Raw genomic sequence first — 56,441 nt, forward strand, 5'->3', positions numbered from 1 at the left:
TGCTTAACTAAGCCCAGATGAGCGACGACTCCTCAAAGTCAAACCGCCATCTGTCTCAAACCATTTGATGACGGACATGATGGCCGCAATCCATCGTAATTTCGGCACCTGCTCTTGAAGCAAGAGAACAGAAAAAAAACCATCGCAAAAATTGGGCTGGTGAAGCCAATTGCGGTGGCAGAAGCCAGTGGAATTACTTGAATGGCCGCGAACATCAACGCGATGCCTCCAAAGCCTGCAATCGTCCGGACCAGATATCGTGAAGGCGATGACATTTGGAAGAGAGACGGACGGGTGAACATGAACGGCAGCATCAGAAGTGCTGCAACGGCGTACCGCGCAAAGGCGGTCTGAAACACCGGGATCGTCTCGATTGTTTCAACGACCACGTCAGCGGCCTGTTGACCCGCAATGCCCTTTGACGGATGTGATTTGAGAGGGTGTGATTTCACCGGTGCGAAGCTTTCTGGCTGTACCTTCCGAAGAGCAAAAATTTCGGGAGCAATATTTGACCCCGAGACCCTAGAATCTGGAATGCTCACACAGGCTGAAGATTTCGAGGCTTACATCAATGGCTTCCATAATCCGCGCCGCCGCCACTCAGCACTGGGCTGGAAAAGCCCCGTCACATTCGAAAGAAAAGTGGCTTAAACGAGCACTTGGAGCGGCACGAAAACGTGACGGGTCCAGTAGATACCCCCTAAGATAACGAGGGCAATGAAGACAGTTTCCGAGATTATCATCACGATGGCTTGAGGTCCGACCTCGAGGACACGGCGCAATGAGGTTCGTAGCCCGACTGCGGCGATGGCCGTCAGCAACGCCCATTGGGATATCTGGCCAAGTGCTGAGCTTAGCCATTCAGGGAGCAATCCAAAGCTGTTGAGTGTTGCAAGAACAAGGAAGCCGATGATGAAGGATGGAACGATCGGAACGCCCGCAGCACCTTTGTCGGTCCTCATGCCCCTGAACATGATTGATAGCAGCAGAATGAAGGGCGCAAGAGTTGCGACCCGAAATAACTTGATCAATGTGGCAGCGTCCCCAGCTTCTTGAGACACCGAAAAACCTGCGCCAACGACCTGCGCAACGTCATGGATTGTCCCGCCGAGGAACACCCCGATCTCGTCGGTGGAAAGCCCAATGGACTGGCCGACAATTGGATAGACGATCATAGCGATGGTGCTGAGGACTGTGACGCTCAGGATGGTAAAGCTGAGGTTCCTGTCGGAGTGTTCGTTTTTTGGAAGGACAGCGGCGATCGCGATTGCTGCTGAGGCCCCGCATATTGCCACCGACCCGCCTGTGAGGAGACCCAAGCGCCATCCGCGACCGAGCAGGTAGGATACAGCTAAACCCAGCAACACCGTCAGGATCACCCCGAGCAGTACAAGGGCGATCATCTCCACCCCAAGGGCGAGCAGAAGCTCAAAACTGATCCGGGCACCAAGTAGTGCGACACCGATCCGCAGGACGGTTGTCGCACACAGCTCAATGCCTGGTGGACATGCCCCTTCCTCGCTCAGGAAGTGCAGTGCGATCCCGAGGAGCAGTGCCATCAACATGGCAGGTACGCCATAATGCTCTGACAGGAACTGCGCCGCCAGAGCGATAATGCCGGCGACGATAATACCGGGCATATGTTTCTGCACTGACGCTATGTGTGATTCCACAACGACCTCCTGACCAGGCTGGATGTGTGAATTCCGTCGCAGCTTGTTTCAAAAACCCCCTGAACGTTTCAGAGGTTTCGTTCGACCATCATCTTCTTGATTTCGGCAATGGCTTTGGCGGGGTTCAGTCCTCTGGGGCACGTCTTCGTGCAGTTCATAATCGTGTGGCACCGATAGAGCCTAAAAGGGTCTTCGAGGAAATTCAGCCGTTCCCCCGTCGCCTCGTCCCGGCTGTCGGATATCCAGCGGTGCGCATTCAGCAGCGTCGCTGGACCCAAATACCGATCTGAATTCCACCAATAGCTGGGACATCCGGTTGAACAGCACGAGCACATGATACATTCATAAAGCCCGTCGAGTTTTTTCCGATCCTCTTCGGATTGAAGCCACTCTTTCTCCGGTGTGGGTGATGTGGTTTGCAGCCAAGGTTTGGTCGCTGCGTGCTGCGCGTAAAAATGAGTCATATCGCACACGAGATCCTTGACGACACTCATATGTGGAAGTGGGTAGATCCTGATCGTGCCTTCGATCTCATCCATGCCTTTGGTGCATGCTGTCCAGTTTGTACCATCGATATTCATGCCGCATGAACCGCAGATGCCTTCCCGACAGGACCGGCGGAATGTAAGCGTTGGATCGATCTCGTTCTTGATCATAATCAAGGCGTCAAGCACCATGGGGCCACATCGATCAGTGTCGATGTAGTACGTATCAAGTCGCGGGGGTGTGTCGTCATCCGGTTGCCAGCGGTAGACTTTGATCTCGCGAATCCCTGTCGCATCCGGTTTGGGCCAAATCTTGCCCGCAACGATGCGGGATCCCTCGGGCAATTTGAGTTGTACCATTGTTACCGCTCTCCCCGGAGTCCAGCCTGTATTGAACGCTAGATCAGTTGATATTTAAAGATATTTTCAAAGTATATCTTCTAGATTTTGTTCTGAGAACTGTCAAACAGAAACATGTGCAATCAAAGATGTAGACAAAATATATCTTATAAAATATCTTTGCCCACATCTGACGACCGGGGGTTTTTGACGTGGAAAATTATCAATCAACTTTTTCTGTAAACCGCTTATGGAGCATTCTTGCCGCGAGCCTCGTGCTTTTCTTTGGTACGCTTCTCTACCTTGGTCACGAGATCTATCAGGTTGCCCCTCAAATCCCCGAAAAGATCCAGACTGAAGGTGGGGCCACGGTATTTACCCGTGCCGATATCCAATACGGGCAAAATGTCTGGCAATCCACCGGCGGTATGCAGCAAGGATCGATCTGGGGCCATGGGGGGTATGTGGCTCCGGATTGGACCGCCGACTGGCTTCAGCGCGAGGCCAACACCTTATTGAAATTGTACGAGGACAAGAACCCGCTCCCAACCTTAAGCGACGACGCCAAGCGTGCGGCCTATCTGGGGATGCTCCGCGCCGAGATGCGAACAAACACTTACGATGAGGTTTCCGGGACGACAAAAGTGAGTGATCGCCGACACGAGGCAATCAAAGAGGTCGGTGAGCACTATAGCCGATTGTTCATGGCCGAGGGGCAGGAATACCTGGATTTGCGCCGCGAATACGCGATGCCCATACACTCAGTGCTGACCGCCGATGAGGCCCATGCGTTAAATGCATTCTTCTTCTGGACGTCCTGGGCTGCATCCACCAATCGCCCGGGTGAGACATATACCTATACCAGCAATTGGCCACATGAACCTTTGATCGAGAACGTGCCGACGGCGGCCAATTTCATGTGGAGCATTGCATCGATTATTCTACTCCTCGCCGGTATTGGTGCCATCGTCTGGTATTATGCCAAACAGTACGACATCTGGCGCGACAATGTTGAGCCGGAAGGTGGGTTTGCTCAGTTCGACTTTATGGATCGAGCGACCGTCACACCCTCGATGCGTGCCACTGCAAAATATTTCTGGCTGGTGACCGCCATGTTTGTTGGGCAGGTATTGCTCGGAATGGTCACGGCCCACTATGCGGTAGAGGGGCAGGGGTTTTATGGTCTGCCATTCGTCGAATATCTGCCCTACTCCGTGACCCGCACCTGGCATACACAGCTTGCAGTGTATTGGATCGCGACGGCCTGGCTCGCGACCGGTCTCTACGTTGCGCCCCTTCTTGCCCGAAAGGACCCGCCTTTTCAGGTGTTAGGTGTCAACATCCTCTTTGTCAGCCTGATCATTATCGTTGGTGGTTCTTTCCTTGGGGAATGGGCCGCGATCCATCGCTTCATCGAGAACATGACGGTGAATTTCTGGTTCGGCCACCAAGGTTATGAATTCGTGGACCTGGGACGTTTCTGGCAGATCTTTCTGGCAGTCGGGTTGTTGCTGTGGGTTTTGCTGATGTTGCGCGCCATGTATCCCGTGCTGACACTTGTCTCAACAAAATGTCAGGCCCTTTCGTCAAGCGCCAACAAGTCCTTGCTTTATCTGATCACCCTTGCGGCGGTTGCAATCGGCACGCTGTATCTGGCTGGCCTGATGTGGGGGCAACATACAAACATCGCCATTGCGAATTATTGGCGCTGGTGGGTTGTGCATCTTTGGGTCGAGGGCGTCTTTGAGGTGTTCGCAACGGCCATGATCTCGATCCTGTTTATCCATATGGGATTGCTGCGAATCCAGACGGCGACCGTCATGGTTCTGTTTGCGACCATTATCTTTCTGAGCGGTGGCGTCCTGGGGACGTTCCATCACCTCTATTTCAGCGGCACCCCGATCTCGGTGATCGCCATCGGGGCCAGTTTTTCTGCGCTGGAGGTCGTGCCGCTCATGGTGGTCGGGTTCGAAGCCTACAACCACGCAAAGTTGGAAGAGGTAGAGAAGTGGGAAGAGAACTATAAATGGCCCTTCATGTTCTTCTCTGCGGTGTTGTTCTGGAACCTCGTGGGAGCAGGGCTTTTCGGTTTCCTCATTAACCCGCCTCTGGCCCTCTTTTACATGCAGGGTATGAACTTGACCGCCAATCATGGCCACGCGGCCTTGTTCGGTGTCTATGGTATGCTTGGTCTTGGGCTCACGCTCTATTGCATGCGCGGTTTGACAGATCTCAGAGACTGGAACCACAAGCTGATCAAGATCAGTTTCTGGTCTCTCAATATTGGCCTTGCGATGATGACGTTCCTGTCCCTTTTGCCACAGGGCATTCTACAAACCTATGCCAGCGTAAAACACAGTTACGCACATGCCCGATCGGCTGAATTCATTCACTCTCCGATAATGGAAGCACTCGTCTGGATGAGGGTCCCTGGCGATATCGTTTTTGGGGTCGGCGTGTTCGCGTTTGCCATCTTTGTCTATCAGGCATTTCGGGGTCGCGCGAACCGACTGGTGTCTGACCTTGAGCAAGAGCAGTCGCCGACTACGCCAATGTGAGACATCGGGTGGGATTCGCCCAAAGTTTGAGTATAACCCAGTCCTTGGGATAGCCGTGTGCAATCTGGTGGTCCGCGAACATCGCTACATTCGGAGAAAGTGAAACCAGTGTCCACATTCCTGTCCTACGGATTCCGGCCCTTCTTTTTCCTGGGCGCAATCTGGGCGGCCGTCGCGATGATGCTTTGGACCTCCATGCTTGCTGGCGTTATTTCAATGCCAATTCGGATGGATCCAGTGTCATGGCATGCACATGAGTTCTTGTTTGGCTATCTCGGAGCGATAATCGCCGGTTTTCTTCTTACAGCCGTACCCAGCTGGACGGGGCGTGCACCCATTGGCGGGCTAAGGCTCGCTTTCCTGATCGTCGTCTGGGCTGTCGGGCGCGGGGCGTTCTCTGTGTCAGACATGTTGTCACCGATCACAGTTGCCACGATTGACCTCCTCTTTCCAATCCTCTTGGCCATCATCATCGCACATGAGATCGTTGCGGCGCGAAATTGGAAAAACCTGATTGTCGTCATTGCGCTCACTGCCTTCGTCGCAGCGAATGGCCTTTTTCACATTGAGGCCGCCCGAGGGGATTACGGGGCCGGTGGGGTTGGACTTCGCTTTGGAGTGGCAGCCGCGTTGATGCAAATCTCGATAATCGGTGGCCGTGTGATCCCGGTGTTCACCCGAAATTGGCTGATGAAAACCGGTCGAACAAACGTCCCGTCAAAGCCGATGGGTTATTTCGATATCCTCGCTCTGGTCGTGACGGCCATCGCATTGATCTTGTGGGTTGTGTTGCCGGATCAGGCTTTGTCCGCCTATGCATTGCTGGCGGCGAGCCTGCTTCAAGCGATACGGCTTTCTAGATGGTCGGGCATTGCAACCTTTTCGAATTCCCTGCTCTTCGTGCTGCATGTCGGATATGCCTTCATACCTCTCGGGGCTGCTCTTGTGGCGTGTTCGATATTGCGGCCAGACCTTTTGAGCACGGCAGCTTCACAGCACATTTGGATGTCGGGGGCGATCGGTTGCATGACGTTGGCCCTGATGACGAGAGCGACACTGGGGCATTCGGGCCGTGAGTTGCGAGCGGACATGGGTACCAATCTGCTCTATCTCAGCGTCATTGGCGCGACAGCTGCCAGATTTTTTGCTGAGCTTACGCCTATGGAACCGTTGGTTATGTACTCCGCAGCTGCCTTGCTTTGGATCACGGCCTATTCAGGGTTTGCCCTCTTGTATTGTCGGATGCTTTTTGGTGATCCGGCGCTTCAGTCCGTGCGGGTGAAATGAGGGAAAAGTGGTCCTAAAATCAGATGTCACTCTGGCATAAAGCTCTTCACGATGTTTGCGCGCTGCGGCTCAACATTGTGCGGTAGGTGGCGGGCGTGCGTCCGGTGACTCGTCGGAAAACGGTTGTCATGTGACTTTGTGAACTAAAGCCCGTCGCGTAGGCGATTTCTGCCAGACTGGTATCGGTCTGAGAAATCATACGTTCCGCCGCTTCGACCCGCCGCTTGATCACATAGTGGCGGATACTGATGCCCATGGCAGACCTGAACATGCGGGCAAAGTGGTGCTGGCTGATATTTACGTGTTGCGAGATGTGATCCAGATGTAGCGGAGCAGAGAGATTTGCGTCGATAAACTCGATACTGCGTTGGATAGAAGGCGACTGAACACTTGTTTCATCGAATGTTGTCTGGCTCAAAATTTGCAACATCCGCACCGCCAGCAAATCGCGGAGGAACGATGTTTCGACATTTTTGACACTGTGGTTGGGCGTTTGAAGATATCCCTTGGTGATCTCCGCAGCGCCCAGCATTGCGACATCCAGTTGGTTCCACATAGCGGTTGTGCAGTCACGCAAGGCTTCTCGGGCCGGGATTATACGAATGGCGTTCAATTCAAAAACGAAACGCACGGAAAGGCCATTGCGCACAGTCGAATAAACATCAGTTGTGCCGCATGGCAGAAAATTGAACGAGTTCGGTATCGTTGTTTGAGGGGCACCCGCACAAGGCGGCTGCGAGAACCTGCCCTTGCTCCCACTAAGATATATGTCCACGAGGTATTGATCAGGCTTCAACTCTAGGTGCTGCGATCCAGGTTGGACGCAACTCAGGCTATAGTGGCGATCGATAATGATCTTATCTTCGAAATTTTTGTTCATGTCCTGCTCCGCCGTCGAACGAAGAAATACTCAACAGCAGTTATGGGGGATTTCGAAAAGCCTCGTGACTTGCATATTCTTGCTCAGGAAGTCGGCTAATCTCCAAAGAAACCGGTTCCCATGGGGCCATTTGTGTAAGTGTTTGCAGTATCTTGGACCTCAACGGATCGTTCAGCCGAGCGGTATGCCCAACTTCTCCGGCGCTTTCAGCTGAAACGGCATGCGCATTTAGGTCCGCACTACCCAAAACAACAAAATTATGCAGCCGCCCGACACACATAGCTATCACCCATCCGTCTTGAGGTTTTGTAGCTTTGACAGGTCGGCATTGATCAGAAACGTCCACTCCATTTGCATCACTCTCCGATGATCGACAGGCCGTACGGTGCCGCATAGCAGCATCACTACCCCAGGGTGTCAGCTTCCGCAAGGCGGGGCAAAAAGCCCAAATAATTAGAAACTTCGTGTAATATTAACATATGCTTACATCTCAATCGCGAAGATCCGCTCATCCTGCTATTGACTATTGGATCGTCAAAATTACCCTTAGGTCAATTTACTAGCGCACTCGCGATACCCTAAGGCCAAGTTTGCTGGCGCACTTGTGAAAAGCGCTCTTTTTGACATGGACACAATATGATCAGTGCGACGGATTCGAACATCGAAATTTTGAAGGTTGTCTTAGGCAAAACCTTCCGGCTCTACGTGCAGACCCACAGCTATCATTGGAACGTTGAAGGCCATCAGTTCTTCAGGCTGCACAAGATTTTCGAAGAGCAATACACCAATTTATGGGAAACTCTCGATGAGCTTGCCGAGAGAATAAGAGCCCTGGGTGCATTTGCTCCGGGATCGGTTGCGGACTTTATGGCTCTTGCTGGCGGGTCGGAAGCCGCGAGTGCCCAGTCTGCTGATGACATGGTCAACAAATTGATAGACGAACACAATGAGCTTGCCGAGATCCTGCGAAATGCTATCCAGATTTCTGAAAATGCCGAAGACGATGTTTCAGCGGGGATATTGACAGATCGGCTGACATGGCACGAAAAGACGATCTGGATGCTCAAAGCGGGCCAAAGTTGAAGATTTCATAAGTTTTACATCTTGCAGCAGTCTGACAGTTGCTCCGTGGGTGTCGCTCGAAAAATGTGCGTCTGTGCAGGGCATCAGATGGAACCACGACCTGTCAAAAGACGATGCGCGCAGCATGCGGTAAACGGCACAAGGCGTGTCATCAGCAAAAATAGCTGTAAACACTTACCGAATCCAATTACCTGCTGGCCAAAGTCGGAGACGACCAAATGTTTGCCCCGGTTTACCATTGCAGTTGCGGTGCTCACCGCTTTAGAGTGTTATGTCGTTGTAGGTCTTGGCAAACCTCATCAGACCCGTACTGATCCCGTAGCGAGCAAATGATGTCGAACACCAAGCTGAAAAATCCGCTGATACTCAGCGAACAGATGTGCTTCTCGCTTTATACGACGTCACGTGCGATTACCAAGAAGTACGCGGAACTTCTTGCTCACCTGAACGTAACTTATCCACAGTATCTGACGCTGCTTGCCTTATGGGAAAATGATGGCATGACCGTGAACGAATTGGCGCAGGCACTGGAGATTGAAGGGGCAACAATGACCCCTCTTGTACAGCGCATGGAAAAGCTGGGTCTCGTCGTTCGTAAACGAAATTCGGATGATGAACGGCGAGTCAATGTCGTGTTGACAGAAAGAGGAGCCAGCTTGCGCGGGAAGGCAGTGTCTATCCCGCCAGCCTTTGGCTGCGCAATCGGTGTAAGTGACGTCGAAGCCCAAGCAATGATCACTGAACTCAAGAAAATACGAGACCGTTTGAAGTGACCTCTGGAAGGGCATGAGGGGGTTCTGAATTCAATCATTTTAGCTAGTGCACTATTGACATGAGTCGCAGTCACAATTTAAAGACTAGTGCACTAGTTAAGTTACCTAAATCAACCTATGGGAGAAAACTATGCGATTCCGAAAGCTTCTTATGTCTACATTCGTCTCTTTGGGGCTAACGCTCACGGGCACCACGACTGCATTGGCCGAGACGCTTGCCGCGAAAACGGTGGTTTTGGTCCATGGGGCATTTGCTGATGGCAGTTCATGGAGCGCGGTTTCACCGCTCTTGCGCGAGGCGGGCCTGAACGTCATTGCCGTCCAGAACCCGTTGGACTCCTTGATGGGCGACGTGGCCTATACCAATCGTGCCATAGACCGTGCCGAAGGCCCGGTTGTTCTGGTTGGTCATTCCTGGGGCGGCATGGTCATCACCGAAGCAGGTGTACACGATAAGGTCCAGTCACTGGTTTATGTCGCCGCCTATGCGCCTGATGTCGGCCAGTCTCTGGGCGAAGCCGCAATGCTTGACGTTTATCCGGCCCCGGGTCTGGGCGCACTTCAGCAGGATGAGGCCGGCTATTTCTATCTACCAGAGGCCGCAGCCGCTGAATTTTTTGCACATGATCTGCCAGCGGATCAGGCTGCATTCATTGCCGCCAGCCAAGGATTGCTGAACAGCAAAGCACTGGAAGAACCAGTGACGCAGGCCGCCTGGAAGGACAAACCATCCTTCTTTGCCATCGCTGGCGATGACAAGATGACGCCAACGCCGCTGCAACGCGAATTTGCCAAGAAGATCGGCGCTACATCTGCCGAGGTTCCCTCAAGCCACGTTGTCATGGTTTCAAACCCGCAGTTTGTCGCGGACCTGATCATTCAAGCGGCCAAGTGATTCAACTTCCAACAGTAAGGAAAATACTATGAAAAATATTCTTATCTCCGGGATTGCGGCCCTCGCGTTTGGCGTCTCCGCTGCAAGTGCAGAAGAGGCGCGGACAGGGGTTTACCCTTCTGGAAACGTGCCCATCGCGCCTTATTCGCCGGGTATCAAAACGGCGAATGGCTTTCTCTACATCTCTGGTCAAATTCCGTATGTGGATGGTGCAATCCCGGCGCATGCCAGTGATGGTGAAAATGATGTTCAGGACCAAACCAAGATCGTGATGGAGAATATCAGTGCCGTGATGGCCGAGGCCGGGTATGACCTGAATGATGCGGTTCGGGCCACTGTCTTTATCACCGACATTTCAGGCTATGGTGCCTTCAATGAGGTGTACGGAACCTACTGGGGCGAGGGCGATTTGCCGCCTGCGCGCGCGGCGGTCGAAGTTGGGGCCTTGCCCGGTGGCAAACCCAACGCGCCAGTGCTGGTTGAAGTTTCCATGATTGCTTACAAGTAACCGCGCACGGTTTTTGTCCAGATCAAGAAGTTACATGAATTGCCAGTCCGAAAGGGCTGGCAATTTTGCTGACAGATCTGCGATAGCTGAGCTTGTGACTTCCTTGCACGACCGTGCAAAGCTCAGTTTTTAATGCAACACGCTTATACCCGCCCAGATATTCGTCTGCCCCTGCGTATAGTCGTGTACCTTCCAGATAAGGCAACGCTGCGGCCGCTTCCAAGTCTGCTGCGTTCAACATATCCGATTTGGATCAACTCGCGTGGGCGCGATCTTTTGTGGTGTTACCAATTGTCCGCGCTACGTTGTCCGCGGCCTCCAGCGCACCTTCGATATAGCCGCCAAACTGAGGGGCGACTTCTGTCCCGGCAAAACGGAGTTGACCATCCCATAAATCGATCATCGCACCAGGCAGTCCATAGGATGGATGCGCATAAAGCGGTTTCTTGTCCGCGTCCGTTGATGTGTAGGGATCAAACGCCCAGTCCTTGATAAACAGCTTGTTGGGATTGGCCGCTTCTTCGCCAAACAACCGGGCAAATTGTGCCAAAACCTGATGGCGCAGGGCCTGTTCATCCCTGCGGTTCTGTGGCGGAACACCGATGAACCCAAACAAGGCATATGGCCCACCTTCGGCAGGTGAAGCATCATGTACTTCGGCCATTGGGCCAAATCGGCTCATCGCGTCCCCTGAAAGCCCTGTTTCCCGCCAGAATGGTCTGTCATAAACGGCGATCGCCTTTGCCTGCCCTGCCATCCAGGTTGCAATACCCTGCATCGCGCGAATTGTCCCCGCAGGCAAAGCGGGTTCAAATGTGATTTCGGCGGCAACTCTTGGAGGAAGCGCCAGCACAACCGTACCTGCTGTCAGCGTGGTGCCATCCGCAAAGGTCGCCGTGATCTCGCCGCTGGTCCTGGACAAGCTGGTCACAGCGGCGTTCAGCCGTTTGTGCGCATCAGGCAGGCGATCTGCCAGCGTTTGGGTAAGATGCGCCAAGCCCCCCTTAAGCCGCCAGGACCCCTCCATGGAAGCGAAACCGCGGCCGCGCTGCACATTCTGCTGCTCGTCCTCAAAGGACAATATGCCGTCGGAAAACTGGTCGAACTTCTCCAGTTTCAGCCGGTCGATCAATGCGGCAATCCGGGGCTGCCCTGGCCAGAACCATGCCGGACCCATGTCGAAATAACCCGTACCAAGCGTTTCCGTCTTGATCCGCCCGCCAAAGCGCTCTCGAGCTTCGACCAGCATGTAGTCGTGGCCTTGCGCTTCAAGTTGTTCAGCCAAAGCCAGGCCAGACAGCCCGCCACCAATGATCAGAGTTTGCATGTCAAAAGCTTTCTGATGCCGGTCGCATATCAATCTCATGCGTCCATGTTGATTGGGGTTGATGTGCCAATTGCCAGTACATTTCTGCGATATCTTCCGGCTTCATCATTTTCGCCGGATCAAGGCTGTGCAGATCGCGCGAACGCTCTGTATCAATGATCCCGTCGAGGATGGTGTGGCACACATGAACACCTGCTGACTGGTATTCTCTTGCCAGTGATTGGGTCAGGCCCCGCAGTGCAAATTTGGCACTGGCAAAGGCAGAAAACCGCGCGCCACCACGCAAGGAAGCAGTTGCGCCGGAGACAATAAAGGTCCCGCCGCCAGCTCGGGTCATTGGCTGCAATGTTGCCTGGGCCAGTAACACGGCTGTTTGTACCATCGATGTCCAGGTTCGGCTGTAATCCTCTACGGTTGTGCCCGTGAACGGGGCAATCACCAGTTCCGCCGTGTTGTGAACAACGACACTTGGTGGACCATGTTTTGTGATGATTTCGGCAATCGTTTTCGGGACGGTTGCGGTATCGGCCAGATCGAGCACATGAAAATCCCCAACGGGCGAGTCCGGGCGCGTACGGCCAAGCCCGACAGGGTGATACCCACCTGCCTCAAAGCGCGTGAGAAGCGACTGACCAAGACCAGCCCCCGCCCCGGCAACAAGTGCCAGTTTCTTGCCAGTACCCATCAGACGGCCGGTGGTCTTGCATATGGCAAGTGACCCGTCTTGACCCAGACCTTTGCACCATCAGCACCTGCAACAGTGGACAATGGTTGACCTTCGGGCAGACGCAACCATGCACCCTTGCCAAGCGTGTCGCCGCTTTCGACAATGGAGCCCTCAATGACCAGCAATTCGATGCCACCCGCGTCGGAATTGGCATAGTTCGCACCCGCGTCGATGTGGCTGTACGTCACCGTTTCGCGGTCGTCTTGATGCAGCACTCCGGTGGCGACACCGTCAACGGGCGCTGGTAGTTCATCGGCCATAGTCCTGTGGAACTGGGTGCGGTCATCCATGTCAAACTGCCAGAGCTTTACAAAGATCGTACACCCCGCGTCAGACCCAGGCGTATGTTGTGATGTCGGGGGGTTGCGTACATAGGTCCCGGCCGGAAAGTCGCCGTGCTCGTCCTGAAAGACACCGTCAAGCACGATGAATTCCTCCCCCCCGGTATGGGTATGGGCCGAAAACTTGCTGTTGGGTGCATAGCGTACAATGGTTGTCGCGCGCGCAACTTCGCCTCCGATCCGGTCCAGCATCCGCCGATCCACGCCGGGCATCGGCGAGGCATTCCACTCAAGCTGATCAGAGTGGACGACCACGCGTTTTTCAAAATCCGCATTCAGTTCCATGTTTCTCCATTCGACTCCATTGGGATCGGAGTTCACGCTCCAACGTTTGGGTTCCATTCGTTCACTGTGTCAGGTTCTGCAAGAAATCGCCCGCCGTAAATCTTCATCAGCCTGTCATCACAGTTATATGATCTCTTGCTCGGTTCCGAACAGACCATCTTGCCCAGAAAGCCTGAGATAGCGTCGGCCCGAAGGACCTGCCCCTGACATCTCTACAGGTGTCGGTTTGATGGTCGAAACCGAATCTTCGCGCCGCTGGTGGATAACGATTTTTCGGCCTAAAACAGCTTTCTTTACGGTTCCGAAAACGGGGCCCCTGACGACCGGCTCATATACCGACGTGTAGATACCGCCGACTCACTGCTTGATGATCTTGCGGTATTTGCCTGGGCTGGTGCCGACAAAGCGCTTGAAGCTGGAAATCATGTGGCTTTGCGATGAGAACCCAACCTCGTAAGCAATTTGTGCGAGTGTTGCATCGCTACGCTCAAGCATCTCGCGCGCTTTGTTGACCCGGTGACGCAATACGAATTTATGAGGCGTCATGCCTGTGTCAATTTTGAACATCCGAGAGAAATGGAAGACGCTGACACCCGCAATTTCAGCCAGTGTTGCCAGCGATAGCTCTTCATCTGTGTGCTCGTCGATATACTCCAGAATCTGCGCGACCCTGAATTTGCCCAACCCGACGCGGACAGCTTCTTGGGTTGATCCTCTGAAATTCAGGATCTCACACACGAGTAAAGACGCCAGCGCCTCCGCGCGCATCCGCCCACCAAGACCTTCGGAGCCCAAAAAATCATTGATCAGTGCAGAATATTGCGGGCTGCGTTCCAGGCGGGGATGGAAGTCGATGGGTTCAAAAAGCGGCTTTGACACTCCAAGCTCGGTTTCACAACGCTGCCGAAGACCATCATCAAAAACAAGGTAGAGGTAGCCACCGGATTTCTCCGACGATGTTGATTGCCAAATACCTTTCGGTATGTAGGAAAAATCGCCAGCCTTAACATGTGCCCGTTGCATCTTGCGGCCACCAAGTGCGGCGTCAGCGACGAAAGAATTTTGATGAAGTGCCATGATGCTGAAAGGCATTACCGCCTCAGTCTCGAGGTTCTCAACCGGCGCGGCATACCCAAATGTGAGATCTCCGTATCCGATGGCTTTGCCATTTCGGGGCCAGGCGGCTTGTCTTCCAGTTCGCATTTGCTTACTCCAAAGTCCGCATCGGGCTGCCTGCGTGGCACCCTGCGTTGATCGCATGGGCAAATCGTTAACTAGTCACAGATCCTGCTAAGTCTAACAAATACACTACCACCGCACCAGAAAACCGCAAGTTTCTGAAACTATTTCCGCTTGCAGTCAGCGATAGAGATGTCGGAACTATGCGTGCCCCTGAGCGGCTTCGGGTAAGGTCAGATAGGTAAACAATGATCCATAACTATTCAGCACAGTCAGTCCTTGTGACCGGGTTATCCCATCGTGCCTAACCTGTCCTGACGTGCGTTAAGCAATTTTCAAAAAAATGTGAACCTTCAACAAAGGCAACCTGAGCGGAAACAAAAACCCCTTAGATTCCAGAATTTTGGCAAGATTCTGAGATACGCGCCGCCTGTATGCGACGACCATATGACGTGAAGGAAGGCAACATGAGGAAGCCTTGCACCCCCATTTAAACAGGCGGTAATCAACCCCGTCACACAACTTTCCAACAGCCCAACAAGATGAGCGTTTGCCAACCAATGGAAGCGAGTTAAAGGATGCCGAAGCGATTTGTACCGCCAAACGACGACGTCTGCGAAGTATTGCAGCAACGCTTGTTTGATCTCATCGACTTGGCCAGTCATGCCAAACAGATCCATTGGACCGTGCAGGGTCGGGAATTTCTGGCTTTGCACGAGTTTTTCGACGAAGTGCATGCTGACCTGTCCGACTGTGCGGACCATGTGGCCGAAAGAATTGCGGCTTTGGGCGGGCATGTGAGGGGTACAGCCAAGGCAGTTGCGAAAGGGTCTCACCTGCCCGACTATCCTTTGGATATTGCTGCCGCGCAAAAGCACATCAACGCCTTTTCAAGTTCGATCTTCCAACTGAAAATGCTTGTTCGCGGCAACGTCAAAACGGTTACCGAATTGAAAGACTACAGCAGCGCGGATCTCCTGAATCAGCTGTCCAGAAAGATTGATGAAATTTCTTGGATGGTTGGTGCGCAAATGGAACCAAAGACCAACTAGACGCTCTGGCAACGTCCCAACCAATCTGCCTTGATGAAGTGTTTACGACTATCACTCTCACGAGTGTGCGGCGTATCTATTATCGGGCTTAGGCAGCCACAGTTAGGGCATGACTGAGGCCATGCTTGGCCGTGCTACCGGGCCACGACCTAGGTTTACGGATTGGGTATCGTGGTTGCAAAATGAGCTGCGTCAGTCGTTGGAGAATGCAGTCTCGATCTGGGACGTCCTTTCGAGCGTTCTGCTTACGGGACACTTGTCAGCGATCGCCAATAACTTGTTCCTCAGCTCATCCGAAACATCCCCCTCAATCGAAATCAACCGTTCGAAACGGTCAATGTATCCGATTGATTTTTTCTCGGAAGTCGCAGCCGTGGTCATGTCATCCAGGTGCACCTTCTCGTGTGTCACGCCCACGCTTATGCGACCCAGGTCCAACGACTTATGAGCGGCGTACACTCGTAAGGTCATTGCTGTGCATGTTGCCACGGCCGAGGCCAGAAAATCATAGGGCGACAGACCTGTATCAAGACCACCGTAGCTCACGGGTTCGTCCGCCATAACGCGATGATTGCCGCAGGATACAATCTGTTGAAACTTTCCCCCTGTGGTTTCTGTTGCACGCGCGGTTTCCGGCATGCCACTGGACGAAAGCGTATCATTCGGAGAGTGCATCGCCACAGCGAGGTCCGCAGGCTGCTTTGGTTGCGCGTCTTCTGTCATCTGTCTATCCAATCTTCCGGTTTAAGGTGTTTGGCCTTTGATCATTTGACCACTCTATCAAGGCTGGGTGGTGCAGGGCCCTTTCGATCCGGGGTTTCGACTGCTTCCTCCGGCCGATGAGGGCCAGAGGAAGCAAATCACCGTTAAACCTCTCCTGCGCAGTACTTATTCCGCGTCGAGGATCTGGTAGAACTTGGTGAACACCATGTCCGCTGACGCATTATCAATGTGGCATTGGGCACATGCTGCTGTAGGGGCAGCGGCAGCCGTTTCAGCATATGGTGGGGCATGGTGTCCGAAGTTGAAGTAACCCCAATTTTTGCTGTCGCTGAAGCGCGTGGAATCCTTTACCGCGATGTCGATGCCATTATAGGGTCCGGGGAAGTAACCCCGCCCGGACACTTCATAGCTTGATCCATCATCTTCATCGCTGCTCAGCGTCAGTTGCAGTTCTTTGAGAAGGATTGTGCCTTCTGGAAACACTTTGGTTTCCTGATAGATTTTGAAGACTTCGGGATGCATGTAAACGTTATGGTATTCGGGGAAACCAGCTGCTCCGCCATTAAGTGCATTTGGCGTAAGTGGCGAACCCAGATATACCCATTCTCGATAGCCGGTCGGCAGCTGTAGTTCGCCATCAGCAGTCCAGACGGGTTTCCAATCGGCCTCCTGTTGGGCGTTGGCTGGCTGCAGCTGACCATAGCCACCGACCAGAATGGCGGTTGTTGCAAGCACAGCTGTCAGTATCATCGGGGTTTTCATATCGAGTTTCCTTTTCGGCGTTGGGGTCTGCAAGTTCCACTCGTGGCTTGTCGTCCTGGCAGCCGACAATCGATTCACAAACCGTGGTAAACACTGTTAACCTCGATAAGCGTGGGGTCGTTCGGGCTACCGGGATACCAAGATTTTGCAAGGGTGGCAGAATGCTGCGATCCATTGAAGCGCCCAAAATCGGCTTATCAAGCAGCATTTTGGCAGAGATCATCAAGCTTTCGGCGCACCACGTAGCCACCCTATTCTCTTTGAAGCTGCAAGTGGTGACGCCACATAGTCGGCTTCGAACTAGGCTGAATTACGCTCAACTCAGGGTCGCTCCCGTAGAGGAAAGGCAAGAATTTGCGATCTGGAACAGCTTTCTGAAATCACAGCCGCGTTCCAAGGCTCATCCTGTCAAACAGATCCGAAACAAAGGAACGAGACCATGGAAAAGACGACTGGACAGTGTGGATGTGATGTCAGCCCTGAAAAGATTGATCAGTCGCGGCGTCGTTTGCTGGCAAATAGCGGTGTTACGCTTGCTGCGGCTACGGCTGCTGTGAGTACGACTATGGTTGGCAGCGCCAATGCGTCAACGGATGAAGCGGCGGCCCACTATGCGGACCCGGAGAACCCGGGATTGCCTGACGTCGACATGGAGATCGAGACAGGGCGAACCGCCTTGGTCATCGTTGATCCGCAAGTTGATTTCTTGTCGGAAGAAGGGGTGACGTGGGGCGTTGTCGGAGAGAGCGTCACGGAACAACAGACGGTCGACAATATCGAGAAGCTCTTTGCTGCTGCCAAAGCAGTCGATATGCCTGTCTTCATTTCCCCCCACTATTACTACCCGCATGACCACAAGTGGAAATTCGAAGGTAGGTTGGAAAAGACCATGCACGCGATCAAGATGTTTGATCGGGAGAGTGCACTTAACGTCGACAACTTCGATGGATCCGGGGCGGATTGGATGCCTCAGTACAAACAGTATATCAATGACGGCAAGACGGTGATCTGTTCCCCTCACAAGATATATGGACCAGCGCAGAACGACCTGAACTTGCAGATGCGCAAGCAGGGCATCGACAAGGTTATCCTGGGTGGCATGTCAGCCAACCTATGTGTTCAGGCACATCTCTACGAGATGCTCGAACTTGGGTATGAAGTTGCAGTCGTTCGCGATGCTACTGCCGGTGCGAAAGTACCGGAAGGCGACGGCTATTTGGCTGCTTTGATCAACTATCGCATGGTTGCCAATGGTGTTTGGTGGACCGAGGACGCCGTCACTCGCATCAAAGCGTCTGCCTAGCATCCGTCTCCTCTGCACAAATGAATCTCAATTCAGAAGGTCTTAACCCAATGACTTCCACTAAGTCTCTCCCCCTTGGTTCGGAAGAGCGCGCCGCGGGGAATGGTCTCATTTCCCGGCGCTGGCTGCTTCGTACAGGTCTACCTGCTGTAGGCGCTTTGGGTTTGTCTTCCGAAATGAGTCGAGCAGAGGAGTTGAGAGTTCCTGACTGGAGCTCTACGCCCGGCCTTGATTTGACCAGCTACGGTCAACCGTCGCCTTTTGAAAACGAAGTGGTGCGTCCCACACTGCCTTTGTTTCCTGAAGGTATCGGAGATGGGTCGGGCGTCTCATTCACACCCCTGGAAAAGCTTGCAGGGACGATAACCCCCAACGGTCTCTTCTTTGAGCGTCATCATAGTGGCATCCCTGAGATTGCCCCGGAAGAACACCGGCTCGCCATTCATGGTCTTGTTGAACGCCCGCTTGTGTTCACTGTTGAGGCCCTGTTGCGCTACCCGATGGTGACGCGGACTTGTTTCATTGAATGCGCTGGCAACAGTCTGTTCAACAGTATGGACGAGCCGCAACAGCGGACGGCCGGGGAAATCCACGGGCTCATTGGCAACGCCGAATGGACGGGTGTTTCCTTGGCCCATTTGCTGAACGAAGCCGGTGTCTCACCTTCGGCCAAGTGGTTGGTGGCTGAAGGCGGTGATGCCGCCAAGATGAGCCGTTCCATCCCGATTGAGAAGGTTATTGATGGCGATGCGTTCATCGCATTGTATCAAAACGGTGAGCGTATTCGCCCCGAGCAAGGCTATCCGATGCGGCTTGTCTTGCCGGGATGGCAGGGCAGTATGAACGTCAAATGGCTTCGGCGCATCAAGGTCGTATCGGCACCCGTTCACACAAAGGATGAAACATCCAAATACACATTGCTGCAAAAGGATGGAAAGTCGCGCCAGTTCACATACGAGATGGGTGTAAAGTCTGTCATCACGTCACCGTCACCGGGTAGAGAGCCGGGCGCTCAGGGGCTGTACCAAATCAGTGGTCTCGCCTGGTCCGGTGCGGGGCGGGTCACCAAAGTTGAAGTATCTGCCGATGGCGGCAGTTCCTGGGCCGAGGCGCTGATCCCGGACCAAACACCTGCGCGTGCCTTGACGCGTTTTCAGTTGCCATGGGTCTGGCAGGGTCAATCGGCCACCTTGATGAGCCGCGCCACCGACGAAACCGGTGCCGTGCAACCAACGCGGGAGGCTTGGTACGAACCCTACGCCCCCAACCAGTTGTTTCATCAAAACGCTATCCAAGCTTGGGCCGTGTCCAGCAGCGGAGGTATCTCCAATGTCTATGTCTAAGCTCGGCCTGATGGCGCTATGGACCGCAACGACGTTTACTCTGGCGATCTCAGGGAATGCCCAAGATCTTGGGCAGGTCGTAAGCGAAAGTGACCTTGCGAAATGGGATATTTCGATTGGCCCGGATGGTGTTGGTTTGCCCGCTGGCAGCGGTTCTGCCGCCGAAGGCGAAACCGTATGGCTGGAACAATGTTCGGCCTGCCATGGTGAAAAAGGAAAGGGCGGACCAGCCGGGGATCTCGTCGGTGGGATCGGTACGCTTACGCGGCCCGACCACGTCAAGACCGTGGGCAGTTTCTGGCCATATTCAACCACTCTCTATGATTATGTACGTCGGGCGATGCCCTATTACGCGCCCGGCAGTCTTGCCGATGACGAGGTTTACGCAGTCGTCGCTTACCTCCTCAGCCAGAACGAGATTATCAGCGATAGTGCAGTGATGGATGCGACTAGTTTGCCTGAGGTCGAAATGCCCAATGCGGACGGGTTCATTTCATACTGGCCGTCGCCTGAAACAGAGAACTAGGAAATAAAGGAACATAAAATGCACGAACATATTAGCTATATCTTGGGTGGTTCTTCAGGCATGGGCTTTGCGACTGCGAAGCAACTTGTCGAGGATGGCCACACAGTTGTCCTGTTCTCTCAAGGGGCCGACCGTTTGAACGAGGCGGTTGCTGAGCTTAATGCGATCAGGGCCGGGTCGGCAGAGTCAATTCAAGTAAACTTGCGAGATGCCGACTCCGTCAAAGACGTCATTGGAAAAATCGACGCCGAGTCGCGCCATATCAACCATCTTGTCAATGCAGCAGGGGTTTTCGCGCCGAAACCGTTCATCGACACCGATGCGGAGGACTATGACAAATACATGGAGCTCAACCGCTCGACGTATTTCTTCACCCAGGCCGTGGTCCGAAATATGATGAAGAATGAAGGTGGTTCGATTGTGAACATCGGATCCATGTGGGCACATCAAGCGGTCAAAGCGACGCCTTCCGCCGCCTATTCGATGGCCAAAGCAGGTATTCATTCGCTGACACAGCACCTGGCAATGGAATTGGGCGAACACAATATCCGGGTCAACGCGATTGCACCCGCGGTGGTTATTACACCGATTTATGGCGCTTTCATTGAGCCCGACAAGATCAAGGAAACATTGACGGATGGGTTTGGTGCGTTTCACCCCATTGGCCGTGTCGGTCATGTCGAGGATGTCGCCAACCATGCGGTCTTTTTGTTGTCGGACAAATCCAGCTGGACAACAGGTGCCGTTCACAACGTCGATGGTGGCGTGATGGCCGGACGGAATTGAGCCGTGCTCTCTGAAAACAGGACGTTCGGAAAGATGGCGTTCCCCTCTTTTTCTACGACCGTTTCATGCCTGTTCGCCGGAGCCGTCTGCCTGCTCTCGGGCGGGCAGGCCATGGCGGGTGATGGCAACATCGCGGACTCTGCTTTGCCGGCTGAACAAAAGGAGTTTCTGCCGGCCTTTCCCGGTGATGATACCATCACCTTTGCCACGGCATATGGTGATCGTAACGGGCATGCGCACGGCACGTTTGGACGTTTCCCTGCTAACTTTGAAACACCGCCACACATCCATTCGCATGCCTACCGCGCAGTTGTCCTGTCGGGTGAAATGACCAATCCGTTTGCGGGAGAGGAAAACCCACCTGTACTCAAACCAGGCGCGTATTGGTCGGTGGCGGCTGGCAGCGTCCATACAACCGCCTGCGTCTCTGACACCCCGTGCGAGTTTTTCATGTATTCTGATGAAGGGTTTGATTTCAAAGCCAGCGAGTAAATTCATGCTTCGGTTACGCATAGGAGCCTGCTTTGCTGTTGTTGGCCATGTTCGGTGGGTCTCTGGCGCATTTATGTGCCGGGAAAACTCTCGGGCCGGACAACTATCACCCCTTCACTCTCCTGTTCGAAAGGAACATTCAATGAACCTACGGAAACGCTTGCTGCTTGTTTTGATTGCGGCACTGTCTTTGTCGGCAAATACGTCCACTGCTGCCGACGTGCAGTACGGATATGAAACTGTCGATGGTGTAAATATTTTCTACCGCGAAGCCGGTAAGGACAACCCATCCTCCATCGTCCTGCTGCACGGGTTCCCCAGTTCATCCCATCAATACCGCAATCTCATTCGGGACTTGGGTGACGAGTTTCACGTCCTTGCCATGGACTATCCGGGCTTCGGTGCGAGCGATTTTCCTGATCCGGCGGAGTATGAGTATTCATTTGATAATATTTCAGACACCGTCAATCAGTTCTTGGAGCAACGCGAGATTTCCTCCTATGCCATGTACCTCCAGGATTATGGGGCACCCATTGGACTGCGGATTGCCACCCGACACCCTGAGCGGGTCAATGCCCTGATCTTCCAAAACGGCAACTTCTACGAGGAGGGCCTGAACAAGGAGGCATGGGCACCCATTATGAAGCTGTGGGAAGGCCGCGATGCAGAGCTGGAGAAGGTCATAGCGAGCAATGTTTTTAGCCTGGAGGGTCTGCGCTGGCAGTATACCCACGGCACCCGTAACCCCGACGGAATCCTGCCGGACAACTGGTTGTTGGATTTCCAGTCCCTGTCACGCCCGGGTCAGCACGCCGTCCAGCTTGATCTGTTCTATGACTATCGCAACAATGTCGCGCTGTATCCTGAATGGCAGCAGTACCTTAAGGATAACCAACCTCCGAGCCTGGTTGTCTGGGCCAAGAACGACGCCTTTTTCCCGACACCGGGTGCCGAAGGTATAAAACGTGACGCTAACGACGTGGATTACCATATCCTTGATACTGGCCATTTCGCCCTTGAAGAAGATGGTCCGCTGATCGCGTCGAAAATTCGCGCGTTTATGACCGCACGAGACCTCAAGTAGCGAAAAGAAACGAACGTACCCCCGTAAACCGCAGACGTTTCCGGGGGTGATGGAAGATATCGGCAGAGGTTTGGAAGATATTCAAATGACCAAGGTTTATCTCGTTCCCGGCAAACGGACACCGTTTGTCAAGGCAGGATCGCAGTTTGCCAAACTCGATTCCATTTCGTTGTCGACCCCTGTGATCAAGGCGATGGCCGCGCAGACCCGGCCCGATTTCGTAAGCTGGGGGCAGGTCATTCCAAGTCCCTCAATATCCAACCTGTCCAGAGAGTTGTCGCTTGGGGCGGGCCTTGATCCATCCATTCCCGCGTTTTCGACCGTCCTTGCCTGTTCCACCAGCATGATGGGTGCAATTCAGGCTGCCGGGATGGTTGGTCGGGGTGGCACACATTTGGGCATGGTTGGTGGTGTTGAGGTAATGAGCCGAGTGCCTATCGCGCTCAAGTCGGACATCGCGCAGATGATCGCAGGTCTGGCAATGAAGAACCCTGCGGAGGCCATCACTGCGATGCAATCCCTGACCGCAGACAGCTTTGATTTACCCATCAAAGGATGGGCCAATCGAATATCGGGCCGATCTATGGGTGAACATACCGAAGACACTGCGAAGCTGTTTGAGATCCCGCGCGATCAGCAAGACGAGATTGCGTTTAACAGCCACAAACGTGCAACTGACGCCCAAAACTCGGGGTTCTTTGATGACCTCATTGTTCCTGTCGATGACGTGAAATCCGATACGATCCCACGGGCTGATTCAACACAGGAAAAGCTGGCGACGCTCAAGCCTGTTTTCGACCGTTCCGACGCGGGCACCCTCACCGCCGGAAACTCCTCTCCGCTGACAGATGGGGCTGGTGCAGTCTGGGTGTGCGATGAGGTCGGGCTGGCGACTTTGGGCCGTCAGGACGGCATCGAATTGGTTGATTGGCAGATTGAAGCGATGGACTACACCGATGAAGGGATTCTCATGGCGCCTGCACGCGCGATCCCGAAGCTGCTGGCGCGACATGGGTTGCGACTGGACGATATCGCGCTTTGGGAAATCCATGAAGCGTTTGCGGCTCAGGTTCTGGCAAACATCAAGATGATTTCGGACTCCAGTTACCGCCGTGCGAAAGCGGGTGTGACGGACGATCTGGGACCATTTCCAATGGACCGCCTTAACCCGAACGGTGGAAGTCTTGCGATTGGACATCCATTTGGGGCAACGGGTGCCCGGATTATGAGCCAGGCATGCAAGGAACTCACCGGGTACGCATCAGGAAGCCTCGGCGTCGTATCGATATGTGCAGACGGAGGTCAGGGGACGGTCCTCTTGCTGCGACGACCCTAGGGGCCGGATCATCTTTACCAAGTCCTGCAAAGGACAAGATCGGCAAGGCAATCCTATATCGCCGCGCTGCGTGCTCTGCGCTCCCCATTCGGGGTTGGGCATGACCTGTTCCCCGGGCTGAGATTGACTTTTTCCAAGCGTGGCACCGGGGTTCTGAAAGCAGGCTGATCAAAGAAATACCTTTGATGAATCTTAATGCTTGCGCAGGGTGTTGTAAAAGAAATATAATATATAGATCATATTTAGAGGGTGATTTGGTGCTCCTCACGCTTCAAGCAGGGTAGACAGTTAGATCCCAGTGTATCTGGCCCTGAGGGGGACCGTTTGTTCACAGTCGTAAAGTTCAATGAGATGACCCGCAATCATCTGATGAAGGTGGCCCACGCGCTTGGCGTCAATGAATTCATCGCCAAGGTTTGCGGTCGATCAGGGGGTCTCGGACTCGCAAGATCTCCGAAGGATATCAACATCGAAGCGGATATCTACCTTGTCGAACATCAACCATCTTTGGCCGAATATCTGACCGAAGAGGTCGATGCGAAGCCAATCGCAGAGCCCCGCCGTGCACTCAGGAAATCCGTTGACGTGTTCCTTGGCGCGCGCGGCCAATATGCGTTGGTGTCACCAGTTGATGTCGGTCATGCCTTGAGGTGCCACATGTTTGAAGGGAATCCGGTATGACAAATCAGTTGCGGACTGCGCGCGAGCGACGAAAGCAGATACAGAAGAACGCTGATGCACTGGGTATTGATGACGCCTATATCTCCACACTGGTAGAGACGTTCTATGAAAGAATACGGGCGGACGAGCGGATCAGCCATATCTTTGCAAGCAAGATCGGTGACGACTGGGAGCCGCACCTCACGAAGATGAAGGATTTTTGGTGTTCCGTGGCCTTCAATGCCGGACGGTATTCAGGCAAGCCCGTGCCGAAACATCAAGCCTTGATCGAGACCCGCCCTGAGCATTTTGAAGTTTGGCTTTCGCTGTTCGAACAGACTTTGAAGGATACTGCGCCGACCCCCGAGGCGATCCCCTATCTGATGGAGCGCGCCGAACGGATCGCTTCGAGCCTGCAAATGGCGATGTTCGGCATGCCGGGCCTGCCGGGAAGCAGATGGTAGCATGACACCAGTCGTATCACGAGGGTTATCGGGACTCTGGGCGGGTGTTGTCATCGGCGGTTCCTTGATCGCCGCGCCTGCGAAATTTCAGGTCACAACCCTTTCAACGCCTCAGCTTCTCGAAGTCGGGCGCGCTCAATTCCATTGGGTTGGTATCGCGGAGGCCGCTCTCTGCGCCGCCCTTCTCATCTCGGTGTTTCTGAGTGAGCGGTCGCGGTTCATCTTTTTGTGGATCCCGGTCGCACTGTTTGCCATTCAGCGCCTTTATCTGATGCCGCTGCTGGATGCGCGAACACTGGAAATAATCGCCGGTTCCGATGTGGCCGAGAGTTCGATACATATCGTGTTCATAGTGTTAGAAATTACGAAGGTGATCCTCCTCTGCGGCTTCGCGGTGGGAGGACTGGAATATAGAAGGTCTGAACATGCCAGCCATACGTAGCCTGCCAGATGGTGTAGAGAAGTACGCCGAGTCCCCTCTCTTTGCGGCCGGAAAGGTTCCGGAGAGCCTGCAAAAGTCGCACAGTACAAAAGAAGGGACTTATGCGCGCCTTATCGTCACGGCGGGTCAGGTCCAGTATTTTCTTGTTGGCGAAAGCACGCCAGTTGCTACACTTGATGTAGGCGACACGTTTATCATCCTGCCTGCGGAAGAACACTTCGTACAGGTGACCGACGATGCAGAGTTCTATCTGGAATTCTGTAGATAAAGTGGCCTCTGATATATGATACCGCGACCGTTCCGAACGATCTGACACTGTAAACGCAAAGGACATTCTGATGATATCGCAATTGACGCGTGATGAACGCTCCTCCGCCATGATCCTCTGCGCGCTTTTGACACTTTTCGGATTGGCACTCGGCATCGTGGGACGGGATGACGTTCTGGGGTGGCACGGCGCCCTCCTCGCTTTTGCCGGACTGGCGCTGCTGTTTGTCGTCATGCGTGGCTATTATGATCCCAACCCGGATCCGGATCGGATCACCAAATACTACGATGATCCGACGAAGGTTGGGGTTATCGTCTCCATGATGTGGCTGGTCTTTGCCACGTTTGTCGGTGACTGGGTTGCCTGGCTTCTCGTCTATCCCGAACTGACCTTTGATGCCGGATGGTCGAGCTTTGGACGTCTGCGCCCGGTTCACACAACAGGTGTCATTTTTGGTTTTGGGGGCAACGCGCTCATCGCGACCTCGTTCCACGTCCTTCAGCGCACGTCACGTGCCCGCCTGGCCGGCAACCTGTCTCCCTGGGTTGTTCTTATCGGGTTCAACCTTTTCTGCCTTATGGCGGTCACGGGCTACATGCTCGGGATCACCGCGTCCAAGGAATATGCCGAGCCAGAATGGTATGCAGATATCTTCCTCGTGGTGGTCTGGGTCACTTACTTTGCCCTTTATATCCGGACCCTGGCGCGTCGACAGGAGCCCCACATCTACGTTGCCAACTGGTATTTCCTGGCCTTCATCCTCGTGGTTGCGATCTTGCACATCGTCAATAACCTGGCCGTGCCCGTGTCGCTGGCGCATGCCAAGAGTTATTCCCTTTTCTCGGGTGTTCAGGATGCAATGACGCAATGGTGGTACGGCCATAACGCGGTTGCCTTCTTTCTGACGTCCGGGTTTCTGGGGATGCTCTATTACTATTTGCCCCGACGTGCCGGACGACCGATTTTCTCATACCGGATGTCGATCATCAGCTTTTGGGGAATTACCTTCCTCTATATGTGGGCAGGTTCGCACCATTTGCATTACACGGCATTGCCACATTGGGTTCAAACCCTCGGGATGACTTTCTCCATCGTGCTTGTCGTCCCGTCCTGGGCCTCGGCGGGCAATGCTTTGCTCACTTTGAATGGTGCATGGGAAAAAGTACGCGACGACGCGACCTTGCGGTTCATGTTCGTTGCGGCGGTCTTTTATGGGCTGTCGACGTTTGAGGGGTCTTTCATGGCCATTCGACCCGTCAACTCGCTCTCGCATTATACCGATTGGACCGTGGGCCACGTGCATGCGGGCGCGCTTGGTTGGGTCGCAATGATTACCTTTGGTGCATTCTACACGCTCGTACCGATGCTGTGGAACCGGGAGCGGATGTATTCAAGCCGTTTGATCGAAGCGCACTTCTGGCTCGCGCTGTCGGGGACAGTGATCTACGTATTCGCAATGTGGAATTCCGGCATCGTGCAGGGACTGATGTGGCGCGCTTATGCAGAAGACGGGACACTGGCCTATTCCTTCATCGACTCACTTAATGAGATGATCCCCTATTACTTCGCGCGTGCGGTTGGTGGGTTCCTCTTCTTCCTCGGCGGTGTGATCGGACTATACAATATCTGGATGACAACCCGGATGCCTGCTTTGGAAGACCCGCCTGTCTATGACCTGCCACCGGTCTTCGAAACAGAACCCGCGGAGTGATGCCATGCTAGACAAACACGCAAAACTCGAACGCAACGCCATAGCCTTTGTTTTCGCAATCATCTTCGTGGCCTCTATTGGCGGCATCGTGGAGATCGCGCCGCTGTTCACCATCGACGAGACCGTGGAGGAGGTGGAAGACATGCGGGTCTACACGCCTTTGGAGGTGGCTGGGCGTAATATATATATCCGCGAAGGGTGCTATGCGTGCCATTCACAGATGATCCGAACCTTGCAGGACGAGGTCGAGCGTTACGGCCCTTATTCTCTCGCGGTCGAATCCCAATACGATCATCCGATGCTCTGGGGATCGAAACGCACCGGGCCGGATCTGGCGCGGCTTGGCGAAAAATACTCCGACGATTGGCATGTCGCGCACCTTATCAATCCGCGGGATGTCGTTCCTTCCTCCGTGATGCCGTCCTATGCCTGGCTACAGCGCAACAGTCTCAAGAACGAGGATATGGACCTGCATTTGGCGGCCCTTCGAAAGGTTGGGGTGCCTTACACGGACGAGATGATCGAGAATGCCGCCCAAGATACATACGGACAGGCCAGACCCGACTCGGAACCTGCCGATGCGTTCCTTGAACGCTATGGCGAAGATTCCAACGTCAGGGCGTTTGACGGTGATCCGGGTCGCCTGACCGAAATGGATGCGCTTGTCGCCTATCTTCAAATCCTTGGCCGTCTCACCGATGTCGCACATCAGCAGGCGAGCAATAGTACCGGGGGAGAATGACAGATGGAATTCGATCACAATTTCTTTGTGGGCTTCGCCAAATCCTATGGGCTTTTTTATATGATGGCGTTCTTTTTTGGCGCTGTTGTCTACGCCTATTGGCCTGCCAACCAGGAAAAGTTCGATCAGGCAGCAAAGAGCATCCTGGACGAGGATGAGGGGGCGCAGAAATGAGCAAGCCAGAACGTGACCCCTACACCGGACTTATGACGACCGGGCACGAATGGAACGGTATCAAAGAGCTTATGACTCCGGTCCCGAGGCCGGTTAAATTTTTCCTTGCCACCACAATTTTATTGTCAGTCCTGCTCTGGATTCTTTATCCAACCTGGCCCTACGGCCCGAACTACACGAAAGGGGTTCTGGGAGTAGATCAGAGAACCATCGTCGAAGAAAACCTGTCCAGATCCGCCGCCCTGCGGATGGTCTGGGAGGAGAAATTCACCGCCACGGACATGTCCGAGCTTGAAGCCGACGATGGTGCCATGACGTTTGTACGCTCTCATGGTGCGCGTCTGTTCGAGGATAACTGTTCCGCCTGCCATGGCCTTGATGCGTCGGGCGGTCCGGGCTTTCCAAGCCTGACAGATGACCAGTGGCTTTGGGGGGGCGATGCGGACACCATCCTTGAAACCCTCAGGGTTGGCATCAACACCTCACATGATGAGACCCGCTATGCTGAAATGCTGGCCTTTGGTGATCAGGGGATACTCGATTCTACGGAACGGCGTGCGTTAACCACTTACGTCATATCACTTTCACGACCCGATGAGTTGACCGAGCAACAGACCGAGGGCCTGCCAGTTGGCCAAGAGCTCTTTCTGGATAACTGTTCAAGCTGCCACGGCGACGACGGGGGCGGTATCCTTGATGTCGGCGCGCCGAACCTGACAGATGACTTCTGGATCTACGGTGGTGATGCAGAGTCGATCGCTGCAACGCTCCGCCATGGCCGTATCGGTGTTATGCCATATTGGGAAGACCGGCTCAGCGAGGCGGATCGCCGTCTTCTGACACTCTACATCCGGGATTTGGGACCGAAACCACAATGACCGAGGCGGCACCGGACCATGCGACGATCAACAAACGTTGGACATCGAGGCCAGCGGTCTGGATGGCACTCGCAGCACTTGCCGTGGCCGGGCTATTCGTTGCGAACGCGCATCTGGTGATCGTTGCGGTGTCGTCACAACCCGGGTGCGTGCCGCATGACAAGGTTGCCGACAGTGAAACCGCGCAGATGCGTGCCGCCAAGTCAGGATGCTGAGAAAGGATGGAAAATGACTGAGACAGCAATAACTCCTCTGGAGCCCCCCCTGCGCCCCGATTTCCATCGCGACCTACCGCTCGCCGCTCCTATTGACTGGCTGAAACTGGGGATCAGGGACACGTTCCAGTCACCTGCAAGCAGTCTGGCATATGGGCTCTTTGTGTTCGTCATCTCTTTGATCACCATCGGCGGTCTGTTCCTTTTGGGATATGACTACATCCTCTTGCCCGCGCTCGCGGGATTTATGGTCATGGGCCCTGCCATCGCAGTGGGGCTTTACGAAAAAAGCCTGCTGCTTGCGGCGGGGAAACGATCCGAACTGCGTGATATGATGCTCGTCCACGCGCGGTCGCCGGGCCAAATTCTGTTTGTCGGTGTTATCTTGATGCTTGTTGTGATGCTCTGGTTGCGCGCCGCGTTTCTGCTCTATGCGCTTTTCTTTGGGATGATCCCCTTTGGAGGCTTCGATCAGGTCCTTGCCACAACATTCACCACGCCACAGGGCTGGGGGTTGCTTCTTGTGGGCACGGCCACGGGCGGTTTGTTCGCCGCCTTCTCGTTTGCCATCAGCGCGTTTTCCATACCGATGCTGATGAACGAGCGGAAAGACGCATTGACGGCAATGGGTGTGAGCATGGCCATGGCGTGGTCCAACAAAGGCTTAGCCATCGTCTGGGGTGGCATCGTTATCGCCCTGTTCGCCATCAGCCTGCTGACGGCGCTTATTGGCTTGATCGTCGTGTTTCCCATACTTGGGCATGCGACGTGGCATGCATATGTCGCGATGCGGGGCGATACGGCACAGGTGACACGCGAACCCGCCGAGGGGTAGAGCCATGGCGATCGATGATCGTGACATTGTTCATGCCAGTACCGCGCTTCCCGACGGGCGACTGAGGCTCGAACTGAGCGTTCCGGGCATTCACTGTGGCGGTTGTATCCAAAAGATCGAAACGGCGTTGACTGATGTCACGAATGTTGCTTCTGCACGGGTTAACCTGTCGACGCGGCGTCTGACGGTGCTGTTTACCGATCCGGACAACCCACCGGCGATCGGTACCGTACTGGACCGGATCGGGTTTGACGCGTTCCTCAGCGGGTCGAAAGAAACCAAGGGTGACAGCGTCTACCGCGCATTGCTCAAATCCCTGGCGGTTGCTGCCTTTGCGGCAATGAACATTATGATGTTGTCGGTGGCGGTCTGGGCCGGTGCCGAACCTGAAACGCGGCAATTGTTCCACTGGGTCTCGGCCGCCATCGCTCTGCCTGCCTTGGTCTATAGCGGTCGCGTGTTTTATCTCAGCGCCTGGAACGCGTTACGGCATGGCCGCACCAATATGGATGTCCCGATCACAGTGGGCCTTGTCGTCACCTATGCCATGAGCCTGTACGATACGGTGACAGCTGGGGCGCACGCCTATTTTGATGCGGCGACAAGTCTGCTCTTCTTCCTGCTTATCGGGCGGACACTGGACCATATGATGCGTCAGAAGGCCCGTTCCGCGATTGACGGCCTCCAGAAACTCATCCCGCTCGGCGTTACCCTTCTGCACGGGGATGGGACGACAACATATCTGACGACGGACAAAATTGAGCCGGGCATGAGGATAATGCTGGCCGCAGGCGATCGCGTGCCGGTTGACGGTGTGATCGAAAAAGGCCGATCCGAAGTCGACCTTTCTCTGGTCAGCGGCGAGAGCCACCCGGTCGGCATTGGTCCGGGCAGTGGTGTCGTCTCCGGTGGCTTGAACCTCTCGGGGGCCGTCGTCCTGCGCGCTTCGGCCCCACCGGAGGGGTCATACCTTGCCGATATGATCCGTTTGATGGAACGGGCCGAAGGTGTGCGTGGCCGTTTCACAAGGCTCGCTGACAGGGTTGCGTCGCTCTATGCCCCTGTGGTGCATGTGACAGCACTTGCCGCGTTCATCCTCTGGTACGGCATGGGCGGGGACATCCATCTGGCGCTGTCTATCGCCGTCAGCGTGTTGATCATCACATGTCCTTGCGCGTTGGCCCTTGCGGTTCCGATGGTTCAGGTCACGGCGGCGCGTCGACTGTTTGATGCGGGGATAATGATGAAAGACGGGTCCGCTCTTGAGAAGTTGATCGAAGTCGACACGGTGTTCTTCGACAAGACAGGAACACTGACGTGCAGCAAACCCGCGCTCATCAATAAGGACGATCTGGACCCGGCCATGTTGAAGACAGCTGCAACACTGGCCCGTCATTCAAGGCATCCCTATGCCATGACAATAGCTGACCTATGGCGACAGCAGTCATCGCAATTGGATGACGCAGATGATGTGACAGAGGTTCCCGGGTCCGGTATCGAGGGGATCATCGCGGGATCCAGGTTCAGGCTTGGCCGGTCCGAGTGGGCGGTTGGCGACAATGATGGTGGGCGCGCGCTTCGGGATGCGGGGCCGGTGCTGACCCAAGACGGCAGGGTCGTGGCGGAATTCCGTTTTGAGGATGAGGTGCGCCCAGAAAGCCATGAGGTCGTCTGGCGCATACAGGAGGCGGGGTTGGCCCCATCGGTGCTTTCAGGCGATAGCGAGACGAAGGTTTCGAAGGTCGCGGAGATGCTCGGCATGCAGGATTACAGGTCTGGGCATGTTCCGGACCAAAAGCTTCGGACAGTTGAGCGCGCGGTCAGAGACGGTCGAAAGCCTTTGATGGTGGGTGATGGGATCAATGACGCACCCGCACTGGCCGCTGCCCATGTCTCGATCGCGCCCGCCTCTGCGACGGATGTCGGCAGGACCGCAGCAGATGTCGTGCTTCTGAAAGACGATCTGCGCGGTATCATTACGCTCTTTGATGTTGCCCGGTCAGCCCGGACCCTGACCGTTCAGAACGTGGGTTTCGCTCTGGTCTACAACGCGGTCGCAATCCCCTTTGCGTTCTTTGGGTATGTGACACCGCTTGTCGCTGCAATTGCAATGTCCACATCCTCTGTCATCGTTGTTCTGAACGCTCTTCGGTTGAACGCTCCGACGTCTACAGAACCAGTCCGGAGTATCGCATGACCGCGAGTTATCTATACCTTATCCCGGTTTCGTTATTGCTTGGGGGCGTTGGTCTGTTCGCCTTTTTCTGGTGTTTGCGATCAAGCCAATACGACGACCTTCAGGGTGCGGCAGAACGTATTCTGTATGATGAACCGGAGGAGCGAGACACATCATCGATCGAGAAGAGCTGACGCCGGGCATCACCGGGAAACGCACCATCCTTGAGGTGCGGCGTGGTGGGCAAACGATTGTGCTGGTTGGCTTGGCCTTCTAAAGCCCCGCCAAAGCCGGGCTTGGTCTTAAGGGGCTAATTTGGACGCAGCCGCTCGATCAGGAAGGCCCGTAAGACCGCCGCATGATTGTGGTCGAGATCCGCATTGGCGAAGATCAATGTCACAACACCCTCCCTTGCGAGGTCCTCCACGACTGACACGGAACTGTTGAGCTTCAGCTCAGCGATATATTCCGACCGAAACTCCGGCCATCGTGCGCGATCCTTGTGGAACCATCTTCTGAGGTCCGGGCTCGGCGCAACCTCCTTTGCCCAGAGAAAGAGGCTTGCCCTTTCCTTTGAGACGCCGCGTGGCCAAAGAGCATCGACAAGGACCCTTTTGCCGTCACTGGCCAAAGGCGTCTCGTAGATTCTGCGCAGCCTTAACCTGTCATCCATTGATAAAGGATGTGTTGACACCATTCATTTCCAAAACCCATTGGCCTGAGCGATTGTCTGAAAGTGTATTGCAACAACGTGAGAAGCCGCCGTGAGGCTGTCTGCATCCCTTTCGTATTTCTGGCGTAGTTCGTCCCGGATTTTGGGATCGGGTTGAGTATATTTCACCGCCATGCGCGAGAGTTTTATCGCTAATTCGAAACCCTCTTCTGGCGTTTCGGTCTTCAGTGTTTCGAGCCAAGTCATATTTTGTATCCGTGAGTGGTCACATTGTCGTAATCCGGGGCAGCTTGATGACACCGTCTTAAGATACATCAGGTTTATATCTTTCGTGATGAAAGTCAACCGACAATGAATCTACAGGATGAACCCTACCGGCAAATGACTGGCCCGAAGCGGCGAACACGGCAGTGCGCTTTTGCGACGTGTTTGAGTTGGTGGACCAGATCTAGATTGTTTCAGTATCCAAATCGAAAGATGGACCCCGTTGCGGGAATGTCCGCTCCATCGTTGGTTCAAAAATATCGCGTGTCAGCATCATGTCCCTGAGCGAATGGCGGTCCAACGTCTCAAGAAATGCGTCCAGAGCCTGATTGAGCGGACCGGGTAATTTGCAAAACTGTGAAATGATACAGTGGTTCACTTGCCCAAAACACTCCACGAGGCGGAAATCGGGTTCCGTCAATCTGACCACTTGACCGAGATTGATGTCTTCTGGTGCCTTTCCAAGGCGGACGCCGCCGGACCTGCCCCGCACAGCGTGCAGGTAGCCCTCAGTCGACAACAAGTGAACGATCTTCATCAGATGGCCCTTGGACAGATCGAATGTTTTCTGCATCTCTGCAATTGTCGTCAATTGTTCCTCACGTGCCGCCGTATACAGCAACACTCTCAGTGCATAATCAGTGAAACTTGTCAGTCTCATGGGACACCTCGAAACGGTGCACAGGGTCGTTGGTTCACGTTGTATTCCTTTTGGATCGATCTGCGTTTTATCATACAGACCCCATAACATATAACATACATCCATCTTAAACAGGTGCTACGTGGAATTCTGATTTGTCAGGGCCTTTTCTCTGACATCGTGCATAGCCTCGTCGGGTATCATCGAAAGAATGCCTGGTTACATTTTCCGAGCGTAAGGCGAAGGACGGCCCGGTCGAGCGTCAAAAGCCGGAAAAGTCCTGTTCCGGGTATGCTGTGTGGTGCCTAGTTACCGATCTAGATACCAATCAAGAGCAATCTCAATATGCGATGCCGCCCGGCTATCTCATACTGCAAGATGCCCTACCGAGTTTCTTTGCCTTCTTTTGCCATTTGGACGAATGCCCTTAGTCGTCGCGTCATATGGCGTTTGCTGCGGTAATTGAGCGAGTACCGGGGCAGAGAAGACAAGTGTTCGCCGAGCACCGTAACCAAGCCGTCATTCGCGATATATGGCGCTGCGATCTCGGCGTAGACGTACGCAAGACCAAGTCCGTTGCGCGCGTAATGCAGAAGTGACCGCATATCGTTGGCAACAAGCCGAGGCTTGGGTCGCATTGTAAAGGGGCCGTCCGAGCCGACAAACTCCCAAGGTGCATTATGCTTACCGGCCCCGAAGGCGTAACAGATCGTATCGTGGTGCAGGATGTCACGCGGGTGCTCTGGCACATCTCTGGCCGCCAGATAGTCCCGCGAGGCCACGATGCTCATGGACAATTCGGGACCGACGGCAGTCGCATGCGTATCGGGATCAAGCAACGTATTTGATCGGATCGCCGCATCTATGCCCGATGTCAGGAGGTCGACTTTTTGGTCGTCATAAATCACTTCTACATCGACGGCTGGATAGGCGGCAGCGAAACGGGCAACCAGGTTATCGAGAAAGAACGGACCGGCGCTATAAGGTGCAGAGAGGCGCAGCGTTCCCGTGACTTTGTCCTTCTGATCATCAAGATCCCTGATCGCCCCTTCCAGCTCCGCAATGGCTGGCAAGCTGCGAGCGTAGAACTGCTCCCCGATCGGCGTAAGTGCGACAGACCGCGTGGACCGCTCAAAGAGGCGCACACCCAGTCGATCCTCAAACCGCTGAACGGCTTCACTCACGGATGCCGGTGCCTGGCCGAGATGTTCAGCAGCAGCCCTGAAACCGCCGCGCCGGGCGACTTCTACAAAGACCCGGATATCTCCAAAGTTGCTTCTGCTCATTGTTCGATTTTTCGATCAGTATGTCAGTTAATAGTCGGGTTATTCTTACGATAGCGATGACATAACTTGATGCAACCGCAATCAATAGGAAGCCGCAATGTCAAAGATTACCGAAATTTTCATCCTGAAGATGAAAGAGAACAGCGAAGTTGACGCGATCCGCGAAGCGGCACGTGCAGACTTTACGGCGCTGGAAGGTGTGACATCCTGGGAAACGCTGGTCACGATGGATCAGTCCCGCCAGACGCTTTATGCAGACGTTTTCACCTTTCCTGATTACGAGACGGCAAGGCGGGTGACACCCCAATTTGCCGAGCGACCTGCGACAAAAGCCTTTCTTGGCCAAATCGAAGAAATGATCATCGGTCAGTTCTTTACAGCCCATGACCCCAAAACCTCGGAGCAAGACCGTGACTGAACGTGAAGAAATTGAAGCCGCAATCGAAGAATGGAATGCTGGCCTGGATGATGGTGACATTGAGCGGATGGTGGCCTCATGCCACCCGGATGTTATGACGGCGAACGAGCGTCAACCCGTCACTGTCGGCACTCAGGCGATCCGAGACAAATACAACCCACGCATCGCGGCCGCTGAAATCACTTCCGGTTATGACATTGAAGACCTGCTATTTTATGGCGACACCGCAATTGTGTCTGGCCGTTTTTACGGGACGATGAAGATGCGCGATACAGGCGAAGTCAAAAGGCCGGAGGGCCGTTTGGTCCTTGGATACAAGCGTGATGCAACGGGTGCGTGGAAGATGTTCCTCGATATGGACAACAACGGGCCCGCTTGACACGCCCGCGGTCGCGTCGCCATGGCGCGGCCGTCTCCGTCAGGCTCCACGTTCGGGAAATCTCGTTTCGTAATGTAGAGTGGCCGTCGGTTCATTCGGTTTTTGAGGTGTAGGCCCTTTCCCATCACACCAACACTCAGAAGACCAGGAATGGTACAACGCCTAAGGCGGCTTCGTAGCTAAACGTTCCGATTTTTCGGAGCATGACAGGGCAGGGGGTTCATCCATCCACCGGCTCAAGCCGAATGCGCTTGTCATTGTGGATCATCCTGAACCGCCAACCCGCCAGATGAGTGGGATCTGAAAAGAGGTCGGACACTTGTTTGGCCAGCGCGTGGTTGCGCGCGCCCGCACACGGATAGAAGCCACACCGCCCCAGAGTTGCAGCCTCGAAACCCTCATTGGTCCGGTGTGCGAGGATCATCGCCCCCCAACCATTCTCACCCGTCAGCGGCAGGAGCAGCCGGGCCTCCTCCGACAGGTGTGAGGACCATGTATCAGGCACATGGGTCACGCCTGCGAATGCAACCACAAGGTCGAAGGGACCGTGTTCGTCGTCATTGGGCAGGTCCGTGACTGCATTACCGTGGCGCACCTGCGCATTCGTCCATGCTGTCAGGTTGGTTTTCGCACGTTCGGCCAAGGTGCCTTCCACTTCATAAGCCACCACTCTTCCTTCTGCACCGACGAGATGGGCGAGGATGGCGGTATAGTAGCCAACGCCTGCGCCGACCTGCAGCACGCGCGCACCGGGCCGGATATCCGTACGGGCGAGGAGGCGGGCCCATAGGGTCGGTTCCCCGATATTGATGCCTCGCGCCTCGTCCAACACCACGAGCACTGCATGATAAAGCCATCGTGGATCAGCATCGGGTGTAAGGTGCGCTTCAAAGCCGTTCTGGGCGAGCGCGGAGCGAACCTTCCAAGGCCCTGGACCAGCGAAAGCCTCGCGCGGAATGGCCCTAAAGGCTTCGAGGGTCCGGTCGGTTGTCAGGCCGTCAGGCAGTCCGCCCATGAGGCGAAGTTGATCGATAAAATGATCGGCGTGCATATGGTTGTCCATCAGGTTCCTTGAGGTTGCCCAGTTCGATCAATCGACGGTTTGCGTGCGCCAAGGTGGAAAGCCGGATCAGAACGACTCAGTTGTGATAACAGCGGCTTTCCGGCTTTCGATACACGACGGCGGGCGGGCCTCTCCTCGGACAGAATACCATTGCGCCACCACAACGCAATCTGCGACGCCGTCATCTTGCATCGCGCAACATCAGGCAAAGTGGACCTGGATGGGTCATTGGACCAAAGGGTTTTTAGCGCCCCAAAACACCTTTGAGCTGGCACTGAATTCGAGACCCCGAGATTGGGGCGGAACTGCTATTTTTCATGCTGTCGACGCAACAGCCCGAATACATATGAGTGACTTCTGAAAATATCCCAGAGGATCATTTGCAAACAGCAGCCGTTGCATAAACCCGCCGCGTTTTTGTGAAGCCAAAAATGTCCGCTATGCGCAGCAGGGCTTGCCCTCTTGGATCGGAGGGCATGGCACTGTTGCATACGAACAATATACACAGCAATCGCCTTGGAGTGGCTTCAAGACGATGTTGCAGGCCTTGCATTCGTAAAACCACTGACAGGCATCTGTCGGCATGGTCTCCGTCTCGACATGCCCGCATGAGGGACAGGTCAGTATGGATTCCAGAACTACTTTTGCTTCTTCTGCAGCCAAAATGCGTACCCCGCCAGAATTATGAAACCAGCCATCAAGGGAAGCAAAATTGCATCGTTATAGATCACGCCAAGCAGCCCGGTTAAGCCCAATCCTGTGAGAACGATCGGTAAGAGCGGCGTAAAGCAACAAAGTGCGGCCAGCATGCTTCCCACCAGCCCAAATGCAAGAAGTTTGCTTTTCATCAAATTGGAGTGCCTCCATGAAACGTCGTACAGGACATACCTTGCCAAGGCAGATATCGAAATCCGTAAACATATAGTGGCGATGTCCGCTTAGCTGCAAATACCACGCCTGCTACGTCTCCCCATTGCCGCCATCATGGCGCAACTGCGAGATGTAGCTTCCTGTTTGATACGCATACAGCGTGACAGACGATCCTTCTTGTGGTTTTAGAAATCTCCTAAGCTAAGACTGCAAATGCATTGTGAGTTTTGATGAATTTACGCGACCTAGAGTACGTTGTGGCTGTGGCAAGGCTGGGCAGTTTCAGCGGTGCCGCCGAGGACTGCAACGTGTCGCAGCCGGCCCTTTCCAACCAGATCAAGAAGCTGGAAAAAGAACTGGGCACGGATCTGTTCATCAGGTTGAGCGGGGCCGTGCGTCCAACCACCTGCGGCGCGCGCGTGGTTGCCATCGCAGAAGAGATGCTGGCCGGTGCGCAGCGCATTCGAGACACGGCAACGGAATTCAACGACCCCGAGGCGGTGCCCTTCAACATCGGCCTGACGCCTACACTCGCCCCCTATCTGACTGAATACTTCTCGGTTCTGTTCCGCACGCTGTTCCCTTCCATGCGGGTTACCATGATCGAGGACTTGCCCCAGAACATGCTGCAAATGGTCGAAGACCACGTTCTTGATACGGCTTTGGTCGCCCAACTGAACCACAACTCAACACTGGAATTCACATCCATCTGGGAAGAGCCGCTGTATCTGGGCGTTCGCAAGGGTCATCCGCTTGACACATTGTCCTCGATCCGACCCGAGGACGTGCCGGTACATGATTTCATTCGTTTGCCGCACTCTTTCGGGTACGAACTTGAAGCCCGCTTGCCCGAAACAAATGTCGCCGCGCGGGCGAGCAAGACGTTTGATCTGAGCGCCCTGCGGTTCGAGACGATTTGCCGGTACATTTGCCATTCAGATGACTGTACCATTGTGTCGGCCCTTGCCGCAGAACAGTTCACTCAAGACAATTGGCCACTGACATTCATTCCCTTCGAAGCGCCGGGAAACCTGCGAAACCTAGGGGCCGCATCGCGCCTGAACTGCCCCCGAAAACCGCTGCTTGCCAAGATCGTGGCATATATCCAGCAGAATCCGCCCAAAGGCGTCACGCCCACATTCGAGGCGTGACGCGGTCTTTCACTACTCGATGAACGTCCGGGCCAACCGATCGCTTAGCGGCTGCGTCAAATAGCTGAGCGCAGTCCGCTCACCGGTGTTTACAAACAGGTCGGCAGGCATGCCGGGCACCAGATCAAGAGCGGCCACATCTGCGCTTTGCTCTGTATCCAGTTTCACCCGGGCGACATAGTAGTACTGGCCTGTACGCTCGTCTTCCAGGCTGTCGGCAGAGATGTCGATGATCGTGCCGTTGGCCTCGGGCACATCGCCTTGATCAAAGGCCGACAATCGCACGCGCGAGGACTGGCCGACATGCAATTTTTCAATGTCCGCCGTGTTCACGCGCGCCTCAATCACCAGTGGCTCATCAATGGGCACGATGTCCATGATGGGCGCGCCGGGACGCACCACACCGCCTGTGGTAAACACCGTCATCTCCACCACACGACCGCTGACAGGTGCTGTGATCGACACCCGCTTCAATCGTTCACTTGCGCCGATATATTGCGGTTCAAGCGTGGCAAGGGATGCCTCGATCTGTGCCAGTTCGGTTGAGGCCGCTTCGTCGCGCAGGGTTTGCGTACCAATGGTGGCAAGGCGCAGCTCGCTGATCTGGTTGCGGGCCTGTGCTTCTTGCGTTTGCAAAGAGGCGTCCACGCCGTTCAACCGTTCAACCTCGACCCGGCGGGCGTTCACGCGCGCAGCGGCCACAAGGCCCTTGGCCTGTAGGATCTGTAAATTTTCCAGTTCCTGCCTGGTGATCTCCAGCTGACGCGCGTTGGATGCGCGCTGCGCTTGCAAACCGCGGACCTGATCTTCGAGGTTGGCAGCACGTTGATCGCTCAGCGCGCCTTCGGCAGTGCGTGACCGCCGTTCCGCATCAAAGAGCAACTTCTGGGTGACAAAGGCAGAGGCCCATGTGTCCGGCTCCAATGACACCCGGAATGCGGCGGCGACATCGCTGCGCTCGAATGTCTCGTCTTTGCGCAATTGCGCCACAAGGCGGGCGCGCCGCACGGACAGGTCGCTGATTTGGCTTTCGATCACATCCAGATCAACGCCCAGATCGGTGCTGTCGAGTTCGACCAGAACCTGCCCCGCCTCAACCAGATCACCATTGTTGACCAGAATGCTGCTGACAATGCCGCCGTCCAGATGTTCGACGGTCTTGCGGCTGCCTTCGACCACGAAGGATGCAGGGGCGACCACAGCGCCATCCAGCTTGGATGCCGTTGCCCAGTAGGCTGCACCGCCGACAAAACCAGTGACAACCAAAAAGCCGAAGACGACGAACCACGCGATACCGCCATCAACGGTCTTGGGTGGAATTCTGTTGTAGTCTTCAAGACGCAAAACAGAGTTGCTTGGTGCATGTGCGAGGGAGGTTGTCATTGGGCTGCTCCTTCCTGAGCGGGGGCTAGTGCGCGACGGGCGGCAAGCTGTGCTGCGGCGGTTTGCGTCACGGGCGTTTCGTGCTGACGGGGGCGTAGGATGTCTTCCTTGTCGCCAAAGCCCGACTGCGTGCCTTTGTTGAGGGTGAGAACCTTGTTCACGGCTTCCAGCGTGCTGGGGCGATGGGTCATCACGAATGTGATGGCTCCACGCGCACTTGCTCCACGAATGGCGTTGCGCAGTGCCGCTTCGCCCTGGGCATCAAGATCCGAGTTCGGTTCGTCCAGAACCAGAATGAACGGATCATCATACAGTGCACGGGCCAAAGCGATCCGCTGGCGTTGCCCACCCGACAGATGAAAGCCATCACCGATTTCGGTCGCGTAGCCATCGGGCAGGCTGCTGATCAATCCGTGCACATCGGCGGCCACGGCAGCGGCCAATACCTTGGCATCATCAATCGATGTGGAAAAACGCGCGATGTTCTCGCGGATTGTCCCATCGAAAAGTTGGACGTCCTGCGGCAGGTAGCCGATAAAGCGGCCAAGATCCTGTTCGTCCCATTTCGCCATCGGCGTGCCGTCCAGACGGATCGCCCCACGCTGCGGCATCCAGATGCCTGCCAGCATTTTGGCGAGGGTCGATTTGCCTGACCCGCTGTGCCCGATGACCGCAAGCACATCACCGGCGGATAGGACAAATTCGATCCCGCCGATTGTAGCATTCTGCGCAAGGGGCGGACCCGCCTGTGCGATTGTCGCATTCAGCGAGATTTGCGGACGGGGCAGGGCAAGACGCTTGGGTGTCTCGGGATAGGTTTCGGACAAGGCCCGCAAGGTCTTGTAAGACCCGCGCGCCGCCAGAAAGGTGCGCCATTGGCCAATCAGCTGATCAATTGGGGCCAGCGCACGTGCCAGTACGATGGTGGCCGCGATCATAACACCAGCGGTGGCCTGCCCAGTGATCGCCAGCGCGGCACCAAGGCCAAGCATGCCTGATTGCAGCGCCATGCGCGTGGTTTTCGACATCACGGAAAAACCGGCGATCCGATCGGACACGCGCGATTTGAGGTCATGTGCATTAAGTTGCAGAGCTGTCCAGCGACGGGCGAGATCACCAGTCATGCCCATCGCATGGACGAGCTCTGCGTTTTGTTCACTTACAGTGAACAAAGCGTCGGACCTGGAACGCGCACGGGATGCGTCTTGCATCACGTCGGCAGAGCGCGCGTTGTTGATCAGGGCCATAATTGTCAGGAAAAGGGCACCGGCCAGCCCAAAAGCGCCCAGATAGGGGTGCAGGACGTACAGCACACCCAAATACAGGGGAATCCACGGCGCGTCGAAAAAGGCGATCAGCGTCGGACCCGAGATAAAGTCGCGCAGGCCAGTGATGTCGGCCGCCGGGTTGTCACCGCCGGCCTTGCCCTGCACACGACGCCGGATCGATGATTGCAGGATAGGTGCGCCGATCATCAGTTCAAACCGCGCACCAAGGCGGTTCAGGATGCGTGTGCGGATCAGGTCCAGCAGGCCGGTTACGACAAAGACCCCGCCCAGAAGGATGCTGAGCGCGATCAGGGTGTCCTGGTTCTGGCTGGTCAGGACGCGGTCATAGACCTGCAGCATGTAAAGAGGACCGGCTAGCATCATCACGTTCAAAATCATGCTGAAGAAGCCGATGGCAAGAAAACCGCTGCGCAGCTTGCTCCATGCGGTTTTGACGGTGGATTTTTTCTGAAACATTTTGGTGATCTCTTTTCGGAATGAAGAGGTGGCGACACGTGCCGCCACCTCGGTAAGTTTGGGGATCAGGCGATGAAGTCGTCGTCTGTCAGGTCGGTGCTGTTGACCCCTTCAAGGCGCACGGAGGCATCCGAAGAGAAGGTCAGCAGGGCGTCGTTACCGTCTTGCGACACAACGAGGCTTTCGGCGAAGTCCGGACCGAAGTCCGAAAAGTCCAACCGGTCCACGCCGCTCTGGAAGTCGTTGACGGTGTCGTTGCCGAACAGCCCTTCGAAGGTGAAGGTGTCTGATCCTGCGCCACCGATCAGGACGTCATTGCCGCCCTCACCATTCAGGATGTCATCGCCAGCCTGACCGTTCAGCTGGTTCGCACCAGAGTTCCCGGACAGGATGTCGTTGCCACCGTTCGGGCTGCCCGCGTTGTTTGACCCATTGATGTTCTCAAAGTTGAACACCTGATCAAGCGTGGCCCCGTCCGGCGCGTTGACAGTCGCAACACCGTTGCCGCCTTCGTCGAGGTCAAGCACAACGCCCGCTCCCGCCGAGAACAACGCGGTGTCGATACCCGAACCACCGTCAATGATATCCGCACCACCGAACGAGTGGATGGCGTCGTTACCAGCCCCACCGTACAGGATGTTGAACTCATTGTTGCCAAGGATCAGATCATCACCCGAAGATCCGATGACGTTTTCAAAGTCATCCACTTCGATTGCGATCCCACCGTCAACGATGATGCCGCCATCTTGCGGGCCTTCGTCGCCATTTGCAGCCGGGTTCGGTGCAGGTGCACTCAGGTCCAGATCAATGGTCACACCATTGAAGCTGCTGAGATCCACGGTGTCGCTGTCATCGGACCCGATCACACGCTCGATCGAGCTGAGAACGTCGACTTCGACAACTTCGTCGATGACATCGGCTCCGGAAACACCCAACCTTGCCGCAGCGTCGACCACTGCACCAGCGTCCACCAGCGTGTCCTGCGCGATGGGGCCGTTGATCCCGGCAGGCGCATTGTGCAGGTGGATGGCCGACACGACACCCGGAACCGGCGTTTGCAGGTCCGCTTCGTTCAGGCCGGTCACGCTTAGCTCCGAGGAATAGATCACCTCGCCTGCTTCGTTGAAGCGAATGGTGAGCGTCGCTTCGCCCGTGGCTTCGCTGTCGGAGGTCGGCCCAGGTTCCTGCGCTGCGTCCAACGATCCGGCCAATTGGATCACGCGGTTATGGCCCGCACCCGTATCGCTGACAACTTCGAGCTGCCCGCGGATTTCACCACCGGGGAAGTCCGCTGTATGGACGTTGTAATAGAGGTTCCCTGCAAGGGCCTCTGCCACAAATCCGGCACCGCCATCGATATTGGGTGTGGGTTGGAGCGAAGCACCGACCACGACATCCTGCACCGAAACGGAGAACCCGGTTTCGCGGGTGGCCGTGCCGTTGCCATTGGCGTCGAGATTGACAGTCACCGCCACGTCCAGATCAGAAAAATCTGCCGTGTCGAACCCGTCGCCACCTTCGATGAAGTCGTTGCCCAGACCACCAACGATCACGTTGTCGCCTTGGCCTGCGATCAGAACGTCATCGCCTGCGCCACCATCAAGAACACCGTTGATCTGACCGAGGTCGACAACGATATCTTCTCCGGCACCCAGCAACACGTTGCCGTTCACCACACCGTCGTCATCGTTGACAAAGGTCACGCTGCCAGCTTCGGTCGCGTCGATGGCATTCACCGTGCCGGTGATCTCGCCTTCGTTGATGATCGCACCCAGAAGGTTCAGACCGCCGTCGATGCGGATACCTGCCGCAGCGTCGCTGTCTTCGGACCCGGCAATCACGCCGTCGTTCTGCACCAGACCGGCAAAGCTTGCGTCTTCCTGATTGCTGAACAAACGCAGACCGTCGCCAACCTGGTTGCCTTCGGTTGCGTCGCCGCGACCTTGAAACACGCCGCCTTCTTCGTTGACGATCACAGCCGAAACGATGTCGCCATCAACGTCACCTGTCTGCAACGCCACGGCAGAACCGTTGTTGCCTTCGCCTGCGTCCACCAGACCGGAGTTGGTGAAGCTGTAGTTGTCAGCTGTCGCATCCGCATAAACCGTGCCGTTCCGTTGATCGCCGGTACCAAGGATGGAACCGCGGTTGGTGACGGAAAGACCTTCGCCATCGATGTTCAGCGCACGGCTGCCGGATGACACAACTCCGTCTTCCTCGTTCACAAACGAACCACCTGTGTGGTCACCCGTGCCGAAGTAGACGCCGTTTTGAACACCCGCGATCAGACCGGAGTTGGTCAACGACCCCTGGAAGTTCACACCGTTGACAACCCGGAGACCTGCGACAGTACCATTGCCACCTTCGGACAGAATATCACCCGTGTTCGTGATGGTCGCATCGGTTGTGCCCGTGTTGCCGACATTGCCGATCCGTACGCCGTCACCAGCCGAATTGTTGCCTGCAGGCGCATTGCCACGGCCCTGGATGGTTCCGTCATTTTCAAGCGTGAAAGTGTTGGCACCATCTTCGGCCCCACCAATCTCGGCGCCAAAGCCCGAACCCAGATTGCCTTCACCGGCATCAATGGTCCCGGTTGTCAGGTTGCGGACACTAAAATCATCCGCAGTCCCGTCAGCATAGAGGGTGCCGTTGCGTTGGTCGTCGGTGCCCAGAATGTCGCCTGCGTTGGTCAGGTTAACGCCGGTGCCGTCGATGTTCACTGCGCGGCTGTCGGATTGGATTGTCCCGAAGTTCAGAACATCCAGATCATGTTCGCCTTCACCGATATACAGGCCGTTGCGAACGCCTTCGATCACACCGGTCGATGTGTTGAGGATGCGCCCCTCGGCAGCCACGCCATCTGCAATGCGGATACCGCCAGCGGTGCCGCTGTTGCTTTCGGATGAAATCAGGCCCGAGTTCACGATGTCGGTGTCCGACACGGTGCCTTCTGCGCCGTTGTTGATCCGGATACCGTCGCCTGCGCCGCCTGTGTTGGAAGCCGCCTGGCCGCGTCCCTGAATGGTGGCACCAAAACCGTTGAAAACGGTGTTGGACACGACGTCGCCTACTTCATCGCCCACTTGGAACGAAATGCCTGCGCCGTCATTGCCTTCGCCTGCATCAATTGTCCCACCTGAGAAGTTCGAGATGTTGACATTTTCGGCTGTCGCGTTGGTGTAGATGGTGCCGTTACGCTGGTTGTCGGTCCCGATGATGTCGCCAAAGTTGCGAACGCTGATACCGTCGCCTTCGATCTCGACAGCGCGGCTGTCAGAGGAGATGACGCCACCGCGGAAGTTGTCGAGCGTGCCCGAGCTGTTTGGCCCGCTGAATTCAACGCCGTTCAGTTCGCCGGCGATGCTGCCAAAGTTGCGGATGGCTGCGCTTGATCCGTCCGTAACTTCGATGCCTGTGGCGACTTCGCCATTTGCATCGATGCTGCCGCTGCGGAAGTTGAAGACCTGGGCGTCTTCGGCTTCGACAGATACGGCAGACGGTGCGCCGTTTGTTTCGACCTGCCCAAAGTTGAGGAACCGTGCAAAGTCATTGTTCAGGATGAACGCGGGTGTGTTGTCGACAACGGTGCTTTGGAAAAAGCCGTTGGTCAGGGTTTGTCCATCACGGACGGTTTCTTGGGCCAGAGAAGACGTGTTCAGCAATCTGGCACGCAAGCTGGCAAGGATCTCGGATAGCATGGGTGATCTCCGCATGAGTTTTTGGTTACAGCGAAGATCTGGCCGAACGTCCGGCCTCTTCGCTGGTCAACCAAGTGTGGATGTGTGCGGATTCTTAAAATTCTTCCTCCGAATGCCCCCTATAAGCATTGGATATACTCACAGAATTCGTGAGATCCGGTAATTAAATATAGTTATAAAACAGGGTCTTAGATTCATATGAATGGCTGTCAGATTTAGTCGGTGACGTGAGTTCACGAAAGTGTTGGCGAAGTTGAGCGTGCTCGGGCCCAACTTTCGGATGCTGCGTCAGCGAAAACCACTTTTGCACAGGGCGGTTTCGTCCCGCGTCTCGCTTGTTCAACCTCGATACAGCGAGAAATCGTCCCTTCCAGTATAAGCTCCTTTCGGATCTTCGCCGTATCTTGGGTAGCGGTGGTAATGCGGGACAATCCGGCCGGTTGCGCAGGCAAGCAGATGACTGGTTGCGACTTATTCAGATTGACGGCTCATGGTGTGTGCGTCATTGACCCAAGACACGCTGGGACGTGAGTTGCGATACATCAGTTGTCGCCTGATCTGGTATCTGAATCGGAACGCGAATGATCGCAAACATTGCAACTGATCGCAAAGCAAACCTGATTGGAAGCATTTGGATGGTCGCGGCGATGGCCATTTTTGCCGTCGAAGACTCCTTTGTAAAAGCAGCGTCTGTCGTACTGCCTGTCGGCCAAATCTTGATGATCTTTGGCCTTGGCGGGGCAGCGGTGTTCGCGTGTTTGGCCCGCCTGAACAACGAACCCCTATATATCAAGGATGCCGTCTCTCGACCGATGCGCATTCGCGCGTACTTCGAAATCGTCGGTCGTCTGTTCTACTTCCTTGCCATTGCGTTCACACCGTTGTCATCCGCGACAGTGATATTGCAGGCAACACCGTTGGTTGTCGTTGCATCTGCCGCATTGCTGTTTGGAGAGAAGGTTGGATGGCGGAGGTGGACTGCAATCTTTATCGGTTTTGTCGGTGTCATCATCATGGTCCAGCCGGGAACCGACAGTTTTTCAGTCCTGTCGATTTTGGCAGTTATCGGCATGATCGGTTTTGCAGGACGTGATCTGGCAAGCCGTGCTGCCCCGGCCACACTCAGCACAGCCATTCTCGGACTATACGGTTTCCTGTCTATCGCGGTTGCGGGGGCGATGTTTTCGGTCTGGCAAGGCGTATCATTTGTATATCCCGATACTGGCACCTCTCTTTATGTATTGGGGGCCATTACGGCTGGCGTTGCCGCGTATTCATGCCTTATGAAAGCGATGCGCACCGGCGAGGTATCTGCCGTGACACCTTTCCGGTACACGAGGTTACTCTTCGGGATCACGCTGGGTGTGGTGCTATTTGATGAGCAATTGACGGCTGTGATGGTGCTTGGCTCCGGTTTGATTGTCTTTTCCGGCCTGTTCATTCTTTGGCGCGGTAAATCAGCCGGATAGTTGAAAGATGTGGCAGGTAATTTAACAAAGGCGATGACAACAGAACAGCCTTTTCCTTCTTCGAGGATCTTATACAGCTCATTGTACCGGCTGATCCGACCTCCCTTCAACAATGGGAGGTCTGCGAACGCTTTGAATGTTATCCAACCTCTGAAACGCATTGCCTGTTCAATGACCTCAATGGCCATAATCGGCGAACAGCTAGACATTTCTTTTTATCTGATAATCAGCGGCCGGGAGCTTTCTCGCGATTGTGTTCAACATCCCCATCGCGCGGGATGCTTTCCTTCCTGATGCCGAAATCGCACGGTTTCCAAAACTCCTGCCTTGGGTAGTATGCCTGTGACAGAGCCAAAGGAAGATGTGATGAAAGATTACGATGTTGATGTTGCCATTCTCGGTGCCGGAACCGCCGGGATGGCGGCCTACCGCGAGGTTGTCAAACAGACGGATCGGGTCGCCCTGATTGACGGCGGCCCGCTGGGAACCACCTGTGCGCGTGTGGGGTGTATGCCTTCCAAGCTGCTGATCGCAGCGGCGGATGCTGCAAATGAGGCGCGCCATATGGAGAGGTTCGGAGTCTCGGCAGGATCAGTCACGGTTGATGGTGTCGCGGTGATGGACCGCGTGCGACGGGAACGCGACCGTTTCGTTGGCTTTGTGCATGATACCGTAGAGGCGTTCGACCAGAAGCACCTCATCCGCCAGAATGCCCGTTTCCTTGATGACACCACCATTGAACTGGACGATGGCTCCCGTCTGACTGCGCGCAGCATTATCATTGCGACTGGCTCTCGCCCTGCAATTCCGCTCCCGTTTGAGGCTGCGGGTGATCGGTTGGTCGTCAATGACGACGTGTTCGAGTGGACGGACCTTCCCCGCTCGGTCGCTGTTTTCGGTGCTGGTGTGATTGGCTTGGAACTTGGTCAGGCTTTGTCGCGGCTTGGTGTCCGGGTGCATCTGTTCGGATTGGGAAACTCCGTTGGACCGCTGAGTGATCCGGATCTGGTGGCCTATGCCCGCCAGACTTTCGGGTCGGAGTTCGCAGCGCATTTCGATGCTGATACACAGATTTCCCGGGATGGGGATCAGGTGGTGGTGCGTTGGACCGACAAGGGCGATGCCAGCGACACGGGTGAGGAACGCTTTGACTATCTATTGGCCGCGACCGGCCGGCGACCGAACCTAGACAACATCGGGATCGAAAACACATCGCTTGTTCTGGATGATCGAGGGTCCCCGCGCCATGATCACATGTCCATGCGTGCTGACATGAAAGGCGACGGGTTGTCCTCGATCTTTGTCACAGGGGATGCCGCGATTGAGTTGCCGTTGCTGCATGAGGCCGCTGACGAGGGTCGGATCGCTGGTGAAAACGCTGCGCGCTATCCGGAGGTATACCGCCGTGCCAGGCGCGTGGGTTTGGGCGTGGTCTTTTCCGACCCGCAAATCGCCATTGCCGGGCGAGGTCACGCGGAACTGATCAAGGCCGGAGTTGATTTTGCCTATGGTGAGGTTTCTTTCGAGGATCAGGGGCGTGCCCGCGTGATCGGTAAGGACAAGGGGCTGTTGCGCGTCTATGCAGTTCGCGAAACGGGTGTCCTGCTTGGCGCAGAGATGATTGGTCCTGCCGCCGAACATATCGGGCACCTGCTGGCCTGGACGATTGAGAGCCGCCTGACCGTGACAGAGACGTTGCAGCGCCCGTTCTATCATCCGGTGATCGAGGAAGGCCTGCGCACGGCCCTTCGCAACCTCGCCGCCGAACTGGAATTCGGCCCCAATCCGCCATTGCGTTGCATTGACTGCGGTCCAGGCGGTTAGGCGACGGGGACGGGTTGGTTTCGTGATCCTGATCGCTCGGCTTTTGGGCCACCCGTGTGCCCTGCCATCGCCACCTATCTGGCGATGATTATCGTTCGGAGTCTGTCTTTCTTGGTCCATAAGCCGATCAGTGATATCTGAAGAACGCACCCTGAAAGAAACGATAAGCGGCCGCCCCTTGGGACGGCCGTTTCGTTTTCTGGGAAAAGTGCCGAGGCAATCCAATCCCTGCCCGTCCCGGATGAGGGGTTACGAGATGCCCGCAACGCCAAGCGGCACACTGAATTGCTTGCACCAGATGTAGACTTCGTTGAAATCATCGACATTGACGGTAGGGGGTACGATGTAAATCTGAAGGCCCGTCAGTTGCTGGAGTTCGCCCAGATCCGTCACGTCGACATAGGTGCCATCATTCCCGAAGCCGACGCGCGGATCAGGTGCCCCGTCCAAGCTGAAATCCGTATCGAGGATGACGACGGCACCACCGTCAGCAGTTTTGATGATCTGCACACCACCTGTTGTGATGTGATCGCTGGCCCCGGTGAATGTACCAGACGCGACGGAACTGTGGTCACCGGCCAGAACGGGGCTGAAGCTGATTGTGGCGGCAGTGATCGCAATCAAGGCTGTCGAGAAGAATTTCATGGGTTTTGGTCCTTTTGCTGGTCGGGCGGGTATGCCGTCTCCGGTGCGGATAAGAGCAGCATAAAGTTTGGAACAGGATAATTCCAAACACCTTTCCGTGATTGGGAACTAAAAAGTTCCTAATTCAGAAAATACTCCTATATGGAACGCATGGCACGACCAAGAGAGTTTGACACACATCTAGCGGTAGCCCGCGCAATGGCCGTTTTCTGGGAACACGGCTATGATGCGACGACGACCGATCAGTTGCTTGAAGGCATGAAGTTGACGCGGGGCAGTCTCTACAAGGCATTCGATGACAAGAAGGCGCTCTTCCTTCGGGCACTTGATCTTTATGATGCCCAAGAGGTGGGTAAGGCAGTCGAAATTCTGTCTGACCCAAGCGTCGAGGGCAGAGAGCGGATCAGATCGCTGTTCCGGTCAATCACAGATGCCGTGGATTCCGGAAATCGCATGGGCTGCCTCTTGTGTTCCACGCTTTCCGGGGCGGCGGCGCAAGAGGCCGACATTTCGCCCCGTACTTTGGCCTCGGCCGAGAAACTGCATATCGGCTTCGAGACAGCGCTTTGTGACAGTGATGGGGTTGAGTTTCCGACAGAGTATGCTCGGCTGCTGATGGCGCAATATGTCGGGCTGCGGGTGCTATCCCGCACCGGCATCTCATCGGGTGCCATCCGGGAAAGTGTAGACGCGGTTAACGCCCTGCTACACCGATAGGGGCTGTCTGCCTTCCTGCCCTTACGGGCATTTCCGGGAGGGTCAGGCGTAGAGTATCGCATCTTTTTCCCTGGTGAATTTCCAGCTTTGATCCATGTGGTAAAAGCAAAAAATTGGCGGATGGCCGGGAAACCATCCGCCGTTGTGGCCTGTACAGAAGGCTGGGGGGAAAAACCTTTGCACATTTGGGACATCGTGCTGTGTACAGGCGGGACGCTGTTGCGATCTGAGTGCTCAGATCGGTCTATCGGGTAACATCAAACAAAATTCGGTACCGTTTGGGGAGCTGCGCAGCAAGCGTATTCTGCCACCCATTTCACGAGCAAGGCTGACGGCTGTCATCAAGCCAAAGCCAATATTCGCGCCCATCGCCGGTGGGCGGTCAATCCGGGGATATAAGTGGCCAATGATATGTTCGGGCAGGCCAGGGCCGTCATCCGATATCGAGAAGCAGACGTTACCGCATCCTTGCGACACCCGGATTGTAATTTGACTACCGGTGCTCGCCCGTATGGCATGCGCGGCATTGACTGTGAGGTTGTAAATGATCCGAAACAGTCTTGTTTTGCTGCACACAAGCCGTGTGCCGGACGAAACCAATACGTCCATTTTGGGGTGTCCGGCCCGGTCTTCGTAAACGGGGCCAATCAGGTGGGTGATGTCTTCAAGCATGCCTTCGATATCGCCCCGGTTGAGCCGGGTTATCGTTTCAGGTTTCTCAGTTTCGTTAAGATCCGTGTCGCAGATATAGGCGATTTGATCGATGGCCTTGGAGATGCGTTCAGCATGCAGAGCCACTTTTTCGTCGACATGTTCGCCCAGGCCTTCCGCCGCCAAAGATGCGCTTGCAAGGTACCCCCGAATATCGTGAGCCGCGCTTCGCAGAGTAAGAGTTGGATGTTCCAAATCAGACCTCCTGAGTTTTCACTGACAATGTATCAGTGATGGTGACAAATCTAACCGACGCATGATGGGCCGTATTTCAATTTCGGAGGGTGGATTCTAGAATTTTGCCAATTGCCAAGTTTGCGACAACCGCGCCGCCAAACAACACCCCCATCATCACAGGGCCTTGGCAGAGGCAGGACGCTGCCGTTCTGATTTACGGCTGTGACCCAATACAGAACAGACTCTGGGGCTTTGTGAGTCTGACGAATGCCCCTTACAATGTTTGACCAAATGACTTCATACATTTAGAACAAAAGAGGAACATTTGGGAATCAATGTGACGTGCATGCAGTCTTTGTCTCTTCAAAAATACAAGTTTGGGCAGTGGCATCAGCGGGCCCCGATCAAGCATACCTTGTCGGAAATCTTTCCCGAAACGGTGACAGACGCAGCCGCAATTGGGTACATATTGGCGCGCCTGCCCCGCATCAATGCGCCTGTTTTGTGGGTGCAGGATCGCGTGTCGTACCGCGAAACGGGGCGGCTCTGTCTTGCAGGGATTGGCATCCAGCGGCCTATTATCGCGGTGCATTTGTCACGTCCGGCCGACGTCCTGTGGGCATTGGAAGATGGGTTGCGCTGTCGGACACTTGCCGCCGTGATTGGCGAGATATGGGGCGATCCCGCCGCGTTGAACTTTACCGCGACCAAGCGGTTGGCGATGCGTGCAGAGGCCGCGGATGTACCCTGTTGGCTGGTGCGCCATGCCGCCACACCAAACCTGAGTGCGGCCCGCAACCGCTGGCGGATCGGGTCCATCCCCTCCACCGCCCACGTCTACGACACCCACGCACCGGGGGAATCGCGCTGGTCGCTCAATCTGTTCCGGTCGCGTCAGGCCAAGCCGGGCAAGTGGACGGTGACATATGACCGGACGGCGGATCGTCTCGATCACATTACCCCACTTCGCGATGGAGCGATGGCAGCGCGTGATGGAACGACAAGGCAACGCGCCACAGGATGATATTCCGTTGGTGCTGGCCAGTGAAGGGCATCATGGCCCGGTGATCCACGCCTCCAATCGTATCGCGCGGGGGATGGGCATTCTGCCGGGGTCACGCGTTGTGGATATGCGCGCGATTTGCCCCGAATTGCAGGTGGAATATGCAGATCAGGCCGGTGACCGGGCCGCATTGGATCGTTTGGTCCTGTGGGCGCGGCGCTGGTGCCCTTGGACGGTGCGTGATGGCGACAATGGGATGATTTTGGACACAAGCGGCTCCGATCATCTGCTTGGCGGCGAAGCTGCGATGCTGATCGAGATGGAGACCCAATTGTCCTTGCTTGGCCTGACATCACAACTGGCCGTTGCCCCGACATGGGGAAGCGCCTGGGCGTTGGCAAGATTTGGGCCTGTGCGCTCAATCTGCATGGCCGATGAAATTCCCCACAAACTTGGGCCCTTGCCTGTCGCTGGATTGCGTCTGGACGGTGACACTTTGCTGCTGTTGCAACGGTTGGGGCTTAAAACCATCGGGGCATTGATGGATGTGCCGCGCCTGTCGCTGACACGGCGCTTTGTGAAAGCGGCCCTCGCCTCCAACCCGCTGATGCGGCTGGATCAGGCTTTTGGACGGTTGGCCGAACCTGTTGCTAGCGTCGATGCAAAGCCGCGGTTCATGGTCCAAAGCCGCTTGGCAGAGCCTGTTTTTGACCCGACACCCTATCTGCCCCAGTTGTGCGAAGACCTGTGTGATGCGTTGCAGCACGCAAGCATGGGGTGTCGCAGGCTGCATTTGACGGTGTACCGCACGGATGGCGATGTCAGCCATGTCGACATTGCCATGTCTGCCAGTACACAGGACCCCATCCACCTGCACAGCCTGTTTCGTGACAAGGTCGAGCGTATCAACCCCGGTTTCGGTTTTGATCTGATCACATTGGCCGCAGGCGGCGTGGAACCGATGCACGTTGTCCAAAAGCGTTTGGATGGCGATGTTGAGGATGGTCTGGACCTCAGCTTGCTTGTGGATCGGCTGACGGCAAAGTTCGGCACACAGGCTGTGTCGCGCCCTACCTTGCGTGCCAGCCACGTACCGGAACGTGCCGAGGGGCGTGTCGCCGCCCTGTCCACCCCCCCTCAACCGGTTGAGGCTGCGTCCCACAACCGCCCCATCCGTCTGCTGGACATCCCCGAAGAAGTGCGTGTGCTTTATGCGGTGCCAGAAGGCCCACCGGCACAGTTTGTCTGGCGCAAGCAAACCCATCGCGTCACCCGCTATGCGGGGCCGGAACGGATCGCCCCCGAATGGTGGAGAGACCGCCCCGGCACCCGGCTGCGTGATTATTTCAAGGTCGAGGATCAGACAGGCCGCCGCATCTGGCTCTACCGCGAGGGTCTGCATGATGATGGGCGCGGCGGGGATCCACGCTGGTTCGTGCATGGGATGTTCGCCTGATGCCCGAAATGGACAACCAGCGCCCAAGGCGCACAATCGAGGATGAAGGGTTCACCCGCAACAGACCAAGCGCTTTTGTGGAGCTTGGCGTCACCACATGCTTTTCCTTTTTGCGCGGGGCCTCGGATGCCGTGGATCTGGCCACAACCGCAAATGCGTTGGGATATGACAAACTGGGTTGTGCGGACCTGAACACAATGGCGGGCGTGGTCCGCTTGCATGCCGAGGCCCATAAGGCCGAGATCACCCCCGTGATTGGCTGCCGCCTGGAGCTGGTGACGGGGGAGATGTTCCTCGCATATCCGCGTGACCGGGCGGCGTATGGGCGGCTGTGTACCTTGCTGTCCAAAGCCAAGATGCAGGCGGCTGATGGGTCATGGCAGCTTAAGGGGGCCTGTGACCTCACATTGGATAATCTGGCACAGCACAGTGCGGGTGTGCAACTGATCGCCATACCCGGTTTGGATGTTGATCATTTTGGCGCGGGCCTGCGCCGTCTGATCCGCGCCCTGCCGACCCTCAAGCACATTGCTGCAAGTTACCTTTATCGCGGCGATGATCGCGCACGCATCAACTGCCTTGATGCGTTGGCCAAGAGCCATGGGTTGTCCATTCTGGCGACCAATGACGTGCACTATCACGCCCCCGGGCAGCGCCCTTTGCAGGACGTGATGACATGTATCCTGCACAAAACCACAATCCAGAAGGCAGGCTTTCTGCTGGATGCCAATGCGGAACGGCACCTGAAATCCCCCGCGCAGATGAAGGCGCTGTTTTCAGAGTGGCCGCATGCCATTCACGCAACGCGGATCGTCGCGGATGCCTGCACGTTCAGCCTGCTGGAACTGTCTTACGAATACCCGCAGGAAACTGTGCCCAATGGGCGCACCCCACAGGAATATCTGGACGAACAGACATGGAAAGGGGCGGCATGGCGCTATCCGGATGGCATACCCGATGCCATAACGGCGACCTTGCGCAAAGAACTGGCGCTGATCGCCAAGCTTGATATTGCCAAGTATTTTCTGACGATCCAGAACATCGTCAATTTCGCCCGCCACGATTGCACCCCCCCGATCCTGTGCCAGGGCCGCGGATCAGCCGCGAACTCCGCCGTCTGTTACGTTCTGGGCATCACGGCCGTTGATCCGGCGACAAACGATCTGCTGTTTGAACGCTTCATCAGTGAAGAACGCAAAGAGCCCCCTGATATCGACGTCGATTTCGAACATGAGCGGCGTGAGGAGGTCATCCAGCATATCTATGAAAAATACGGGCGTGATCGCGCAGCCTTGTGCGCCACGGTGATCCACTATCGCCCTCGTATGGCCGTGCGTGAAGTGGGCAAGGTCATGGGGCTGTCCGAAGACATCACCACCGCCTTGTCCAAAACCATCTGGGGATCATGGGGGCGTGAGGTGGGTGCGCGCGAGGCGGCAGAGGCGGGCATTGACCTGAATGATCCACTGATGGCGCGCACGATCAAGCTGGCCGATCAGATGATTGGCATGCCACGCCATTTGGGCCAGCATGTTGGCGGGTTCATCCTGACGCAAAAGAAGCTGACCGAAACTGTCCCCATTGGAAACGGCGCAATGCCCGAGCGCAGTTTCATCGAATGGGACAAGGACGACATCGACGAATTGCGCATCCTCAAGGTAGATGTGCTTGCCCTTGGAATGCTGACCTGCATCCGCAAAGCCTTCGATATGATTGCAGCCCATCACGGACCGAAATTCACATTGGCAAGCATTCCGCAGGACGACACGCCGACTTATGACATGCTGTGTAAAGGCGACAGTCTGGGGGTGTTTCAGGTCGAAAGCCGCGCGCAGATGAACATGCTGCCCCGCCTCAAGCCGCGCGAATTCTATGATCTGGTCATTCAGGTTGCCATCGTCCGGCCCGGCCCAATTCAGGGCGATATGGTGCACCCTTATTTGCGCAGGCGCAGCGGGAAAGAGGCCGAAGAGTACCCCTCACCTGCCGCCCCCCATGATCCGGATGAGCTGAGGAACGTGCTCAAGCGGACCAAGGGCGTGCCGATCTTTCAGGAACAGGCGATGAAAGTTGCTATGGTTGCCGCCGAATTTTCCCCTGACGAGGCCAACCAGCTGCGCAAAGCCATGGCGACATTCCGGTCACGCGGCACCATTGGCGCATTGGAGGAAAAGATGGTCGGGCGCATGATCCGGCGCGGCTATGACCCGGAATTTGCGAACCGCTGCTTTCATCAGATCAAAGGGTTCGGGGATTACGGTTTCCCTGAAAGCCACGCGGCCAGCTTTGCGCATCTTGTGTACGTGTCAAGCTGGATCAAATGTCATTATCCGGATGTGTTCTGTGCGGCTTTGCTGAACGCGCAGCCTATGGGGTTCTATGCGCCCGCCCAGATTGTGCGTGATGCCCGTGAACATGGCGTCACAGTGCGTGCGCCAGATGTGAACTACAGCGATTGGGACACCACGCTGGAACCCGTCGCGCCAGGGGTCTTTGCAGTGCGCTTGGGGCTGCGCCAGATTGATGGCGTGCGGCAGGACATGGCGCACCGGAT

The 56,441-nt window shown here is 55.5% G+C and carries 58 protein-coding genes and 1 pseudogene (1 of these 59 running past the window's edge); 36 read left to right on the forward strand and 23 right to left on the reverse strand.

Annotation, left to right across the window (positions count from 1 at the left end; genetic code table 11):
* Positions 1 to 38 precede the first annotated feature (38 nt).
* The gene (locus Q0859_RS17700; protein ID WP_366523221.1) at positions 39 to 389 is read right to left on the reverse strand and encodes an EamA family transporter; all 351 of its coding nucleotides are present in this window, start codon (positions 387 to 389) and stop codon (positions 39 to 41) included.
* Between the two features lie 22 nt (positions 390 to 411).
* On the opposite strand from Q0859_RS17700, the pseudogene Q0859_RS21540 reads away from it, so the two are divergent.
* Positions 412 to 489: pseudogene (locus tag Q0859_RS21540) on the forward strand (pentapeptide repeat-containing protein); the annotation flags it as partial.
* A 158-nt stretch (positions 490 to 647) separates the two neighbouring features.
* On the opposite strand, the gene Q0859_RS17705 reads toward Q0859_RS21540, so the two are convergent.
* Positions 648 to 1,640: a putative sulfate exporter family transporter gene (locus tag Q0859_RS17705; protein ID WP_299153713.1), complete on the reverse strand. Its 993-nt coding sequence runs from the start codon at positions 1,638 to 1,640 to the stop codon at positions 648 to 650.
* 101 nt (positions 1,641 to 1,741) lie between these two features.
* A complete protein-coding gene (locus tag Q0859_RS17710) occupies positions 1,742 to 2,518 on the reverse strand; it encodes a succinate dehydrogenase iron-sulfur subunit (protein ID WP_299153715.1) in 777 nt (258 codons plus the stop codon).
* Between the two features lie 191 nt (positions 2,519 to 2,709).
* Here Q0859_RS17710 and Q0859_RS17715 point away from each other — a divergent pair, with 191 nt between their 5' ends.
* Together Q0859_RS17715 and Q0859_RS17720 are read left to right on the forward strand one after the other, a co-directional pair.
* On the forward strand, positions 2,710 to 5,055 hold the full coding sequence (locus Q0859_RS17715) for a nitric-oxide reductase large subunit (protein ID WP_299153717.1): 2,346 nt from the start codon (positions 2,710 to 2,712) through the stop codon (positions 5,053 to 5,055).
* Between the two features lie 108 nt (positions 5,056 to 5,163).
* A complete protein-coding gene (locus Q0859_RS17720) occupies positions 5,164 to 6,342 on the forward strand; it encodes an NnrS family protein (protein ID WP_299153719.1) in 1,179 nt (392 codons plus the stop codon).
* 46 nt (positions 6,343 to 6,388) lie between these two features.
* Here Q0859_RS17720 and Q0859_RS17725 read toward each other — a convergent pair whose 3' ends face one another.
* Positions 6,389 to 7,222 carry an AraC family transcriptional regulator gene (locus Q0859_RS17725; protein WP_299153721.1) on the reverse strand — a complete coding sequence of 278 codons (834 nt, stop codon included), beginning with the start codon at positions 7,220 to 7,222 and terminating at the stop codon, positions 6,389 to 6,391.
* Between the two features lie 636 nt (positions 7,223 to 7,858).
* Here Q0859_RS17725 and Q0859_RS17730 point away from each other — a divergent pair.
* From Q0859_RS17730 to Q0859_RS17745, 4 genes are all read left to right on the forward strand, one after another.
* Entirely contained in the window at positions 7,859 to 8,305 is a 447-nt protein-coding gene (locus Q0859_RS17730; protein WP_299153723.1) for a DNA starvation/stationary phase protection protein, read from the forward strand.
* A 332-nt stretch (positions 8,306 to 8,637) separates the two neighbouring features.
* A complete protein-coding gene (locus Q0859_RS17735) occupies positions 8,638 to 9,078 on the forward strand; it encodes a MarR family transcriptional regulator (protein ID WP_299153725.1) in 441 nt (146 codons plus the stop codon).
* Between the two features lie 151 nt (positions 9,079 to 9,229).
* Positions 9,230 to 9,973: an alpha/beta hydrolase gene (locus tag Q0859_RS17740; RefSeq protein WP_299153727.1), complete on the forward strand. Its 744-nt coding sequence runs from the start codon at positions 9,230 to 9,232 to the stop codon at positions 9,971 to 9,973.
* Between the two features lie 28 nt (positions 9,974 to 10,001).
* Positions 10,002 to 10,481: a Rid family hydrolase gene (locus Q0859_RS17745; protein WP_299153729.1), complete on the forward strand. Its 480-nt coding sequence runs from the start codon at positions 10,002 to 10,004 to the stop codon at positions 10,479 to 10,481.
* 22 nt (positions 10,482 to 10,503) lie between these two features.
* Here Q0859_RS17745 and Q0859_RS17750 read toward each other — a convergent pair whose 3' ends face one another.
* The 5 genes from Q0859_RS17750 to Q0859_RS17770 all read right to left on the reverse strand — a co-directional run bounded on the left by Q0859_RS17750 (position 10,504) and on the right by Q0859_RS17770 (position 14,364).
* The gene (locus Q0859_RS17750; RefSeq protein ID WP_299153730.1) at positions 10,504 to 10,722 is read right to left on the reverse strand and encodes a hypothetical protein; all 219 of its coding nucleotides are present in this window, start codon (positions 10,720 to 10,722) and stop codon (positions 10,504 to 10,506) included.
* Positions 10,723 to 10,734: 12 nt separating this feature from the next.
* A complete protein-coding gene (locus Q0859_RS17755) occupies positions 10,735 to 11,808 on the reverse strand; it encodes an NAD(P)/FAD-dependent oxidoreductase (protein ID WP_299153731.1) in 1,074 nt (357 codons plus the stop codon).
* A 1-nt stretch (position 11,809) separates the two neighbouring features.
* Complete coding sequence (locus Q0859_RS17760) at positions 11,810 to 12,493, reverse strand: SDR family NAD(P)-dependent oxidoreductase (RefSeq protein WP_299153732.1); 684 nt, start codon at positions 12,491 to 12,493, stop codon at positions 11,810 to 11,812.
* Positions 12,493 to 13,161 carry a cupin domain-containing protein gene (locus tag Q0859_RS17765; RefSeq protein WP_299153876.1) on the reverse strand — a complete coding sequence of 223 codons (669 nt, stop codon included), beginning with the start codon at positions 13,159 to 13,161 and terminating at the stop codon, positions 12,493 to 12,495. The genes Q0859_RS17760 and Q0859_RS17765 overlap by 1 nt, the downstream gene beginning before the upstream one ends.
* 357 nt (positions 13,162 to 13,518) lie before the next feature.
* Complete coding sequence (locus Q0859_RS17770) at positions 13,519 to 14,364, reverse strand: AraC family transcriptional regulator (RefSeq protein WP_299153733.1); 846 nt, start codon at positions 14,362 to 14,364, stop codon at positions 13,519 to 13,521.
* Positions 14,365 to 14,918: 554 nt separating this feature from the next.
* Between Q0859_RS17770 and dps the strand changes: the two genes are divergently transcribed.
* Complete coding sequence (gene dps / locus Q0859_RS17775; protein ID WP_299153734.1) at positions 14,919 to 15,392, forward strand: DNA starvation/stationary phase protection protein Dps; 474 nt, start codon at positions 14,919 to 14,921, stop codon at positions 15,390 to 15,392.
* A 192-nt stretch (positions 15,393 to 15,584) separates the two neighbouring features.
* Here dps and Q0859_RS17780 read toward each other — a convergent pair whose 3' ends face one another.
* Positions 15,585 to 16,115 (reverse strand): OsmC family protein, encoded by a 531-nt coding sequence (locus Q0859_RS17780; RefSeq protein ID WP_299153735.1) that lies wholly within the window; start codon positions 16,113 to 16,115, stop codon positions 15,585 to 15,587.
* Between the two features lie 165 nt (positions 16,116 to 16,280).
* Positions 16,281 to 16,877, reverse strand: a complete 597-nt coding sequence (locus Q0859_RS17785; protein WP_299153736.1) for a cytochrome P460 family protein — start codon at positions 16,875 to 16,877, stop codon at positions 16,281 to 16,283.
* 439 nt (positions 16,878 to 17,316) lie between these two features.
* Here Q0859_RS17785 and Q0859_RS17790 point away from each other — a divergent pair, with 439 nt between their 5' ends.
* The 19 genes from Q0859_RS17790 (at position 17,317) to ccoS (ending at position 32,506) form a co-directional block, all read left to right on the forward strand.
* Positions 17,317 to 18,180, forward strand: a complete 864-nt coding sequence (locus Q0859_RS17790) for a cysteine hydrolase (protein ID WP_299153737.1) — start codon at positions 17,317 to 17,319, stop codon at positions 18,178 to 18,180.
* 20 nt (positions 18,181 to 18,200) lie between these two features.
* Positions 18,201 to 19,523 (forward strand): sulfite dehydrogenase, encoded by a 1,323-nt coding sequence (soxC, locus tag Q0859_RS17795; protein ID WP_299153738.1) that lies wholly within the window; start codon positions 18,201 to 18,203, stop codon positions 19,521 to 19,523.
* Complete coding sequence (locus tag Q0859_RS17800) at positions 19,516 to 20,049, forward strand: cytochrome c (protein WP_299153739.1); 534 nt, start codon at positions 19,516 to 19,518, stop codon at positions 20,047 to 20,049. Before soxC ends, Q0859_RS17800 begins: the two co-directional genes overlap by 8 nt.
* An 18-nt stretch (positions 20,050 to 20,067) precedes the next feature.
* Positions 20,068 to 20,835 carry an SDR family oxidoreductase gene (locus tag Q0859_RS17805; RefSeq protein WP_299153740.1) on the forward strand — a complete coding sequence of 256 codons (768 nt, stop codon included), beginning with the start codon at positions 20,068 to 20,070 and terminating at the stop codon, positions 20,833 to 20,835.
* A 3-nt stretch (positions 20,836 to 20,838) separates the two neighbouring features.
* Positions 20,839 to 21,327, forward strand: a complete 489-nt coding sequence (locus Q0859_RS17810) for a DUF4437 domain-containing protein (RefSeq protein WP_299153741.1) — start codon at positions 20,839 to 20,841, stop codon at positions 21,325 to 21,327.
* A 142-nt stretch (positions 21,328 to 21,469) separates the two neighbouring features.
* Entirely contained in the window at positions 21,470 to 22,411 is a 942-nt protein-coding gene (locus tag Q0859_RS17815; RefSeq protein ID WP_299153742.1) for an alpha/beta hydrolase, read from the forward strand.
* Positions 22,412 to 22,496: 85 nt separating this feature from the next.
* Positions 22,497 to 23,747 carry an acetyl-CoA C-acyltransferase gene (locus Q0859_RS17820; protein WP_299153743.1) on the forward strand — a complete coding sequence of 417 codons (1,251 nt, stop codon included), beginning with the start codon at positions 22,497 to 22,499 and terminating at the stop codon, positions 23,745 to 23,747.
* A gap of 351 nt (positions 23,748 to 24,098) precedes the next feature.
* Positions 24,099 to 24,428, forward strand: a complete 330-nt coding sequence (locus Q0859_RS17825) for a hypothetical protein (RefSeq protein WP_299153744.1) — start codon at positions 24,099 to 24,101, stop codon at positions 24,426 to 24,428.
* Positions 24,425 to 24,871, forward strand: coding sequence for a group III truncated hemoglobin (locus Q0859_RS17830; RefSeq protein ID WP_299153746.1), 447 nt, complete (start codon positions 24,425 to 24,427; stop codon positions 24,869 to 24,871). Before Q0859_RS17825 ends, Q0859_RS17830 begins: the two co-directional genes overlap by 4 nt.
* 1 nt (position 24,872) lies before the next feature.
* Positions 24,873 to 25,313 carry a hypothetical protein gene (locus tag Q0859_RS17835; RefSeq protein WP_299153748.1) on the forward strand — a complete coding sequence of 147 codons (441 nt, stop codon included), beginning with the start codon at positions 24,873 to 24,875 and terminating at the stop codon, positions 25,311 to 25,313.
* Positions 25,297 to 25,581: a DUF1971 domain-containing protein gene (locus Q0859_RS17840; protein WP_299153750.1), complete on the forward strand. Its 285-nt coding sequence runs from the start codon at positions 25,297 to 25,299 to the stop codon at positions 25,579 to 25,581. Before Q0859_RS17835 ends, Q0859_RS17840 begins: the two co-directional genes overlap by 17 nt.
* Before the next feature lie 70 nt (positions 25,582 to 25,651).
* A complete protein-coding gene (gene ccoN / locus Q0859_RS17845) occupies positions 25,652 to 27,292 on the forward strand; it encodes a cytochrome-c oxidase, cbb3-type subunit I (protein WP_299153752.1) in 1,641 nt (546 codons plus the stop codon).
* 4 nt (positions 27,293 to 27,296) lie between these two features.
* Complete coding sequence (gene ccoO, locus Q0859_RS17850; RefSeq protein WP_299153754.1) at positions 27,297 to 28,034, forward strand: cytochrome-c oxidase, cbb3-type subunit II; 738 nt, start codon at positions 27,297 to 27,299, stop codon at positions 28,032 to 28,034.
* A 3-nt stretch (positions 28,035 to 28,037) separates the two neighbouring features.
* Entirely contained in the window at positions 28,038 to 28,208 is a 171-nt protein-coding gene (locus Q0859_RS17855) for a cbb3-type cytochrome c oxidase subunit 3 (protein ID WP_299153755.1), read from the forward strand.
* Positions 28,205 to 29,086: a cytochrome-c oxidase, cbb3-type subunit III gene (gene ccoP / locus Q0859_RS17860; RefSeq protein WP_299153757.1), complete on the forward strand. Its 882-nt coding sequence runs from the start codon at positions 28,205 to 28,207 to the stop codon at positions 29,084 to 29,086. Before Q0859_RS17855 ends, ccoP begins: the two co-directional genes overlap by 4 nt.
* A gap of 62 nt (positions 29,087 to 29,148) precedes the next feature.
* Positions 29,149 to 29,301 carry a hypothetical protein gene (locus Q0859_RS17865; RefSeq protein WP_299153760.1) on the forward strand — a complete coding sequence of 51 codons (153 nt, stop codon included), beginning with the start codon at positions 29,149 to 29,151 and terminating at the stop codon, positions 29,299 to 29,301.
* A gap of 13 nt (positions 29,302 to 29,314) precedes the next feature.
* Entirely contained in the window at positions 29,315 to 30,136 is an 822-nt protein-coding gene (locus Q0859_RS17870; protein ID WP_299153762.1) for a DUF2189 domain-containing protein, read from the forward strand.
* A gap of 4 nt (positions 30,137 to 30,140) precedes the next feature.
* Entirely contained in the window at positions 30,141 to 32,333 is a 2,193-nt protein-coding gene (locus Q0859_RS17875) for a heavy metal translocating P-type ATPase (protein WP_299153763.1), read from the forward strand.
* Positions 32,330 to 32,506, forward strand: a complete 177-nt coding sequence (gene ccoS, locus Q0859_RS17880) for a cbb3-type cytochrome oxidase assembly protein CcoS (protein ID WP_299153765.1) — start codon at positions 32,330 to 32,332, stop codon at positions 32,504 to 32,506. The genes Q0859_RS17875 and ccoS overlap by 4 nt, the downstream gene beginning before the upstream one ends.
* A gap of 116 nt (positions 32,507 to 32,622) precedes the next feature.
* Here ccoS and Q0859_RS17885 read toward each other — a convergent pair whose 3' ends face one another.
* The 4 genes from Q0859_RS17885 to Q0859_RS17900 form a co-directional block, all read right to left on the reverse strand.
* Positions 32,623 to 33,009 carry a DUF488 family protein gene (locus Q0859_RS17885; protein WP_366523222.1) on the reverse strand — a complete coding sequence of 129 codons (387 nt, stop codon included), beginning with the start codon at positions 33,007 to 33,009 and terminating at the stop codon, positions 32,623 to 32,625.
* Positions 33,010 to 33,231, reverse strand: coding sequence for a hexameric tyrosine-coordinated heme protein (locus Q0859_RS17890; RefSeq protein ID WP_299153769.1), 222 nt, complete (start codon positions 33,229 to 33,231; stop codon positions 33,010 to 33,012). It lies immediately after the preceding gene.
* 202 nt (positions 33,232 to 33,433) lie between these two features.
* On the reverse strand, positions 33,434 to 33,910 hold the full coding sequence (locus Q0859_RS17895; RefSeq protein ID WP_299153771.1) for an Rrf2 family transcriptional regulator: 477 nt from the start codon (positions 33,908 to 33,910) through the stop codon (positions 33,434 to 33,436).
* A gap of 362 nt (positions 33,911 to 34,272) precedes the next feature.
* Positions 34,273 to 35,175, reverse strand: coding sequence for a LysR family transcriptional regulator (locus Q0859_RS17900; RefSeq protein ID WP_299153773.1), 903 nt, complete (start codon positions 35,173 to 35,175; stop codon positions 34,273 to 34,275).
* A gap of 97 nt (positions 35,176 to 35,272) precedes the next feature.
* Here Q0859_RS17900 and Q0859_RS17905 point away from each other — a divergent pair, with 97 nt between their 5' ends.
* Together Q0859_RS17905 and Q0859_RS17910 are read left to right on the forward strand one after the other, a co-directional pair.
* Positions 35,273 to 35,593, forward strand: a complete 321-nt coding sequence (locus Q0859_RS17905) for a hypothetical protein (protein WP_299153775.1) — start codon at positions 35,273 to 35,275, stop codon at positions 35,591 to 35,593.
* On the forward strand, positions 35,586 to 35,972 hold the full coding sequence (locus tag Q0859_RS17910; RefSeq protein WP_299153776.1) for a nuclear transport factor 2 family protein: 387 nt from the start codon (positions 35,586 to 35,588) through the stop codon (positions 35,970 to 35,972). The genes Q0859_RS17905 and Q0859_RS17910 overlap by 8 nt, the downstream gene beginning before the upstream one ends.
* Before the next feature lie 220 nt (positions 35,973 to 36,192).
* Here Q0859_RS17910 and Q0859_RS17915 read toward each other — a convergent pair whose 3' ends face one another.
* The 3 genes from Q0859_RS17915 to merF all read right to left on the reverse strand — a co-directional run bounded on the left by Q0859_RS17915 (position 36,193) and on the right by merF (position 37,883).
* Complete coding sequence (locus Q0859_RS17915; protein ID WP_299153778.1) at positions 36,193 to 37,035, reverse strand: methyltransferase domain-containing protein; 843 nt, start codon at positions 37,033 to 37,035, stop codon at positions 36,193 to 36,195.
* A 438-nt stretch (positions 37,036 to 37,473) separates the two neighbouring features.
* A complete protein-coding gene (locus Q0859_RS17920; protein ID WP_299153780.1) occupies positions 37,474 to 37,698 on the reverse strand; it encodes a GDCCVxC domain-containing (seleno)protein in 225 nt (74 codons plus the stop codon).
* Positions 37,674 to 37,883, reverse strand: a complete 210-nt coding sequence (gene merF, locus Q0859_RS17925; protein ID WP_299153782.1) for a mercury resistance system transport protein MerF — start codon at positions 37,881 to 37,883, stop codon at positions 37,674 to 37,676. Before merF ends, Q0859_RS17920 begins: the two co-directional genes overlap by 25 nt.
* Positions 37,884 to 38,135: 252 nt before the next feature.
* Here merF and Q0859_RS17930 point away from each other — a divergent pair, with 252 nt between their 5' ends.
* The gene (locus Q0859_RS17930; RefSeq protein ID WP_299153784.1) at positions 38,136 to 39,056 is read left to right on the forward strand and encodes a LysR family transcriptional regulator; all 921 of its coding nucleotides are present in this window, start codon (positions 38,136 to 38,138) and stop codon (positions 39,054 to 39,056) included.
* 12 nt (positions 39,057 to 39,068) lie between these two features.
* Here Q0859_RS17930 and Q0859_RS17935 read toward each other — a convergent pair whose 3' ends face one another.
* The 3 genes from Q0859_RS17935 to Q0859_RS17945 form a co-directional block, all read right to left on the reverse strand.
* Positions 39,069 to 40,439, reverse strand: a complete 1,371-nt coding sequence (locus Q0859_RS17935; RefSeq protein WP_299153786.1) for an HlyD family type I secretion periplasmic adaptor subunit — start codon at positions 40,437 to 40,439, stop codon at positions 39,069 to 39,071.
* On the reverse strand, positions 40,436 to 42,184 hold the full coding sequence (locus Q0859_RS17940; protein WP_299153788.1) for a type I secretion system permease/ATPase: 1,749 nt from the start codon (positions 42,182 to 42,184) through the stop codon (positions 40,436 to 40,438). The genes Q0859_RS17935 and Q0859_RS17940 overlap by 4 nt, the downstream gene beginning before the upstream one ends.
* Positions 42,185 to 42,249: 65 nt before the next feature.
* Positions 42,250 to 45,885, reverse strand: coding sequence for a CHRD domain-containing protein (locus tag Q0859_RS17945; protein ID WP_299153790.1), 3,636 nt, complete (start codon positions 45,883 to 45,885; stop codon positions 42,250 to 42,252).
* Between the two features lie 581 nt (positions 45,886 to 46,466).
* On the opposite strand from Q0859_RS17945, the gene Q0859_RS17950 reads away from it, so the two are divergent.
* On the forward strand, positions 46,467 to 47,354 hold the full coding sequence (locus Q0859_RS17950) for a DMT family transporter (RefSeq protein ID WP_299153792.1): 888 nt from the start codon (positions 46,467 to 46,469) through the stop codon (positions 47,352 to 47,354).
* Positions 47,355 to 47,720: 366 nt separating this feature from the next.
* Positions 47,721 to 49,178 carry a dihydrolipoyl dehydrogenase gene (locus Q0859_RS17955; protein WP_299153794.1) on the forward strand — a complete coding sequence of 486 codons (1,458 nt, stop codon included), beginning with the start codon at positions 47,721 to 47,723 and terminating at the stop codon, positions 49,176 to 49,178.
* A 249-nt stretch (positions 49,179 to 49,427) separates the two neighbouring features.
* Here the strand turns inward: Q0859_RS17955 and Q0859_RS17960 are convergent, their stop codons facing one another.
* Entirely contained in the window at positions 49,428 to 49,823 is a 396-nt protein-coding gene (locus Q0859_RS17960) for a DM13 domain-containing protein (RefSeq protein ID WP_299153796.1), read from the reverse strand.
* A 198-nt stretch (positions 49,824 to 50,021) separates the two neighbouring features.
* On the opposite strand from Q0859_RS17960, the gene Q0859_RS17965 reads away from it, so the two are divergent.
* Positions 50,022 to 50,540: a TetR/AcrR family transcriptional regulator gene (locus tag Q0859_RS17965; protein WP_299153798.1), complete on the forward strand. Its 519-nt coding sequence runs from the start codon at positions 50,022 to 50,024 to the stop codon at positions 50,538 to 50,540.
* Positions 50,541 to 50,774: 234 nt separating this feature from the next.
* Here the strand turns inward: Q0859_RS17965 and Q0859_RS17970 are convergent, their stop codons facing one another.
* On the reverse strand, positions 50,775 to 51,446 hold the full coding sequence (locus tag Q0859_RS17970) for a HAMP domain-containing sensor histidine kinase (protein WP_299153800.1): 672 nt from the start codon (positions 51,444 to 51,446) through the stop codon (positions 50,775 to 50,777).
* 421 nt (positions 51,447 to 51,867) lie between these two features.
* Between Q0859_RS17970 and Q0859_RS17975 the strand changes: the two genes are divergently transcribed.
* The 3 genes in view from Q0859_RS17975 to Q0859_RS17985 are tightly spaced (each overlapping or abutting the next) and all read left to right on the forward strand, a layout consistent with a single transcriptional unit that may run on beyond the window.
* Complete coding sequence (locus tag Q0859_RS17975) at positions 51,868 to 52,452, forward strand: hypothetical protein (protein ID WP_299153802.1); 585 nt, start codon at positions 51,868 to 51,870, stop codon at positions 52,450 to 52,452.
* The gene (locus Q0859_RS17980) at positions 52,421 to 53,887 is read left to right on the forward strand and encodes a DNA polymerase Y family protein (RefSeq protein WP_299153877.1); all 1,467 of its coding nucleotides are present in this window, start codon (positions 52,421 to 52,423) and stop codon (positions 53,885 to 53,887) included. Before Q0859_RS17975 ends, Q0859_RS17980 begins: the two co-directional genes overlap by 32 nt.
* Positions 53,887 to 56,441, forward strand: partial view of an error-prone DNA polymerase gene (locus tag Q0859_RS17985; protein WP_299153808.1) — the 5' portion only. The gene runs 748 nt beyond the window's last position; only the first 2,555 of its 3,303 coding nucleotides appear in the window; its start codon is at positions 53,887 to 53,889; its stop codon lies beyond the right edge, outside the window. Before Q0859_RS17980 ends, Q0859_RS17985 begins: the two co-directional genes overlap by 1 nt.

The sequence above is a fragment of the uncultured Tateyamaria sp. genome, from assembly GCF_947497045.1.
In the GTDB taxonomy this organism is placed as follows: domain Bacteria; phylum Pseudomonadota; class Alphaproteobacteria; order Rhodobacterales; family Rhodobacteraceae; genus Tateyamaria.

Bases quoted from the DNA above. Each gene is read 5' to 3' on its own strand.
- Q0859_RS17825 (WP_299153744.1), top strand. From the start codon at position 24,099: ATGACCCGCAATCATCTGATGAAGGTGGCCCACGCGCTTGGCGTCAAT.
- Q0859_RS17745 (WP_299153729.1), top strand. From the start codon at position 10,002: ATGAAAAATATTCTTATCTCCGGGATTGCGGCCCTCGCGTTTGGCGTC.
- Q0859_RS17755 (WP_299153731.1), bottom strand. From the start codon at position 11,808: ATGCAAACTCTGATCATTGGTGGCGGGCTGTCTGGCCTGGCTTTGGCT.
- Q0859_RS17725 (WP_299153721.1), bottom strand. From the start codon at position 7,222: ATGAACAAAAATTTCGAAGATAAGATCATTATCGATCGCCACTATAGC.
- Q0859_RS17935 (WP_299153786.1), bottom strand. From the start codon at position 40,439: ATGACAACCTCCCTCGCACATGCACCAAGCAACTCTGTTTTGCGTCTT.
- Q0859_RS17900 (WP_299153773.1), bottom strand. From the start codon at position 35,175: ATGAGCAGAAGCAACTTTGGAGATATCCGGGTCTTTGTAGAAGTCGCC.
- soxC (WP_299153738.1), top strand. From the start codon at position 18,201: ATGAATCTCAATTCAGAAGGTCTTAACCCAATGACTTCCACTAAGTCT.
- Q0859_RS17830 (WP_299153746.1), top strand. From the start codon at position 24,425: ATGACAAATCAGTTGCGGACTGCGCGCGAGCGACGAAAGCAGATACAG.
- Q0859_RS17815 (WP_299153742.1), top strand. From the start codon at position 21,470: ATGAACCTACGGAAACGCTTGCTGCTTGTTTTGATTGCGGCACTGTCT.
- Q0859_RS17945 (WP_299153790.1), bottom strand. From the start codon at position 45,885: ATGCTATCCGAGATCCTTGCCAGCTTGCGTGCCAGATTGCTGAACACG.
- Q0859_RS17765 (WP_299153876.1), bottom strand. From the start codon at position 13,161: ATGGAACTGAATGCGGATTTTGAAAAACGCGTGGTCGTCCACTCTGAT.
- Q0859_RS17930 (WP_299153784.1), top strand. From the start codon at position 38,136: ATGAATTTACGCGACCTAGAGTACGTTGTGGCTGTGGCAAGGCTGGGC.
- Q0859_RS17760 (WP_299153732.1), bottom strand. From the start codon at position 12,493: ATGGGTACTGGCAAGAAACTGGCACTTGTTGCCGGGGCGGGGGCTGGT.
- Q0859_RS17800 (WP_299153739.1), top strand. From the start codon at position 19,516: ATGTCTAAGCTCGGCCTGATGGCGCTATGGACCGCAACGACGTTTACT.
- Q0859_RS17770 (WP_299153733.1), bottom strand. From the start codon at position 14,364: ATGCGAACTGGAAGACAAGCCGCCTGGCCCCGAAATGGCAAAGCCATC.
- Q0859_RS17960 (WP_299153796.1), bottom strand. From the start codon at position 49,823: ATGAAATTCTTCTCGACAGCCTTGATTGCGATCACTGCCGCCACAATC.
- Q0859_RS17915 (WP_299153778.1), bottom strand. From the start codon at position 37,035: ATGGACAACCATATGCACGCCGATCATTTTATCGATCAACTTCGCCTC.
- ccoN (WP_299153752.1), top strand. From the start codon at position 25,652: ATGATATCGCAATTGACGCGTGATGAACGCTCCTCCGCCATGATCCTC.
- ccoO (WP_299153754.1), top strand. From the start codon at position 27,297: ATGCTAGACAAACACGCAAAACTCGAACGCAACGCCATAGCCTTTGTT.
- Q0859_RS17730 (WP_299153723.1), top strand. From the start codon at position 7,859: ATGATCAGTGCGACGGATTCGAACATCGAAATTTTGAAGGTTGTCTTA.
- Q0859_RS17950 (WP_299153792.1), top strand. From the start codon at position 46,467: ATGATCGCAAACATTGCAACTGATCGCAAAGCAAACCTGATTGGAAGC.
- Q0859_RS17965 (WP_299153798.1), top strand. From the start codon at position 50,022: ATGGCCGTTTTCTGGGAACACGGCTATGATGCGACGACGACCGATCAG.
- Q0859_RS17885 (WP_366523222.1), bottom strand. From the start codon at position 33,009: ATGGTGTCAACACATCCTTTATCAATGGATGACAGGTTAAGGCTGCGC.
- Q0859_RS17710 (WP_299153715.1), bottom strand. From the start codon at position 2,518: ATGGTACAACTCAAATTGCCCGAGGGATCCCGCATCGTTGCGGGCAAG.
- Q0859_RS17980 (WP_299153877.1), top strand. From the start codon at position 52,421: ATGGAACGACAAGGCAACGCGCCACAGGATGATATTCCGTTGGTGCTG.
- Q0859_RS17780 (WP_299153735.1), bottom strand. From the start codon at position 16,115: ATGACAGAAGACGCGCAACCAAAGCAGCCTGCGGACCTCGCTGTGGCG.
- Q0859_RS17940 (WP_299153788.1), bottom strand. From the start codon at position 42,184: ATGTTTCAGAAAAAATCCACCGTCAAAACCGCATGGAGCAAGCTGCGC.
- Q0859_RS17890 (WP_299153769.1), bottom strand. From the start codon at position 33,231: ATGACTTGGCTCGAAACACTGAAGACCGAAACGCCAGAAGAGGGTTTC.
- Q0859_RS17875 (WP_299153763.1), top strand. From the start codon at position 30,141: ATGGCGATCGATGATCGTGACATTGTTCATGCCAGTACCGCGCTTCCC.
- Q0859_RS17790 (WP_299153737.1), top strand. From the start codon at position 17,317: ATGGAAAAGACGACTGGACAGTGTGGATGTGATGTCAGCCCTGAAAAG.
- ccoS (WP_299153765.1), top strand. From the start codon at position 32,330: ATGACCGCGAGTTATCTATACCTTATCCCGGTTTCGTTATTGCTTGGG.
- Q0859_RS17905 (WP_299153775.1), top strand. From the start codon at position 35,273: ATGTCAAAGATTACCGAAATTTTCATCCTGAAGATGAAAGAGAACAGC.
- Q0859_RS17895 (WP_299153771.1), bottom strand. From the start codon at position 33,910: ATGAGACTGACAAGTTTCACTGATTATGCACTGAGAGTGTTGCTGTAT.
- Q0859_RS17750 (WP_299153730.1), bottom strand. From the start codon at position 10,722: ATGTTGAACGCAGCAGACTTGGAAGCGGCCGCAGCGTTGCCTTATCTG.
- dps (WP_299153734.1), top strand. From the start codon at position 14,919: ATGCCGAAGCGATTTGTACCGCCAAACGACGACGTCTGCGAAGTATTG.
- Q0859_RS17740 (WP_299153727.1), top strand. From the start codon at position 9,230: ATGTCTACATTCGTCTCTTTGGGGCTAACGCTCACGGGCACCACGACT.
- Q0859_RS17705 (WP_299153713.1), bottom strand. From the start codon at position 1,640: ATGCCCGGTATTATCGTCGCCGGCATTATCGCTCTGGCGGCGCAGTTC.
- Q0859_RS17835 (WP_299153748.1), top strand. From the start codon at position 24,873: ATGACACCAGTCGTATCACGAGGGTTATCGGGACTCTGGGCGGGTGTT.
- merF (WP_299153782.1), bottom strand. From the start codon at position 37,883: ATGAAAAGCAAACTTCTTGCATTTGGGCTGGTGGGAAGCATGCTGGCC.
- Q0859_RS17735 (WP_299153725.1), top strand. From the start codon at position 8,638: ATGTCGAACACCAAGCTGAAAAATCCGCTGATACTCAGCGAACAGATG.
- Q0859_RS17855 (WP_299153755.1), top strand. From the start codon at position 28,038: ATGGAATTCGATCACAATTTCTTTGTGGGCTTCGCCAAATCCTATGGG.
- Q0859_RS17805 (WP_299153740.1), top strand. From the start codon at position 20,068: ATGCACGAACATATTAGCTATATCTTGGGTGGTTCTTCAGGCATGGGC.
- ccoP (WP_299153757.1), top strand. From the start codon at position 28,205: ATGAGCAAGCCAGAACGTGACCCCTACACCGGACTTATGACGACCGGG.
- Q0859_RS17955 (WP_299153794.1), top strand. From the start codon at position 47,721: ATGAAAGATTACGATGTTGATGTTGCCATTCTCGGTGCCGGAACCGCC.
- Q0859_RS17840 (WP_299153750.1), top strand. From the start codon at position 25,297: ATGCCAGCCATACGTAGCCTGCCAGATGGTGTAGAGAAGTACGCCGAG.
- Q0859_RS17785 (WP_299153736.1), bottom strand. From the start codon at position 16,877: ATGAAAACCCCGATGATACTGACAGCTGTGCTTGCAACAACCGCCATT.
- Q0859_RS17870 (WP_299153762.1), top strand. From the start codon at position 29,315: ATGACTGAGACAGCAATAACTCCTCTGGAGCCCCCCCTGCGCCCCGAT.
- Q0859_RS17820 (WP_299153743.1), top strand. From the start codon at position 22,497: ATGACCAAGGTTTATCTCGTTCCCGGCAAACGGACACCGTTTGTCAAG.
- Q0859_RS17865 (WP_299153760.1), top strand. From the start codon at position 29,149: ATGGCACTCGCAGCACTTGCCGTGGCCGGGCTATTCGTTGCGAACGCG.